Source organism: Serratia sp. 22278 (assembly GCF_052045405.1).
Lineage (GTDB): Bacteria > Pseudomonadota > Gammaproteobacteria > Enterobacterales > Enterobacteriaceae > Serratia > Serratia marcescens.
Map to the genome: position 1 here is coordinate 1 of NZ_JBQEOW010000006.1, position 56475 is coordinate 56475.

At 60.7% G+C, this 56475-nt stretch carries 54 protein-coding genes (1 of these 54 only partly in view); 13 read left to right on the forward strand and 41 right to left on the reverse strand.

What is annotated here, in order from left to right; genetic code table 11:
• Positions 1 to 139: 139 nt before the first annotated feature.
• The 5 genes from hemG to ACTJJ6_RS12970 form a co-directional block, all read right to left on the reverse strand.
• Complete coding sequence (gene hemG, locus ACTJJ6_RS12950) at positions 140 to 673, reverse strand: menaquinone-dependent protoporphyrinogen IX dehydrogenase (protein ID WP_025304933.1); 534 nt, start codon at positions 671 to 673, stop codon at positions 140 to 142.
• A 21-nt stretch (positions 674 to 694) separates the two neighbouring features.
• Positions 695 to 2146: a Trk system potassium transporter TrkH gene (gene trkH / locus ACTJJ6_RS12955; protein WP_004934492.1), complete on the reverse strand. Its 1452-nt coding sequence runs from the start codon at positions 2144 to 2146 to the stop codon at positions 695 to 697.
• A 35-nt stretch (positions 2147 to 2181) separates the two neighbouring features.
• Positions 2182 to 2796, reverse strand: a complete 615-nt coding sequence (locus ACTJJ6_RS12960; RefSeq protein WP_004934489.1) for an IMPACT family protein — start codon at positions 2794 to 2796, stop codon at positions 2182 to 2184.
• Positions 2796 to 4127 (reverse strand): Xaa-Pro dipeptidase, encoded by a 1332-nt coding sequence (pepQ, locus tag ACTJJ6_RS12965; RefSeq protein WP_049299746.1) that lies wholly within the window; start codon positions 4125 to 4127, stop codon positions 2796 to 2798. Before pepQ ends, ACTJJ6_RS12960 begins: the two co-directional genes overlap by 1 nt.
• 112 nt (positions 4128 to 4239) lie before the next feature.
• Positions 4240 to 5436 carry an MFS transporter gene (locus ACTJJ6_RS12970; RefSeq protein ID WP_049299745.1) on the reverse strand — a complete coding sequence of 399 codons (1197 nt, stop codon included), beginning with the start codon at positions 5434 to 5436 and terminating at the stop codon, positions 4240 to 4242.
• Positions 5437 to 5669: 233 nt separating this feature from the next.
• Here ACTJJ6_RS12970 and fadB point away from each other — a divergent pair, with 233 nt between their 5' ends.
• Positions 5670 to 7859, forward strand: coding sequence for a fatty acid oxidation complex subunit alpha FadB (fadB, locus tag ACTJJ6_RS12975; protein WP_440804332.1), 2190 nt, complete (start codon positions 5670 to 5672; stop codon positions 7857 to 7859).
• A 10-nt stretch (positions 7860 to 7869) separates the two neighbouring features.
• Positions 7870 to 9033, forward strand: coding sequence for an acetyl-CoA C-acyltransferase FadA (fadA, locus tag ACTJJ6_RS12980; RefSeq protein WP_440804328.1), 1164 nt, complete (start codon positions 7870 to 7872; stop codon positions 9031 to 9033).
• Positions 9034 to 9205: 172 nt separating this feature from the next.
• Here fadA and fre read toward each other — a convergent pair whose 3' ends face one another.
• The 3 genes from fre to pepE form a co-directional block, all read right to left on the reverse strand.
• Positions 9206 to 9907 (reverse strand): NAD(P)H-flavin reductase, encoded by a 702-nt coding sequence (fre, locus tag ACTJJ6_RS12985; protein WP_004934474.1) that lies wholly within the window; start codon positions 9905 to 9907, stop codon positions 9206 to 9208.
• A gap of 50 nt (positions 9908 to 9957) precedes the next feature.
• Positions 9958 to 11478, reverse strand: coding sequence for a 4-hydroxy-3-polyprenylbenzoate decarboxylase (gene ubiD, locus ACTJJ6_RS12990; RefSeq protein WP_015376309.1), 1521 nt, complete (start codon positions 11476 to 11478; stop codon positions 9958 to 9960).
• 62 nt (positions 11479 to 11540) lie between these two features.
• Positions 11541 to 12266, reverse strand: a complete 726-nt coding sequence (gene pepE / locus ACTJJ6_RS12995) for a dipeptidase PepE (protein ID WP_004934469.1) — start codon at positions 12264 to 12266, stop codon at positions 11541 to 11543.
• Positions 12267 to 12511: 245 nt separating this feature from the next.
• Here pepE and rfaH point away from each other — a divergent pair, with 245 nt between their 5' ends.
• Positions 12512 to 13000, forward strand: coding sequence for a transcription/translation regulatory transformer protein RfaH (gene rfaH, locus ACTJJ6_RS13000; protein WP_016929445.1), 489 nt, complete (start codon positions 12512 to 12514; stop codon positions 12998 to 13000).
• Positions 13001 to 13045: 45 nt separating this feature from the next.
• Here the strand turns inward: rfaH and hemB are convergent, their stop codons facing one another.
• The 12 genes from hemB to udp form a co-directional block, all read right to left on the reverse strand.
• Positions 13046 to 14068 carry a porphobilinogen synthase gene (gene hemB / locus ACTJJ6_RS13005; RefSeq protein ID WP_004934463.1) on the reverse strand — a complete coding sequence of 341 codons (1023 nt, stop codon included), beginning with the start codon at positions 14066 to 14068 and terminating at the stop codon, positions 13046 to 13048.
• Positions 14069 to 14082: 14 nt separating this feature from the next.
• The gene (tatD, locus tag ACTJJ6_RS13010; RefSeq protein ID WP_028127638.1) at positions 14083 to 14865 is read right to left on the reverse strand and encodes a 3'-5' ssDNA/RNA exonuclease TatD; all 783 of its coding nucleotides are present in this window, start codon (positions 14863 to 14865) and stop codon (positions 14083 to 14085) included.
• A 53-nt stretch (positions 14866 to 14918) separates the two neighbouring features.
• Positions 14919 to 15689: a Sec-independent protein translocase subunit TatC gene (gene tatC / locus ACTJJ6_RS13015; protein ID WP_004934456.1), complete on the reverse strand. Its 771-nt coding sequence runs from the start codon at positions 15687 to 15689 to the stop codon at positions 14919 to 14921.
• Positions 15690 to 15692: 3 nt separating this feature from the next.
• The gene (tatB, locus tag ACTJJ6_RS13020) at positions 15693 to 16244 is read right to left on the reverse strand and encodes a Sec-independent protein translocase protein TatB (RefSeq protein ID WP_021504797.1); all 552 of its coding nucleotides are present in this window, start codon (positions 16242 to 16244) and stop codon (positions 15693 to 15695) included.
• Positions 16245 to 16247: 3 nt separating this feature from the next.
• Positions 16248 to 16511 carry a Sec-independent protein translocase subunit TatA gene (gene tatA, locus ACTJJ6_RS13025; RefSeq protein ID WP_016929449.1) on the reverse strand — a complete coding sequence of 88 codons (264 nt, stop codon included), beginning with the start codon at positions 16509 to 16511 and terminating at the stop codon, positions 16248 to 16250.
• An 80-nt stretch (positions 16512 to 16591) separates the two neighbouring features.
• Entirely contained in the window at positions 16592 to 18223 is a 1632-nt protein-coding gene (gene ubiB, locus ACTJJ6_RS13030; protein ID WP_004934451.1) for a ubiquinone biosynthesis regulatory protein kinase UbiB, read from the reverse strand.
• Positions 18220 to 18828 carry a ubiquinone biosynthesis protein UbiJ gene (gene ubiJ, locus ACTJJ6_RS13035; protein WP_440804317.1) on the reverse strand — a complete coding sequence of 203 codons (609 nt, stop codon included), beginning with the start codon at positions 18826 to 18828 and terminating at the stop codon, positions 18220 to 18222. Before ubiJ ends, ubiB begins: the two co-directional genes overlap by 4 nt.
• Positions 18829 to 18841: 13 nt before the next feature.
• A complete protein-coding gene (gene ubiE / locus ACTJJ6_RS13040) occupies positions 18842 to 19597 on the reverse strand; it encodes a bifunctional demethylmenaquinone methyltransferase/2-methoxy-6-polyprenyl-1,4-benzoquinol methylase UbiE (RefSeq protein WP_004934443.1) in 756 nt (251 codons plus the stop codon).
• Between the two features lie 78 nt (positions 19598 to 19675).
• Entirely contained in the window at positions 19676 to 21223 is a 1548-nt protein-coding gene (rmuC, locus tag ACTJJ6_RS13045; protein WP_206195086.1) for a DNA recombination protein RmuC, read from the reverse strand.
• A 140-nt stretch (positions 21224 to 21363) separates the two neighbouring features.
• On the reverse strand, positions 21364 to 21894 hold the full coding sequence (locus ACTJJ6_RS13050; RefSeq protein WP_004934438.1) for a DedA family protein: 531 nt from the start codon (positions 21892 to 21894) through the stop codon (positions 21364 to 21366).
• A 79-nt stretch (positions 21895 to 21973) separates the two neighbouring features.
• Positions 21974 to 22756 carry a tyrosine-protein phosphatase gene (locus ACTJJ6_RS13055; protein WP_197759063.1) on the reverse strand — a complete coding sequence of 261 codons (783 nt, stop codon included), beginning with the start codon at positions 22754 to 22756 and terminating at the stop codon, positions 21974 to 21976.
• Positions 22757 to 22885: 129 nt separating this feature from the next.
• Positions 22886 to 23647 carry a uridine phosphorylase gene (gene udp / locus ACTJJ6_RS13060; protein ID WP_004934432.1) on the reverse strand — a complete coding sequence of 254 codons (762 nt, stop codon included), beginning with the start codon at positions 23645 to 23647 and terminating at the stop codon, positions 22886 to 22888.
• A gap of 486 nt (positions 23648 to 24133) precedes the next feature.
• Here udp and ACTJJ6_RS13065 point away from each other — a divergent pair, with 486 nt between their 5' ends.
• On the forward strand, positions 24134 to 24961 hold the full coding sequence (locus tag ACTJJ6_RS13065) for a dienelactone hydrolase family protein (protein ID WP_079450407.1): 828 nt from the start codon (positions 24134 to 24136) through the stop codon (positions 24959 to 24961).
• A gap of 84 nt (positions 24962 to 25045) precedes the next feature.
• Here ACTJJ6_RS13065 and metE read toward each other — a convergent pair whose 3' ends face one another.
• Positions 25046 to 27334 carry a 5-methyltetrahydropteroyltriglutamate--homocysteine S-methyltransferase gene (gene metE / locus ACTJJ6_RS13070; protein ID WP_185976504.1) on the reverse strand — a complete coding sequence of 763 codons (2289 nt, stop codon included), beginning with the start codon at positions 27332 to 27334 and terminating at the stop codon, positions 25046 to 25048.
• Positions 27335 to 27424: 90 nt separating this feature from the next.
• Between metE and metR the strand changes: the two genes are divergently transcribed.
• Positions 27425 to 28369 carry an HTH-type transcriptional regulator MetR gene (metR, locus tag ACTJJ6_RS13075; protein WP_016929455.1) on the forward strand — a complete coding sequence of 315 codons (945 nt, stop codon included), beginning with the start codon at positions 27425 to 27427 and terminating at the stop codon, positions 28367 to 28369.
• Positions 28370 to 28385: 16 nt separating this feature from the next.
• Here metR and ACTJJ6_RS13080 read toward each other — a convergent pair whose 3' ends face one another.
• Complete coding sequence (locus ACTJJ6_RS13080; RefSeq protein WP_440804310.1) at positions 28386 to 29246, reverse strand: carboxylate/amino acid/amine transporter; 861 nt, start codon at positions 29244 to 29246, stop codon at positions 28386 to 28388.
• Positions 29247 to 29397: 151 nt separating this feature from the next.
• Between ACTJJ6_RS13080 and ACTJJ6_RS13085 the strand changes: the two genes are divergently transcribed.
• A complete protein-coding gene (locus ACTJJ6_RS13085; protein ID WP_049299739.1) occupies positions 29398 to 29727 on the forward strand; it encodes a hypothetical protein in 330 nt (109 codons plus the stop codon).
• Here the strand turns inward: ACTJJ6_RS13085 and ACTJJ6_RS13090 are convergent.
• The 12 genes from ACTJJ6_RS13090 to ACTJJ6_RS13145 form a co-directional block, all read right to left on the reverse strand.
• Positions 29708 to 30664 (reverse strand): AEC family transporter, encoded by a 957-nt coding sequence (locus tag ACTJJ6_RS13090; RefSeq protein WP_016929458.1) that lies wholly within the window; start codon positions 30662 to 30664, stop codon positions 29708 to 29710. The genes ACTJJ6_RS13085 and ACTJJ6_RS13090 overlap by 20 nt on opposite strands.
• Before the next feature lie 60 nt (positions 30665 to 30724).
• The gene (ugpQ, locus tag ACTJJ6_RS13095) at positions 30725 to 31462 is read right to left on the reverse strand and encodes a glycerophosphodiester phosphodiesterase (RefSeq protein WP_440804307.1); all 738 of its coding nucleotides are present in this window, start codon (positions 31460 to 31462) and stop codon (positions 30725 to 30727) included.
• Positions 31462 to 32532: a sn-glycerol-3-phosphate import ATP-binding protein UgpC gene (locus ACTJJ6_RS13100; protein WP_038874163.1), complete on the reverse strand. Its 1071-nt coding sequence runs from the start codon at positions 32530 to 32532 to the stop codon at positions 31462 to 31464. The genes ugpQ and ACTJJ6_RS13100 overlap by 1 nt, the downstream gene beginning before the upstream one ends.
• A 5-nt stretch (positions 32533 to 32537) precedes the next feature.
• On the reverse strand, positions 32538 to 33383 hold the full coding sequence (gene ugpE, locus ACTJJ6_RS13105) for a sn-glycerol-3-phosphate ABC transporter permease UgpE (RefSeq protein ID WP_004934403.1): 846 nt from the start codon (positions 33381 to 33383) through the stop codon (positions 32538 to 32540).
• The gene (gene ugpA / locus ACTJJ6_RS13110) at positions 33380 to 34267 is read right to left on the reverse strand and encodes a sn-glycerol-3-phosphate ABC transporter permease UgpA (protein WP_197826793.1); all 888 of its coding nucleotides are present in this window, start codon (positions 34265 to 34267) and stop codon (positions 33380 to 33382) included. Before ugpA ends, ugpE begins: the two co-directional genes overlap by 4 nt.
• Before the next feature lie 78 nt (positions 34268 to 34345).
• On the reverse strand, positions 34346 to 35665 hold the full coding sequence (ugpB, locus tag ACTJJ6_RS13115) for a sn-glycerol-3-phosphate ABC transporter substrate-binding protein UgpB (protein WP_004934396.1): 1320 nt from the start codon (positions 35663 to 35665) through the stop codon (positions 34346 to 34348).
• A gap of 309 nt (positions 35666 to 35974) precedes the next feature.
• Entirely contained in the window at positions 35975 to 37162 is a 1188-nt protein-coding gene (locus ACTJJ6_RS13120) for an aminotransferase-like domain-containing protein (RefSeq protein WP_033638994.1), read from the reverse strand.
• A 44-nt stretch (positions 37163 to 37206) separates the two neighbouring features.
• Complete coding sequence (gene livF, locus ACTJJ6_RS13125; RefSeq protein WP_015376292.1) at positions 37207 to 37908, reverse strand: high-affinity branched-chain amino acid ABC transporter ATP-binding protein LivF; 702 nt, start codon at positions 37906 to 37908, stop codon at positions 37207 to 37209.
• A gap of 268 nt (positions 37909 to 38176) precedes the next feature.
• Complete coding sequence (livG, locus tag ACTJJ6_RS13130; protein WP_440804302.1) at positions 38177 to 38947, reverse strand: high-affinity branched-chain amino acid ABC transporter ATP-binding protein LivG; 771 nt, start codon at positions 38945 to 38947, stop codon at positions 38177 to 38179.
• On the reverse strand, positions 38944 to 40227 hold the full coding sequence (locus ACTJJ6_RS13135) for a high-affinity branched-chain amino acid ABC transporter permease LivM (protein WP_115116322.1): 1284 nt from the start codon (positions 40225 to 40227) through the stop codon (positions 38944 to 38946). Before ACTJJ6_RS13135 ends, livG begins: the two co-directional genes overlap by 4 nt.
• Complete coding sequence (gene livH, locus ACTJJ6_RS13140; protein WP_015376290.1) at positions 40224 to 41150, reverse strand: high-affinity branched-chain amino acid ABC transporter permease LivH; 927 nt, start codon at positions 41148 to 41150, stop codon at positions 40224 to 40226. Before livH ends, ACTJJ6_RS13135 begins: the two co-directional genes overlap by 4 nt.
• Before the next feature lie 117 nt (positions 41151 to 41267).
• Entirely contained in the window at positions 41268 to 42383 is a 1116-nt protein-coding gene (locus ACTJJ6_RS13145; protein WP_015376289.1) for a branched-chain amino acid ABC transporter substrate-binding protein, read from the reverse strand.
• A 405-nt stretch (positions 42384 to 42788) separates the two neighbouring features.
• Between ACTJJ6_RS13145 and panM the strand changes: the two genes are divergently transcribed.
• The 3 genes from panM to ACTJJ6_RS13160 are packed head-to-tail and all read left to right on the forward strand — an operon-like array spanning position 42789 to position 46457.
• Entirely contained in the window at positions 42789 to 43181 is a 393-nt protein-coding gene (gene panM / locus ACTJJ6_RS13150; protein WP_016929466.1) for an aspartate 1-decarboxylase autocleavage activator PanM, read from the forward strand.
• The gene (locus ACTJJ6_RS13155; RefSeq protein WP_049300253.1) at positions 43178 to 44395 is read left to right on the forward strand and encodes a DUF3142 domain-containing protein; all 1218 of its coding nucleotides are present in this window, start codon (positions 43178 to 43180) and stop codon (positions 44393 to 44395) included. The genes panM and ACTJJ6_RS13155 overlap by 4 nt, the downstream gene beginning before the upstream one ends.
• 43 nt (positions 44396 to 44438) lie before the next feature.
• Positions 44439 to 46457, forward strand: a complete 2019-nt coding sequence (locus ACTJJ6_RS13160) for a hypothetical protein (RefSeq protein ID WP_143778395.1) — start codon at positions 44439 to 44441, stop codon at positions 46455 to 46457.
• 64 nt (positions 46458 to 46521) lie between these two features.
• Here the strand turns inward: ACTJJ6_RS13160 and rpoH are convergent, their stop codons facing one another.
• The 4 genes from rpoH to ftsY all read right to left on the reverse strand — a co-directional run bounded on the left by rpoH (position 46522) and on the right by ftsY (position 51017).
• Positions 46522 to 47379 carry an RNA polymerase sigma factor RpoH gene (gene rpoH, locus ACTJJ6_RS13165; protein ID WP_004934345.1) on the reverse strand — a complete coding sequence of 286 codons (858 nt, stop codon included), beginning with the start codon at positions 47377 to 47379 and terminating at the stop codon, positions 46522 to 46524.
• A 317-nt stretch (positions 47380 to 47696) separates the two neighbouring features.
• Positions 47697 to 48650: a permease-like cell division protein FtsX gene (gene ftsX / locus ACTJJ6_RS13170; protein WP_004934340.1), complete on the reverse strand. Its 954-nt coding sequence runs from the start codon at positions 48648 to 48650 to the stop codon at positions 47697 to 47699.
• Positions 48640 to 49311 carry a cell division ATP-binding protein FtsE gene (ftsE, locus tag ACTJJ6_RS13175; protein WP_004934337.1) on the reverse strand — a complete coding sequence of 224 codons (672 nt, stop codon included), beginning with the start codon at positions 49309 to 49311 and terminating at the stop codon, positions 48640 to 48642. The genes ftsX and ftsE overlap by 11 nt, the downstream gene beginning before the upstream one ends.
• 5 nt (positions 49312 to 49316) lie before the next feature.
• Positions 49317 to 51017, reverse strand: a complete 1701-nt coding sequence (ftsY, locus tag ACTJJ6_RS13180) for a signal recognition particle-docking protein FtsY (RefSeq protein ID WP_440804295.1) — start codon at positions 51015 to 51017, stop codon at positions 49317 to 49319.
• Between the two features lie 242 nt (positions 51018 to 51259).
• Between ftsY and rsmD the strand changes: the two genes are divergently transcribed.
• On the forward strand, positions 51260 to 51880 hold the full coding sequence (gene rsmD, locus ACTJJ6_RS13185; RefSeq protein ID WP_016929471.1) for a 16S rRNA (guanine(966)-N(2))-methyltransferase: 621 nt from the start codon (positions 51260 to 51262) through the stop codon (positions 51878 to 51880).
• Positions 51870 to 52142 carry a DUF1145 family protein gene (locus tag ACTJJ6_RS13190; RefSeq protein WP_004934327.1) on the forward strand — a complete coding sequence of 91 codons (273 nt, stop codon included), beginning with the start codon at positions 51870 to 51872 and terminating at the stop codon, positions 52140 to 52142. Before rsmD ends, ACTJJ6_RS13190 begins: the two co-directional genes overlap by 11 nt.
• A 3-nt stretch (positions 52143 to 52145) precedes the next feature.
• Here the strand turns inward: ACTJJ6_RS13190 and ACTJJ6_RS13195 are convergent, their stop codons facing one another.
• Positions 52146 to 52502, reverse strand: coding sequence for a DUF2500 domain-containing protein (locus ACTJJ6_RS13195; protein ID WP_028127633.1), 357 nt, complete (start codon positions 52500 to 52502; stop codon positions 52146 to 52148).
• Positions 52503 to 52662: 160 nt separating this feature from the next.
• Between ACTJJ6_RS13195 and ACTJJ6_RS13200 the strand changes: the two genes are divergently transcribed.
• Positions 52663 to 53289 (forward strand): lysoplasmalogenase, encoded by a 627-nt coding sequence (locus ACTJJ6_RS13200; RefSeq protein WP_016929474.1) that lies wholly within the window; start codon positions 52663 to 52665, stop codon positions 53287 to 53289.
• Between the two features lie 40 nt (positions 53290 to 53329).
• On the opposite strand, the gene ACTJJ6_RS13205 is transcribed toward ACTJJ6_RS13200, so the two are convergent.
• Positions 53330 to 53707: an AprI/Inh family metalloprotease inhibitor gene (locus ACTJJ6_RS13205; protein WP_016929475.1), complete on the reverse strand. Its 378-nt coding sequence runs from the start codon at positions 53705 to 53707 to the stop codon at positions 53330 to 53332.
• A gap of 55 nt (positions 53708 to 53762) precedes the next feature.
• Positions 53763 to 55226 carry a serralysin family metalloprotease gene (locus ACTJJ6_RS13210; protein ID WP_016929476.1) on the reverse strand — a complete coding sequence of 488 codons (1464 nt, stop codon included), beginning with the start codon at positions 55224 to 55226 and terminating at the stop codon, positions 53763 to 53765.
• Between the two features lie 681 nt (positions 55227 to 55907).
• On the opposite strand from ACTJJ6_RS13210, the gene ACTJJ6_RS13215 reads away from it, so the two are divergent.
• On the forward strand, positions 55908 to 56475 hold the start of the coding sequence (locus ACTJJ6_RS13215; RefSeq protein ID WP_016929477.1) for a zinc/cadmium/mercury/lead-transporting ATPase. It continues 1751 nt past the right edge of the window; 568 of the gene's 2319 nt are visible here — the first part of the coding sequence; the start codon lies at positions 55908 to 55910; its stop codon lies beyond the right edge, outside the window.

A 56475-nucleotide genomic window follows, 5' to 3' on the forward strand; every position in this document is an offset into this window, starting at 1 on the left:
CCCGGCGGCTTGTCAGTCGTTGTTCCCGGTCAGTGGAGGCGCATTATAGGGAGTTCTCGGCAGGCCGCAACCCCTAAATGCAAAAAACTTTTCAAGCGCGGATTTTTTCGGCAAAACGCTGGCCAAACCCGCATTTTTGTCACTTTTCGTACTGGATCTGGCTAAATTCCTGGGCGAAACGGTCGACCTGCTGCCAATCGGTGTACTCCACTTCCTTACTGGTATCCGTTTCACCACCCGTCATACGCATAATAAATTGAATCATGATGCGGTCGAACCAGCGATAGCGCGGATAACGCAATGCGCCGGCAAACACCGCGCACTGTTTTGGCTGCCACGGCGAGGCCAGCAGGAACTTGCGAGTATAAGCGTTGGTTTGCGGCGAGCGCTTTTCCGGTTTACGCGCGGTCAGGTTCACGGCAAAGAACGCGCTCGGCATTCGATTCAGTTGCTCGGCATGACGCTTGACGAATTTATCCAGCGCCGGGTTAAAGTGCCCGTAACGGATAGACGCGCCGATCATCACCTGCTGATACTGGCTAAGATCGACCTGTTCCGCCTGCAGCAGATCGATCACCTCACAACGCAGCGTGTCCTGCAGCTTGCTTGCTATATAAGAAGCGATAGCGCGTGTTTGCCCGTCACGGCTCGAATAAAGTATCAATGCCTTCATGGCGTACTCCTTATATCAGACTCACTCACGCCAGAAGGTTGGCGTGAACAGCACCAGCAATGTGAACACTTCCAGGCGCCCGAACAGCATCGTCACCACCAGGATCCACTTGGCCGCCGCCGGCATCGTGGTGAAGTTATCCGCCACTACGCCCAGGCCGGGGCCGAGGTTATTGAGCGTTGCCGTCACTGCGGCGAACGCGGAAAAGTCGTCAACGCCGGTGGCAATGATCGCCAGCATGCTGACGATAAACACCAGCGCATAGGCGGAGAAGAATCCCCACACCGCCTCCAGAATGCGTTCCGGCAGCGCACGGTTGCCCAATTTGATGGTATAGACCGCGTTGGGGTGCACCAGCCTTTTCAACTCGCGCGAGCCCTGCAGGTACAGTAGCAAGATACGGATCACTTTCAGGCCGCCGCCGGTCGAGCCGGCGCAGCCGCCGATGAACGCCGAACACAGCAGCAACATCGGTAAGAACAGCGGCCACTTGGCGATGCTGTCGGTCGTAAAACCTGCCGTGGTCGCCATCGATACCACCTGGAAAAATGCCTGATTGAGCGTTTCCATACCGCTCTTATAGACGCCATGTCCCCAGAGCACCAGCGTGCACACCACCACCAGCGTCAGTTGAACGAAGATGAACATGCGGAATTCAGGATCGCGCCCGTACACCTTCAGACTGCGGCCGCTTAGCAAAGCGAAGTGCAGGCCGTAGTTACAGCCGGAAATCAGCAGGAACACGGCGATGATGGTGTTAATGGTCGGACTGGCGTAATAACCGATACTGGCGTCGTGGGTAGAAAACCCGCCGATGGCGATGGTCGAGAAACTGTGGCCGATGGCGTCGAACACCGACATCCCAGCCCCCCAGAGCGCCAGCGCACAGGCGACGGTCAGCAACACATAGATTAGCCACAGGGTTTTGGCGGTTTCGGCGATGCGTGGGCGCATCTTGTTATCTTTCAGCGGCCCGGGCATTTCTGCCCGATACAGCTGCATGCCGCCGACGCCGAGTATCGGCAGTATCGCCACCGCCAGCACGATGATCCCCATGCCGCCCATCCATTGCAGCATTTGGCGATAGAACAGAATGGCCTTCGGCAGCGAGTCCAACCCCACCAGCGTCGTCGCACCGGTGGTCGTTAATCCCGAGAAGGATTCAAAGAAGGCGTCGGTCAGCGACAAGTTGGGCCGCTCCGAAAACAGGAACGGCAATGCCCCTACACTGCCCAGAACGGTCCAGAACAACACGACGATAAGGAAGCCTTCACGGGGCTTCAGCTCGTGTTTCTGTTTGCGGTTCGGCCACCACAGCATCAGACCGATGGTCAGCGCCACGAAGAAGGTTTGGCTGAACGCGCGCCCCGCCCCATCGCGGTAAATCAATGCCACCAGGCCGGGAATAAACATCGTCCCGGAGAACAAGATGACCAGCAGACCAACGATACGGGTTATGGCGCGAAAATGCATTTCAGCACGATCCTTAGCAATTCAATTGGGAGGAATTATTGCGAAATGGGGGTTAATTGCAAATTACCGCGACTGAGATCACGCAATTTATTTCCAAACAGCTCGACCTCGGTGGCCGGCAACGCCAGATGCAGCACGACGGCGGCACCGTATTCACCCTGCAGGATCCGACCTGCGGTTTGCTGCAGCAAGTTCTCCACCAGCGCCAACTGCGCATAGTCGCACTGCAAGATATATTCGGCTTCCGGCACCTTTTGTGCCAACGCCAACTGCTTCAACGCCTGTTGAACACCGTTGCCATAGGCTTTCACCAGCCCGCCGGTGCCCAGCTTGACGCCGCCATAGTAACGAACGACCACGGCGGTCACTTCGCCGATACCGCTGCCCATCAGCTGCGCGAGGATCGGTTTGCCGGCGGTGCCCGACGGTTCTCCGTCGTCGGAGAACCCCAGCTGCTGCGAGTCATCGGGGCTGCCGGCGACGAAAGCCCAACAATGGTGCCTCGCCGCCGGGTGCTCGTCCCGCACCTGCTGAATAAACGCCTTTGCCGCTTCTACCCCGCTGGTCGGCGCCAGCAGGGTGATAAAACGGCTCTTCTTTATTTCTTCGGTAAAGCAGGTTGCTTCCGCCGGTATCGGGTACGGCCGCATCAGGCCAGGTTCAGATCGCGCGTCATGTTCTCGATGCGCTTTTCGTGGATCACGATGTTGTCTTCGATACGGATGCCGCCATACGGCTTCAGCGCATCGATGCGATCCCAGGCGAAGTGCTGCTTGAACTCACCGCTGCGCCACGGCGCCAACAGAGAGTCAATGAAGTACAGACCCGGCTCGATGGTCAACACCATGCCCGGCTGCAACACGCGGGTGCAACGCAGGAACGGATACTTGGACGGCGCCGCCAGGTGGGTGCCTTGCTCGTCCTGCATAAAGCCGGCGGCGTCGTGCACCTGCAGGCCCAGCGGGTGGCCCAGCCCGTGCGGCAGGAACGGCGTGGTGATACCCGTTTCAACCATCGCCTCTTCGCTGAGGCCGTTCACCAACTTGTGATTCTTGAGCAGCTTGGCGATGCGCTGGTGCATCTGCACATGGTAGTCGGTATAACGCACGCCGGTTTTGATGGTATCGATCAACGCCAGCTGCTCACCGTTGAGATCTTTCACCAGGTGGGCAAACTCGCTGCCGCTTTGCGCCGCGTAGGTGCGGGTCAGATCGGCGGCGTAGCCGTTATATTCCGCGCCGGCGTCGATCAGGAAACTCAGGGATTCGGCCGGCGGCTGATGATCCAGCTTGGTGTAGTGCAGTACCGAAGCGTGTTCGTTCAGCGCCACAATGTTGTCGTAAGGCACGTCGGTATCGCGGTGGCCGGTCGCCGTCAGGTAGGCCAGGTTGATGTCGAACTCGCTCATGCCGGAGAGGAAGGCCTCATGCGCCGCACGATGGCCGGTTACCGCCGTCTTCTGCGCTTCGCGCATGCAGGCCAGCTCGTAGCCGGTTTTGATCGAACGGTGGAAATCCAGGTAGTTCAACACCGCTTTCGGATTGATGTTCTCGGAAGGGATGCCGAGATCGCGGGCGCGCTGTTGCGCATAACCGATATAGCCCACGCGCTCGCGCTGCGGCGGAAGCTGCTGGGCGATGGCGTCGGCGTTGGCCAGCGGCATCAATTCAAGGGATTTAGTCCAGAAACTGTCCGGCAGCGGCTCTACGCTGTGCCAGTAGTCGACCGGGGAGTAGAACCACAGCTTCGGCTTGTTGACACCGTCGATCCACAACCAGCAGTTCGGCACCGACGTCACCGGCACCCAGGCTTTGAAATGCGCGTTCACTTTGAACGGATAGCTATGGTCGTCCAAAAATACCTTTTGCAGTTCCCCGGAATGAATCAGCAGCGCATCCAACTTGTTGCGCTCCAGCACTTCGCGCGCGCGTTTTTGCAGCTCTGCCAAGTGGTCGTTATACAAAGAAGCCAGCGTTTCCATCACAGTACCCTTATGCCTTAGCACGAAAGAAGTCATCTTAACACAGCGCTCCGGCGCACCAACCTCATCGCGTTGGGCATGCGGAGCAGCTCGCAATTCCCTGCAAATGCCGTTACATCCGCAGTTTAACCATTAGCCAGCTGGCCAGGCCGAGCAACGCTATCGCCAGCGCCCATAGGCCGTGGTGCTCCAATAACACCGCGCCGGCCGCGGCAATGCCCGCCAGACACTGCTGCAGAAAGCCACACAGCGCCATCGCATAGGCACCGTGCTCTTTGGCGTCGCTGACCGCCATCGCCATGCTGTTGGGAAACAACACCGCCTGGCCAAAAATGGTCAGGCAATACAGCGCGATGAACAGCGCCATACCGGAAAGGCCGGCCAGAATGCCACTCCACCACAACAGCAGGATCGCTACCGTCGCCAGAGCGACGATGCCGCTGCCGGTTTGCATCAGTTTTTTCCCGCCGACACGCGCCACCGTGCGATTCACCGTCAACGCGCCGCTAAAGTAGGCGATACCTATCACCAGCCCCAGCGCGCCGAACGCCGTAACGTTGAGGCCAAAACCCTGCTGCATGACGAACGGGCTCACCTCCTGCAATGTCACCGTGGTGGCGAAGCCCAATCCGCCGACGCAGGCCGGCCAGAAGAACCCCGGCCGCCGCAGGATGGCGAAGTAGGTGGCCGCCATCGCCGGGCGTGGCCCGCGTGTGCGCCCCGCCTCAAGCGGCAGCGTCGCCATCAGCGCCAGAATGGCCAAACCGGTGGCGCCCATCAGGACGAAGCCCATCTGCCAGTGCGAATATTGGCTGAGCAGGCCGCCGACAAACTGACCACCGCCCAGCGCGGTGATAAAAGCGATGGAGAGCACCGATAACCGACGCGCCAACTCGTCACCGCTCCAGTTATCCCGCACGATGATACGCGCAATGATCGCCGCACCGCCGGCGCCCACACCCTGCAGCGCACGCAGCGCCAGCAGCTGGGCGCCGTTGCTGCACAGCGCCAACAGCCCGCTGCAGCCAATGAAAAGAAACAAAGACAGCGTCAGGGGCGCACGGCGGCCAAAGCGATCGGCGGCCGCGCCCCAGAACAGCACCGGCAAAGCGGCGCCGATGACGAAGATCGAAATGGACAGCTCGGTGGCGCGTCGGCTCATCGCCAGCTCCCGCATCACCGTCGGCAGCGAAGGCAAATACACGGTCGTCGCCATCTGTGCCATAAACACCAACAGACATGCCAGCGTCATGGTTCTGGCCGGAATGCTCCATAAGCCGCTGCGTTTGACACAAGCCGCCTTAGTCATGCGTAACCTCGTCTGAATGTTCATTCGCTGCGAGCAAGTGTATGAGTGCCGACACACTCCAGCAAATGCCGATAGCACATAAAATATAACTTCGTTTCAAATCAAAAAACTAACTTGGCGACATGTGATCCGACCAGCAAATATGCAATCTCTCATTTGCATATTTTTAACATAAAAACCACACTCCTCTTCATCTGGTCATACCAGATCATACGCTGATTCAGGAGATAGACATGCTCTACCAAGGCGAAACATTACAACTGCACTGGCTCGATAACGGCATCGCCGAGCTGGTGTTCAACGCACCGGGCTCGGTCAACAAGCTGGACACCCGCACCGTCGCCAGCCTGGGCGAAGCGCTCACCGTGCTGGAAAACCAGCCTGAGCTCAAGGGGTTGCTGCTGCGCTCCTCCAAAGCCGCGTTTATCGTCGGCGCCGATATCACCGAATTCCTTTCTCTGTTCGCCGCACCGGCTGAAAAGCTGCACGAGTGGCTGGTATTCGCCAACAACGTCTTTAACCGGCTGGAAGATTTGCCGGTACCGACCATTTCGGCCATTAACGGCTATGCGCTCGGCGGCGGTTGCGAATGCATTCTGGCGACCGATTTCCGCGTCGCCTCGCCGGACGCGCGCATCGGCCTGCCGGAAACCAAATTGGGCATCATGCCGGGCTTCGGCGGTTCCGTCCGTCTGCCGCGCCTGCTGGGTAACGACAGCGCGCTGGAAATCATCGCCGCCGGCAAAGACGTCAGCGCCAAAGACGCGTTGAAAGTCGGCCTGGTGGATGCGGTGGTGACACCGGAAAAACTGGCCGAAGCGGCGCTCAACATGCTGCAACAGGCGATCGACGGCAAGCTGGACTGGCGCGCCGCGCGTCAACCTAAGCTGGAGCCGCTGAAACTCAGCCCGATTGAAGCGGCGATGAGTTTCACCACCGCCAAAGGCATGGTGCTGCAGACCGCCGGTAAACATTACCCGGCGCCGATGACCGCGGTGAAGACCATTGAAGCCGCCGCCAAGCTGGGCCGCGATGAAGCGCTGAAACTGGAAACCGCCAGCTTCGTGCCGTTGGCCCGCTCCAACGAAGCGCGCGCGCTGGTCGGCATCTTCCTTAACGATCAGTTCGTGAAGGGCCAGGCGAAAAAGCTGGCCAAGAATGTGGATGCGCCAAAACAGGCGGCGGTGCTGGGCGCCGGCATCATGGGCGGCGGTATCGCTTACCAATCGGCGCTGAAAGGCGTACCGGTGATCATGAAGGACATCAGCGACAAGTCACTGACGCTGGGCATGAGCGAAGCGGCCAAGCTGCTCAACAAGCAGCTGGAGCGCGGCAAGCTGGATGGCCTGAAAATGGCGCAGGTGCTGTCGACCATTCAGCCGACGCTGGACTACGCCGGCATCGAGCGCGCGCAGGTGATCGTTGAGGCGGTCGTCGAGAATCCGAAAGTCAAAGCCGCCGTGCTGTCGGAAGTGGAAGGCCTGATCGGTGAAGACACCGTTCTGGCGTCGAACACCTCGACCATTCCGATTAATCACCTGGCAAAATCGCTGAAGCGCCCGCAAAACTTCTGCGGCATGCACTTCTTTAACCCGGTGCACCGCATGCCGCTGGTGGAAATCATCCGCGGCGAACAGACCAGCGATGACACCATCGCCAAAGTGGTGGCCTACGCCAGCCGCATGGGCAAAACGCCGATCGTGGTGAACGATTGCCCGGGCTTCTTCGTCAACCGCGTGCTGTTCCCGTACTTCGCCGGCTTCAGCCTGCTGCTGCGCGACGGCGCCGACTTCCGTCAAATCGATAAAGTGATGGAAAAACAGTTCGGCTGGCCGATGGGCCCGGCCTACCTGCTCGACGTCGTGGGCATCGACACCGCGCACCACGCGCAGGCGGTAATGGCCGCCGGCTTCCCGGATCGCATGAGCAAAGACTATCGCGACGCCATTGACGTGATGTTCGACAACCAGCGCTTCGGTCAGAAAAATCAGCTGGGCTTCTACCGCTACAACCAGGATAGCAAAGGCAAACCGCGCAAGGACAACGACGAGCAGACCGATGCGCTGCTGGCCGAAGTGAGCCAACCGCGCCAGACCATCAGCGACGAAGAAATCATCGCGCGCATGATGATCCCGATGATCAACGAAGTGGTGCGTTGCCTGGAAGAAAAGATCGTCGCCAGCCCGGCCGAAGCCGATATGGCGCTGGTCTACGGCATCGGTTTCCCTCCGTTCCACGGCGGCGTGTTCCGCTACCTGGATACGCTCGGCACCGCCAACTACGTTGAGCTGGCCCAGCGTTACGCACACCTCGGCGCCCTGTACCAGGTGCCGGCCGGTCTGCGCGCCAAGGCCGAACGCAATGAAAGCTACTACCCGGTGGCGACACCGCTGTCCGACGTCGCTACCCGCCAACCGGCATGAGGTCATAAAGATGGAAAACGTAGTTATTGTTGATGCCGTACGCACGCCGATGGGCCGCTCCAAGGGCGGCGCCTTCCGCCAGGTGCGCGCCGAAGATCTCTCCGCTCACCTGATGCGTGAAGTGCTGAGCCGCAACCCGGCGCTGGACGCCGCCGAGATTGATGACATTTACTGGGGCTGCGTGCAGCAAACGCTGGAACAAGGCTTCAACATCGCCCGCAACGCCGCGCTGCTGGCCGAGATCCCGCACCGCGTGCCGGCGGTGACCGTCAACCGCCTGTGCGGCTCTTCGATGCAGGCACTGCACGACGCGGCGCGCGCCATCATGGTTGGCGACGCGCACATCAGCCTGATCGGCGGCGTGGAACACATGGGCCATGTGCCGATGAATCACGGCGTGGATTTCCATCCGGGCCTGAGCCGCAGCGTGGCCAAAGCCGCCGGGATGATGGGGCTGACCGCCGAAATGCTGGCCAAGATGCACAACATCAGTCGCCAGATGCAGGATGAGTTTGCCGCCCGCTCCCACCAGCGCGCACATGCGGCGACGCTGGCGGGTTACTTCAAAAACGAGATCATACCGACCAACGGTCACGACGTCGACGGCGTGCTGACCCGTTACGATTTCGATGAAGTCATTCGCCCGGAAACCACCGTCGAAAGTCTGTCGGCCCTGCGTCCGGCGTTCGATCCGGTCAACGGCACCGTCACCGCCGGCAGCTCCTCCGCCCTGTCGGACGGCGCTTCCGCCATGCTGCTGATGAGCGAATCGCGCGCCAAAGCGCTCGGTTTGAAGGCCCGCGCCCGCATCCGCTCGATGGCGGTGGTCGGCTGCGATCCTTCCATCATGGGCTACGGCCCGGTGCCGGCCAGCAAGCTGGCGCTGAAACGCGCCGGTCTGGGCGTGCAGGACATCGATCTGTTCGAGCTGAACGAAGCGTTCGCCGCCCAGTCGCTGCCGTGCATCAAGGATCTGGGGCTGATGGACAGCATCGACGACAAGATTAACCTGAACGGCGGCGCCATCGCGCTCGGCCACCCGCTGGGCTGTTCTGGCTCCCGCATCTCGACCACCCTGTTGAACAACATGGAACGTCGCGACGCGCAGTTCGGCCTGGCGACCATGTGCATCGGCCTGGGCCAGGGCATCGCCACCGTCTTTGAACGCGTTTAGCTGTGTCTATCTTGGGATGACCGCGTCACTACTTCAAATCGCGGCATCCCGCCAAGTTTAGTTGCCGTTCTTCCCGCCTGTCAGGGGCGGGTTTTTTATGCCTGAAGTTTGCCGACGCCCAAATAAAAACGGGGCGACCCTCGGCCACCCCGTTCACCGCGCATCGCATCGGTCAGATAAACGAAAACGCGTCGCCAAACATATGCGCTTCCAGCGCGCCGCGCTCGGCGCAGAAACGCTCGCGGGCGATTTTCGCCATCTCGAAACGCCCGGCGATGTAAATGTCATGCTCCGCCAGCGTGCCGAAATCCTGCAGCACCGCGCTGAGCACGGTGCCGCTGCGGCCGCGCCATTCGGCTTCCGGCTGCTCGACCACCGGGATCACCTTCAGATTCGGATGCTGCAACGACAGCGCTTCCAGCTCGCTCAAATCGTACAGGTGCTTCAGCTCACGCCCACCCCAGTAGATTGAAATGTCGCGATCCGGCTGCTGCTCCAGCGCGGTCAACAAGATTGAACGCGCGTAAGAGAAACCGGTGCCGCCGGCGATCAGCACCAGCGGACGGCTGCCCTCTTCCCGCAGCCAGGCGTCGCCGTGCGGCACGTCAACGGTGATCGCCTGCTCTTTCAGGATGCGATCCATCACCGCCATGGCATACAGATTCAGTTCCGAAGCGCCAATGTGCAGCTCGATATAATCTTGCTGCGTCGGGGTTGATGCCAGTGAGAACGGACGCTTGTCGCGCTCATCCATCACCACCATCAGATATTGCCCTGCCTTGAAAGAAAACGGCTGCTCGGGCACCAGACGTACCCGATAAACCGTATCGGTAATGGCCTCTACCGAGGTCACTTTACAGCTCAATATTGTCATGCGTTCCCTCTGTCGGGTCATCAATGCAAAGCTGAGAACAGGGCCTGACGCTATAACGTCGGTTCCCTGTCACTGAAGATTGCGAGCTCATCCCAGATTTCGTCGACGCGCGCACGTACCTTTTCATCCATCTGAATCGGACGGCCCCATTCGCGATCGGTTTCACCCGGCCATTTATTGGTGGCGTCCAGCCCCATCTTCGAACCCAGGCCGGAAACCGGCGAGGCGAAGTCCAGATAGTCGATCGGCGTATTCTCCACCAGAACGGTATCCCTTGCCGGATCCATTCGTGTGGTGATCGCCCAAATCACGTCGTTCCAGTCGCGCGCATTGACGTCATCATCACAGACGATAACAAATTTGGTGTACATAAACTGCCGCAGGAACGACCAGACGCCCATCATCACGCGTTTAGCGTGGCCGGCGTACTGTTTTTTCATGGTCACTACCGCCAGACGGTACGAGCACCCTTCCGGCGGCAGATAGAAATCGACGATTTCCGGGAACTGCTTTTGCAGGATCGGCACGAACACTTCATTCAGCGCCACGCCCAGGATCGCCGGCTCATCCGGCGGGCGGCCGGTGTAGGTCGAGTGGTAGATCGCGTTGCGGCGCTGGGTGATGTGGGTAACGGTGAACACCGGGAACTGGTCGATTTCATTGTAGTAACCGGTGTGGTCGCCGTAGGGGCCTTCCGGCGCCATTTCACCCGGCTCGATATAGCCTTCAAGCACGATTTCGGCGCTGGCGGGCACTTCCAGATCGTTGGAAAGGCACTTGACCACTTCGGTTTTGTTGCCGCGCAGCAGCCCGGCAAAGGCATATTCAGACAGGGTATCCGGCACCGGCGTGACCGCACCGAGGATGGTAGCGGGATCGGCGCCCAGCGCCACCGCGACCGGAAAACGCTCGCCCGGGTGCGCCTGGCACCACTCCTGATAATCCAGCGCGCCACCGCGATGCGACAGCCAGCGCATGATCACTTTGTTCTTGCCCAACACCTGCTGGCGATAGATGCCGAGGTTTTGCCGTTCCTTATGCGGGCCGCGGGTTACCGTCAGCCCCCAGGTGATCAGCGGCGCGGCGTCTTCCGGCCAGCAGTGCATCACCGGAATACGGCTGAGATCGACATCGTCACCCTGCCATACCTGCTCCTGACAAGGCGCGGATCCCAGCACCTTGGTCGGCATGTTCAGCACCTGCTTGAACTTCGGCATTTTGTCGAACAGATCGCGGAAGCCTTTCGGCGGCTCAGGTTCTTTGAGGAACGCCAGCAGTTTGCCGACTTCGCGCAGCGCGCTGATGTCTTCCTGCCCCATGCCCATCGCCACGCGATTGGCGGTGCCGAACAGGTTGCACAGCACCGGCATGTCATACCCTTTCGGGTTTTCAAACAGCAGTGCCGGACCGCCCGCTCGCAGGGTGCGATCGGCAATCTCCGTCATTTCCAGGTAAGGATCGATCGGCTGGCTGATGCGTTTTAGTTCCCCTCTCTTCTCCAGCAACGAGAGGAAATCGCGTAAGTCACGGTATTTCATGCTGATCATTATAACGGCCAGTGGGGAGGGCATTATAAGCCCTCTTCACGGTTGTTGCTGCAATTTTGTTAACGCCGCCCGCCGCCGGGTGGCCCTCAGCCGCAGTTGAACGGCACCAGCGCAGCCAGCGCGCGCGTATCCTGATATTCACGCGTCTCCTCACCGTGGCGGAACACCTTGAAGCCCTGCCCGTTAGCGCTGAAGTAACGCAGCGCATTGCCTTCAACGTGCAGCAGGCTACCTTCACGCAGCGCCACCACCGATTCGCTTGGGTTGATCGCGCAGAACTCCGCCAGGCGCTCGTCACGGGTTTCGCCCATGTGGCCGCTGATATGCGCGTCGATGTAGTGCGGGTTGATCTGCACCGGGAACAGCCCCAGCGCCGGCAGCACCACGCTGCAGCGCACCGGCATGTCATTGGTGGTGCGAATGCTCGGCGTGGCCACGTTGCAACCGGCGCTCCAGCCGACGTAAGGCACTTCACGCTCGCGCACCGCGCGCTGGATGGGCACGATCAGGCCTTGCTCGTGCAGCATTTGGTTCAGCAACCAGGTATTGCCGCCGCTGACCAAAATGCACTCCGCCTGCGCGATCGCCGCCGCCGGTGAAGCGGCATGGTGGATGCTGGTGACTTCAATGCCCAGCGTTTGCGCCAGTTCCTGCGCACGCTGGTCATAGTCGTAACGGATCAGGGCGTAAGGGATAAAGACGGCGGATTTGATGCCGCGACGCGCAATCATCGCCAGCAACTGGCTTTTAGCGTACCCCAGCAGCTCGGCTTCGCCAGACAGCTTGCCGTTGCTCAACAGAAACAGCTCCATTTCTTTCCCCCTCGGTCGAAAACGATGAATAGCGTCACAGCCGGCGGCGCTACGCCTGTCATACTGTGACGGTAACAAATTTTTAGCCCTCTGTTATACCAGCGCCGTATCGATAAGTGTGTGACCCCTCGCTAATAGCCGCAGATTCATAGAGATAGGTGATGTTACACGCTGAAACTTGCATCACTATGTATCCGGAATAGCTTTTGATATGCTTACCGGCTGGCAGAAAGGCATGTGAAACTATGGAATCCTGGTATCTACTTTATTGCAAACGCGGTCAGTTGTTGCGGGCGCAGGAACATCTGGAACGGCAGCAGGTAAACTGCCTCAGCCCGATCATCACGCTGGAAAAGATCGTGCGTGGTAAGCGCATCGCGGTCAGCGAACCCCTGTTTCCCAACTATCTGTTTGTGGAGTTCGACCCGGAGCGCATTCACACCACCACCATCAGCGCCACCCGTGGCGTCAGCCACTTCGTGCGTTTCGGCGCGTTGCCGAGCGTCATCCCGAGCAAGGTGATCGATGAACTGCGCACGCACGCCTGCGAAACCTATGTCGATCCGGAAACCCCACAGCCGGGGGATACCGTTCTGATCGTCGACGGCGTGTTCGAAGGGCTGCAGGCGATCTACACCGAGCCGGACGGCGAAGCGCGTTCCATGTTGTTGCTGAACCTGATCAACAAGCAGGTCAGCCAAAGCATCGACAACCGACAGTTCCAGAAGATGTAATGCAAAAGGCGCCCTCAGGCGCCTTTTTGTTGGCTCATTTTACGCTTAGCGGCGCATCGCGTCGTCGTGCAGCCACTGGGCGACACGCTTGGCGAAGTAGGTCAGCACGCCGTCGGCACCGGCGCGTTTAAAGCACATCAACGATTCCATCACCGCAGGTTGCTCCTGCAGCCAGCCGTTCTGAATCGCCGCCATATGCATCGCGTACTCGCCGGACACCTGATAAGCGAAGGTTGGCACACCGAAGGTATCCTTCACGCGGCGCACAACGTCGAGGTACGGCATGCCCGGTTTCACCATCACCATGTCCGCACCTTCCTGCAGATCCTGCGCAATCTCCTGCAGCGCTTCGTCGCTGTTGGCCGGATCCATCTGATAGGTCTTCTTGTTGCCGCCCTTCAGGTTGCCGCTGGAGCCCAACGCATCGCGGAACGGGCCGTAGTAGCAGGAAGCATACTTGGCGGAGTAGGCCATGATCTGGGTATTCACCAGGCCCTGCAATTCCAGACGATCGCGGATCGCCCCGATGCGGCCGTCCATCATGTCGCTCGGCGCCACGATTTCCGCGCCCGCTTCAGCATGGGACAGCGCCTGACGCACCAGAATGTCTTTGGTCACGTCGTTAATCACATAACCCTGCTCATCGATCACCCCGTCCTGCCCATGCGTGGTGTAGGGATCGAGCGCCACGTCGGTCAGAATGCCCAGCTCAGGCACCGCGTCTTTCAGCGCGCGCACCGTGCGCTGTACCAACCCTTCTGGGTTATAGGCTTCTTCCGCATGCAGCGATTTCAGGCTCGGTTCGATCACCGGGAACAGGGAAATCACCGGCACGCCAAGTTTGGCGATGGTTTCCGCTTCCTTGACCAGCAGATCGATCGTCATGCGCGATACGCCCGGCATCGAGGCCACTTCTTCCTGGCGGTTGCTGCCTTCCATGACAAACACCGGATAAATCAGGTCGTTGACCGTCAGTTGATTCTCGGCCACCAGGCGGCGGCTGAAGTCGTGACGGCGCACGCGGCGCATACGGCGACCAGGGAAGGTGCCCGGAAATGCATAGCTCATAGTTTTCTCCTAGCTCAAACCAGCCGGAATAGCCGGCGGGCGTTCTCATCGGTTTTTTGCCCCAGCCATTGCGGCTCTTCCCGCCGCCAGACGGCGACTTGCTGCACGATGTGGGGCAGGAAACAGGGTTCGTTGCGGCGAGATGCGGGCTTAGGCTGTAAATCCCGGGGCAACAGATAAGGGGCGTCAGTTTCCAGCAGCAGACGCTCGGCTGGGATCTGCGGCAACAGTGCGCGCAGTTCCAGGCCGCGCCGCTCGTCGCAGACCCAACCGGTAATCCCGATCGACAAACCCAGCGACAGGCAGCTTGTTAATTCTTCGGCGGTGCCGGTGAAGCAGTGCACCACGGCCGCGGGCAGTTTATCCAACCACGGCGTCAGTAGCTCGGCAAAACGTGCGTGTGCGTCGCGGCAATGCAGAAACACCGGCAGCGCCAACTCCGCCGCCAGCGCCAGCTGCGCGGTGAACGCCGCTTCCTGCTGCGCGGGCGTCGAGAAGTTGCGATTGAAATCCAGGCCGCATTCGCCGATCGCCGCCACTTCAGGGCGTGCGGCTAACGCATAAATCTGCTCGGCGGCGTGTTCATCCCAACCGCTGGCGTAGTGCGGATGCACACCGGCGGTAGACCAACAGTAACCCGCATGTTGCTGCGCCAGTTCCGCCGCTTCGCGGCTCTCTGCCAGATCGGTGCCGGTAATCAACATCCCGGTAACACCCGCCGCGCGGGCGCGCTCCACCACCGCCTGGCGATCTTTGGCGAATTGGCTGCTGGTCAGATTAACGCCGATATCAAACATGATTTTTTCCAAAGCAAAAGCCGCCCAATGGGCGGCTTCGCAATCAATGTGGATCAGGGGGCTGGGGGTTCGTCACCCTCGTCTTCTTCTTCCGCTTGCGGACGACGTTTGCCGGTATAGAAGCGAGCGAAGAACACCCCCACTTCAAACAGCAGATACATCGGTATTGCCAACAAGGTTTGCGAGAACACGTCTGGCGGCGTCAACAGCATGCCGACCACAAACGCGCCAACCAACACATACGGCCGTTTCTTCTTCAGATCTTCCGGCGAGGTGACGCCACTCCAGCACAGCAGAATGATGGCGACCGGCACTTCGAAGGCAACGCCGAACGCCATAAACAGCGCCATGACGAAATCGAGGTAGTTTTTAATGTCGGTCGCAATGGTCACCCCCATCGGCGCGGTCTTGGCGAAGAAGCCGAAGGCCAGCGGGAACACGATGAAGTAGGCGAAAGCCATGCCGAGGTAGAACAGCAGGCTGCTGGACACCAGCAGCGGCATCATCAGGCGGCGTTCATGCTTGTACAGCGCCGGCGCGATGAATGCCCACACCTGATACAAAATCATCGGCGCGGAGACGAACACCGAGACGATCATGGTCAATTTGATCGGGGTAAAGAACGGTGACGCCACGTCAGTGGCGATCATGCTCGCCCCGGCCGGTAACTGCTTCAGCAGCGGCGCAGACACCAGTTGGTAGATGTCGTTGGCGAAAAACACCAGCACCACGAACACCGCCAGCACGCAAATAATCGAGTTCAACAGCCGCTTGCGCAGCTCTATCAGATGACTGATAAGGGGTTGGGTATCTTCAACAGCCATGTATTAACGATCGCCACTAGGTTGGTGAGACGCTGGGGTTTTATCCGCAACAGGTTCGACAGGTGCCGGCGCGGTTTCCGCCGGCGCTTTAGCCGGTTGCGCCGCCACCGGCGCGACGGCTTCAGGTTCCGCTGCCGGTTTTGGCGCGGCGGCGGGCGCACTGGCGCGGGTTGCCGCTTCCGCCGGCGTCACGCCGTCGTGCAAGGCTTCCGGATCGGTGATCTGCGGGTTATGAATGGTGTTCGCCAGCTCTTCTTTCTCGCCCTGGTAGGTGCGTTTCAATGATTCCGCCGCGTCTTTCAGCTCATCCATCGACGCCTTCAGTTCCGGCGTCAGGTTCTGCAGGCCGGCCTGTTCCGCTTTTTTCAGGCTGTCCTGCAGCTCCTGCAGCTTCAGCTCCTGAGACAGTTCGTGCTGCACCGAGGCCGCCAGCGAGCGCAGCGCGCGGATCCAGCCCGATACCGTTCTGACCGCGACCGGCAAGCGTTCCGGCCCCAGAACAACCAGGCCGATCACCAGCACCAGCAGCAGCTCACTAAACCCAATGTCAAACACGGTTTATACCTGCTCTTTGTTCTTCGACTCTTCCGGTTTCACTTCCGGCTGCTTTTCGGTAATAGGCTTGGCCGAGAAGTCAGCGTCATCCAGGCTGCTTTTCTCAGCCGTGTTGGGGGTCGACGGCGTATCGTCGCCGATCGCCTTCTTGAAGCCCTTGATCGAGGCACCGAGATCGGAGCCCAGCGTGCGCAGTTTTTTGGTACCGAACAACAGCACCACGATCACTGCGATGATCAACAATTGCGTAATACTAATACCGCCCATTTTAATTACCTCTAATTTTAAAGGGTCTTTTAAAGCCAGCCCGCATTATAGGGCCGACTTTACCAGAGTGACGAATTAAATCAGGTGGTTCGCTTCCAGCCAATCACCCAGCATACGATGCCGGCGGCCATCATCCAGGCGGGAAACACCTCGATTTGCCCCAGCAGCAGCAGCGTGCCGCTTACCAACAGTGTAGCGCCAACGCCGAACAAATAACGTGACTGCCCCTGACGAACCCGCTGAGCCTGCATCTGGTTGGTCAGCTTATCAACGCTTTGTTGCAACAGTTTATGCTGCTGCAAGCTGTCGTAAAACAGCTCGGGCAGTTCCGGCAGCTTCTCCGCCCAAAACGGCGCTTTCTCTTTCAGCGCACGCACCACGGCGGGAATGCCGACCTGATCGCGCAGCCAGCTCTCGAGGAACGGCTTGGCGGTGGTCCACAGATCCAGCTGCGGATAGAGCTGACGCCCCAGTCCTTCAACATACAGCAAGGTCTTCTGTAATAACACCAACTGCGGCTGCACTTCCATATTGAAGCGTCGCGCGGTGTTGAACAGGTTCAGCAGCACGTTGCCGAAGGAAATCTCCGCCAGCGGCTTCTCGAAAATCGGCTCGCACACGGTGCGGATGGCGAATTCGAAGTCTTCCACGTTGGTGTCGCGCGGCACCCACCCGGAGTCGACGTGCAGTTCCGCCACCTTGCGGTAATCGCGGTTGAAGAAGGCGATGAAGTTTTCCGCCAGGTAGCGTTTATCATCCTTATTCAGCGAACCGACGATGCCGCAGTCGATGCCGATGTAGCAAGGATCTTCCGGATGTTCGTAGCTGACGAAAATATTACCGGGATGCATGTCCGCATGGAAGAAGCTGTCGCGGAAGACCTGGGTAAAGAACACCTGGACGCCGCGTTCCGCCAACAGTTTCATGTTGGTGCCCTGCTGTTCCAGCGTGGCGATGTCCGAGACCGGAATGCCGTAAATGCGCTCCATCACCAATACGCTTTCGCGGCAGTAGTCGGAATAAACTTCCGGTACGTACAGCATTGGGCTGCCGTCGAAATTGCGGCGCAGCTGAATGGCGTTAGCCGCTTCGCGCAGCAGGTTCAATTCGTCCAGTAGAGTTTTCTCATACTCGCGTACCACTTCGCGCGGGCGCAGACGGCGGCCGTCCGGCAACAGCTTCGGCACCCAGCCTGCCAACCGGTACATCAGACGCACGTCGGCCTTGATGATCGGCCCGATATCCGGCCGGATCACCTTCAGCACCACTTCCTGGCCGGTGGTTTTCAACCGCGCGGTATGCACCTGCGCGATCGAGGCAGAGGCCAGCGGCTGCTGATCGAAGTCATCGAACCAGGTCTCCAGCGGGCCGCCCATCGCCAGCTCGATATGCTTACGCGCCAACGCGCCATCGAAAGGCGCCACCCGATCCTGCAGCAGCGTCAGCTGATCGGCAATGTGCGGCGGAAACAGATCGCGACGGGTCGACATCATTTGGCCGAACTTGATCCAGACCGGCCCCAATTCCTGCAGCGCCAGCCGCAGACGTTCACCCAGCGGTTTGTCCTTGTGCCGATTCGGCATCCAGAACAGCAGCCGGCGGCCAAAGCGCAGCGGCAGCGTCAACCGCATTTTAGGGATCAGCTCATCCAGCCCATAGCTGAGAAAAACGCGGACGATAAAATACAAACGGCGCAGTTCGCCTGGGGTCATCGCTTGCCCTCCAACTTGTCCATACGGGCAATCAGCGCTTCCGCGCTGCGGGCGAGTGCGTCAACTTCTTCGTTGAACCACACCACTTCCAGCGGCCCCGGCGCCAGGCGCCACTCTTCGGTCAACGCCTCAGCCATGTCTTGCTGCCGGCGCATAAAGCCGGCTTTCAGCAGCGAGGCGCCTTTTCCCAGCGCCTGTGTAATGCCTTGGGCGGCGATATCGCCGATGTAGGGCGCCAGCCACTCCGCCGGATCCCACTCCGCCAGATCGAGCAGGCCAACCAGCTGTTGCACCACCTGAATATCGCCTTCCACCGTCAATTCGCCGCTGCGCATCAGCACCGGCAACTGCTGGCGATCGCGCAGCTTAAGTAAGGCGGGAATGCGGCTACGCACGGTGCAATCGGCGCTGTCTTCAGACTGCCCCAGCACATCCACGCGCAGTTCGCTGAACACCAGCACCAGCGGTGAAGCCAGCTCTTCCAGTTCGATGCGCAGCACCTTGCCCGCCAGGCGTTGGCGGGCGGCTTTCATGCTGCGATCGCGAAACAGCAGGTTATTCAGCGAGGTTTCCAACGCGCCGGTCAGCAGAGGGGTAAACAGCATCGGCATCTCCCTCTCAGAACTTGAAGCCGCGATGCAGGGCGACAATCCCACCGGTCAGGTTGAAATAGGTGACGTTTTCAAAACCGGCGTTGCCCATCATGCCCTTCAGGGTTTCCTGATCGGGGTGCATGCGGATCGATTCCGCCAGGTAACGGTAGCTGTCAGGATCTTTCACCACCAACTCGCCGATCTTCGGCAGCACGTGGAAAGAGTAGGCGTCATAGGCTTTGCTCAGCGGCGCCAGCAGCGGCTTGGAGAACTCCAGCACCAGCAGACGGCCGCCCGGTTTCAGCACGCGGAACATCGAGCGCAACGCTTTGTCTTTGTCGGTGACGTTACGCAGGCCAAAGGAGATGGTGATGCAATCGAAGTAATTGTCCGGGAACGGCAGCGCTTCGGCGTTGGCCTGCACATAATTGATGTTGCCGACGATGCCGCGATCGCGCAGCTTCTCGCGCCCCATCTTGAGCATCGAATCGTTGATGTCCGCCAGCACCACCTGCCCCTGCTCGCCGACCATGCGGGAGAACTTGGCGGCCAGGTCGCCGGTACCGCCGGCCAGATCCAGCACGCGCTGCCCGCGGCGCACGCCGCTGCAGTCAATGGTGAAACGCTTCCAGATACGGTGAATACCGAACGACATCAGGTCGTTCATCACGTCATACTTTGCCGCTACCGAATGAAAAACGTCCGCCACCATGGCCTGTTTTTCGTCTCTAGCGACGGTGCGAAAACCGAAATCGGTGGTTTCCTGCGATTGATCTGCCATTGTCCTGCCTGCTATTCAGTCAATTTTGTGTGGATGAGTGTACCAGAAGCCCGGTGAATACCCCACCTCGCCACGGCCTCAGCCGTGCGAAACGAAGCCCGGTTCCCCGGCGGTATCGTCATCGTCGTTCGTCTGCGGCAGCGCGGCGACATCATCGTCGTTCGCCTCTTCCGCTTCATCGTGTTGCGCGCCGGCTTGCTGCGCCAGCAGCGGGTTTATCGGCCGTTTGACCTCAACCCCCAACGCGCGGAAACCTTCAATTTGGCCGATAAGATTACCACGGCCTTCGCTCAGTTTGTTCATCGCCTGACGATAACTGCCCTGCGCCTTGTCCAGGCTCTGCCCCAGAGCGGACATATCGTCCACGAACAGCCGCATCTTGTCATACAGTTTCGCCGCGCGATCGGCGATGCGCTGGGCGTTCTGGCTCTGATGCTCATAGCGCCACAGGTTGGTGATGGTACGCAGCGCCACCAGCAACGTGGTCGGGCTGACCAGCATGATGTTGTGCTTAAGCGCTTCGCTGATCAGCTCTGGCTCGCGATCGATAGCCAGCAGGAAGGCGGGCTCGACCGGAATGAACATCAGCACATAATCCAGCGAACGCAGCCCCGGCAGCTGCTGATAGTCCTTGCGGCCCAGCATGCGGATGTGGCCGCGCAGCGAGGCGATATGTTCGCTCAGCGCCGCTTCGCGCTCCGCCTCATCCTCGCCGTTGAAATAGCGCTCGTAGGCGATCAGCGACATCTTGGCGTCAATCACCACATCCTTACCCTGCGGCAGGCGCACGATCACATCGGGCTGCATGCGGCTCTGATGATCCACCCGCACGTTGACCTGCGTTTCATACTCATGCCCTTCGCGCAGGCCGGAAGCCTCCAGCACCCGGCTCAGCACCACCTCGCCCCAGTTGCCCTGCGTTTTGTTGTCGCCTTTCAGCGCCTTGGTGAGGTTGATCGCCTCGCGCGCCATCTGCGCGTTCAACTGCTGCAGATTGCGTATCTCGTGCGTCAGCGTATGGCGCTCCCGCGCTTCCTGGCCAAAGCTGTCCTGCACCTGACGGCGGAAACCGTCCAGCTGTTCGCGCAGCGGCAGCAGTAAACGATCCAAACTTTGCTTATTTTGCTCGTCAACCTTGCGGCCGCTGTGTTCAAAAATGCGGTTGGCGAGATTTTCAAACTGGGTGGTGAGCCGCTGTTCGCTGTTGATAAGCAGGCGCTGCTTCTCCTCCGCCGCCATACGCGTCTCTTCCAGACGGATGGTGACTTCGCGCAGTTCGGCTTCCTGCGCGCTGTTAACCTCGCGCTGGGCGCGCAGCTCCTGATTGAGCAGCTCGCATTCGTTGCGCCAATGGTTGAGCTGTTGCAGCTTCTCATGTCCGGCCGCCAGTTGGCTGTGCAGATTGCGCAGCTCCAGCTCGCTCTGGCGCAACTGCTGCTCGTGGCGCTGCAGCGTTTCCTGCCGCACGGCCGTTTCCTGCTGCGCCTGCTGCAACGCTTGCTCCAGCAACCGCAGTTCGGTTTCATGTTGCGCATGCGTCTGCTGCACCCGCAGACTGGCGATCAGCCACCCCAACAGCATGCCGATCGCGACGCCGCCAATCCCATAAATCAGACTGGTATCCACCCTGCCTCCTGTTGCACCTAGCCGTTGCGGCGTTTTGCTCGCCCATTGCCCGTCACGTTAAGGGGAGGCTGTATGGATGTCCAGCCTGATTTTGCCGGCCGCGCACAATATTGCGCGGCGCTGCGCAATTTAGCGAGAAATCAGCCCAGCCACTGGCTGAGCCACTTGATGCCGAATGCCCCCGGCGCCAGAATGCCAAACGCCCAGATCATCGCCGACGTGACGTTGGCCAGCTGGAAATAGCGCTGCGGCATGCCGCAAATGCCGCCCACCAGCGGCACCACGGCGCGCAGCGGGCCGAAGAAGCGGCCGATGAAAATGCCCAGCACGCCCCAGCGCTCGAAGAAGGCGTGGCCGCGCGCCAGCAGCTGCGGATTGCGCGACAGCGGCCACATATGGGCCACGCGATCCTGATAGTGATAGCCGATCCAGTAAGAGAGCCAGTCGCCGAAAAACGCCCCGGCGGCGGCAGCGGCCCAAATCGGCCAAAAGGCGATGCCGCTTTCGCCGATCAGCGCGCCCAGCGCCAGCAGGATCACCGTGGCCGGCAGCAGCAGCGACAAAAACGCCAGCGACTCGCCGAACGCCAGGAAGAAAATGATGGGAATGGCCCAGCCTTCGTGCTGACGCACGACGTCGCTGACCCAGTTGATAACGTCATTGAGGCTCAATACGGGGCTCCTGATACGCGATGGTTCGCCGCCTAGGATAAGCCGGGGCGAGTTAAACCCCGGCTAAACACGCGGCAATTTACTCGAGGTAGAATGCCTGCAGCGCTTCGCGCTGGGCCGCGCCCAGGCCGTATTCCGCTTCCAGCCAGCGGTCGGTGGAGCCGTATTGTTGGCGGATGCAGCCCAGCGCCGTCATCAGGAACTCCTCGCGCGCGCTGAGCACGTAGGCGAATTGCTCCAGCGCCGCCGCATTCAGCTTGATAGAGAGCTGATCCAGCATCTGTTCGCGGAAAGTGGCCAGCGTGGTTTCGGTCAGCAGATAGTCTTCCAGTACCGTCGTTTCGTCGGCCCCCAGCGCGAACAGCACCAACGCCGAACCGACCCCGGTGCGATCCTTGCCGACCGCGCAGTGTTGCACGATCGCGCCGCCGCCAGGGTTGCTCAACAGCTGCGCCAGCCGCTGATAGGCCGCATTGCCGAACGGCAGACGGCGATACAGCTCCAGCATGAACGCCCGAGCGTCGAAAGCGGCCAGCGTTTCGTTGGTGAGCTTTTCCAGGTTGGCGTTGACTTCGCTGCTCAGCGGGTTGGCCGGCACATGGTGATAGTCGGCGCCATTCCACAGAATATCCGGTTTGGCCTGCACCTCGTCGGCATCGCGGTAGTCCAGCACCGAACGCACCGGCACTCCAGCGAGGAAAGTGCAGTCGTTTTCCGTCAGCCGCTCGAGAGAACCGGAGCGGAACAGCAGGCCGCGTTTGATGCGGCGCCCGTCGGCCACGCCGTTGCCGCCGAAGTCACGGAAGTTAATGCCGCCGTCGAGCGGCGCAAGCGAAGGATGAAGCAGGATCTGGGCGGTCATAAACGTCCTCGTTGTTTTTGTTATGACAACGCGCGGCAGCCATCGGCGCAGCGCTGAGGAGTATCACCGTAACAGATTAGCCGCGAATGGAAAAACGGGCCGCGTCGGCGGCCCGTTGAGGGGAGGCGATTACAGCAGACGGCGGGCGGCGTCCACCACGATCTGCACCGCTTTGCTTTCGGTGTTTTTCATGGTTTCGGCGTTCGGGATCTCTTGCTGGGTGCGGTTAACGATCACCCCAGCCACCATGCCGGCGCGCAGGCCCTGGCTGGCGCACATGGTCAGCAGCGTGGCGGATTCCATTTCATAGTTCATCACGCCCATCGCCTGCCACTCTTCCATCGAGCCTTTAAAACGGCTGACCACGCGGCCGGAGTAGGTGTCGTAACGTTCCTGGCCCGGGTAGAAAGTATCGGAAGAAGCGGTTACGCCAATGTGGGTGGTCGCGCCGCTGGCTTTGGCCGCTTCCACCAGCGCGGTGGTGCAGGCGAAGTCCGCAACCGCCGGGAACTCCATCGGCGCAAAGTGCAGGCTGGCGCCGTCGAGGCGTACCGCCGCCGTAGTCACCAGCACGTCACCGACGTTGATATTGGCCTGAATGGCGCCGGTGGTGCCGATGCGCAGGAAGGTGCGAATACCCAGCTGCGCCAGCTCTTCCACCGCGATAGAGGTAGACGGGCCGCCAATACCGGTGGAGCAGACGATCACCGCCTTGCCGTCCAGCTCTGCGCGCCAGGTGGTGAATTCACGATGGGAGGCCAGATGCACCGGATTTTCCATCAGCTTGGCAATCTTCTCTACGCGCTGCGGATCGCCCGGCACGATGGCAAGCTGGGCCCCTTGTAAATCGTTCTTGGTGAGGCCGAGATGAAAAACGTCAGACTGAGACATACGAGACTCCTCATGGATCATGTTTATTGGGAGGAACAAAAAAGCACTCTACTGAAAATCGCCGTTTAATTTCGTGACGATAGTCACTATGAAAAGAGAAACAAATTACATGCTACATATTTTTTGTGAATTAAGTCACAAAAACCCCATTAATGAGCCGCCCTCAAACCGCTAAACCTCAGTCTAGCCGATAAACCTTGCCGCTCCCTGTCCGTTGGTTGCCGACTGAAACTATTTAGCGCATCAATTCGAAATACCCCCATCTTATCGGTTGCTTAGGGACAAAAAAGCCCTCTAACGCACCTTATGGCACTTACGCGGGCCAAAACGCGTAATAACATGATAAAAAGCGCTTAAAAATGCCGCAAAGCCAGATAATTAGCCGTTTTTTATCGACTTGTCCGAAAGTGCGCCACGCAGCGCCAATAATGGGTAATCTTTCCTATAGTTAATCTCAGCGCTTTTTTCTATTGCACGGAGACCGCAATGAAAACCGAACATGTGATGACATTAGAACAGGCTCAGGGGGGATTCGCCCCGGCCGCCGCGCCGTTGGCCACCTCCGCGATTATCACCGACGAACAGGGCATTCACGCCGGGCAAACGACCATCCCTTCTCAGGGCGACGCGCTGCCGGCCTACGTCGCCAAACCCGCCGACCATAACGGCCCCTTTCCCATCGTGCTGGTGGTGCAGGAAATCTTCGGCGTCCATGAGCACATTCAGGATCTGTGCCGTCGCCTGGCCAAGCAGGGCTATCTGGCGATCGCGCCCGAGCTCTATTTCCGCCAGGGCGATGCCAACGACTACAGCGATATCGGCGAGCTGTTCCAGCAGTTGGTGACCAAGGTGCCGGATCGTCAGGTGTTGTCCGATCTGGATCACGCCGCGCACTGGGCTATTCGCCACGGCGGCGACGCCGGCAAGCTGGCGATCACCGGTTTCTGCTGGGGCGGCCGCATTACCTGGCTGTACGCGGCGCACAACCCGCAGTTGAAGGCAGCGGTCGCCTGGTACGGCAAACTGGTCGGCGAGAAAACGCTGAATTCACCGAAGCATCCGGTCGATGTCGCCACCCACCTGTCAACGCCGGTGCTGGGGCTGTATGGCGGGCAGGACAACGGCATTCCGCTGGAGACGGTGGAAACCATGCGTCAGGCGATCCGCGCCGCCAACGCCGAGGCCGAAATCGTGGTATATCCTGGCGTCGGGCACGCATTCAACGCCGACTATCGCCCCAGCTACAACGCCGAAGCGGCGGAGGACGGCTGGCAGCGCATGCTGGCGTGGTTCGCCCAGCACGGCGTCAAGTAATCCTCCTCGCATAAAAAAGGGCGCCGAAGCGCCCAATCATCACACCAGTAAATCTATCTGCGGCGGTTTACCCGCCGCACGCCATCACGCGTGCTCGCGCAGGCGCTGCGCCGCCAATACCATGTTGGCCAGCGACTGCCGGGTTTCCGGCCAACCGCGAGTTTTCAGGCCGCAATCGGGGTTGACCCACAGGCGTTCCGCCGGGATGTTCTGCGCCGCTTTACGCAGCAGCGCTTCGATCCATTCCACGCTCGGCACGTTCGGCGAGTGGATATCGTAGACGCCCGGCCCGATTTCGTTCGGGTATTCGAACTCTTTGAAGGCTTCCAGCAGATCCATATCGGAACGCGAGGTCTCGATGGTGATCACGTCGGCGTCCAGCGCGGCGATGGAGTCCATGATGTCGTTGAACTCGCAGTAACACATGTGGGTGTGGATCTGGGTGTCATCCTGCGCCACGGCGGCGTTCAATTTGAAGGCGTCCACCGCCCAGTTCAGGTAGGCGGCCCAGTCGGATTGACGCAGCGGCAGCCCCTCGCGCAGCGCAGGTTCGTCGATCTGAATGATGCCGATGCCGGCTTTTTCCAAATCTTCCACCTCGTCGCGCAGCGCCAGCGCAATCTGCTTGGCGATCACTTCGCGGGTCACGTCTTCACGCGGGAACGACCAGCACAGGATGGTCACCGGCCCGGTCAACATGCCTTTCACCGGCTTGTCGGTCAACGACTGGGCGAATTTGGCCCATTCGACGGTAATGGCTTCCGGGCGGCTGACGTCACCGATGATGACCGGCGGCTTCACGCAGCGGGAGCCGTAGCTCTGCACCCAACCATTCTGGGTAAACACGAAGCCGTCGAGGTTCTCGCCGAAATACTCCACCATGTCGTTGCGCTCGGCTTCACCGTGCACCAGCACGTCCAGCCCGAGACGTTCCTGCTCGACAATCGCCTGTTTGATGTGCTCACCGATACTGGTGCGGTAGTTATTGCCGTCCAAACGGCCCTGTTTGAAGTCGAGACGCAGGCCGCGGATCTCGGTGGTCTGCGGGAACGAACCGATGGTGGTGGTCGGCCAGGCCGGCAGGTTGAAACGCTCGCGCTGCGCCCTGGCGCGCTCGGCGTAAGCGCTGTGGCGTTCGCTGTCCTGCGCGGTGATCGCGGCCAGCCGGCGCTCAACCTGTGGGTTATGCACACGGCTCGACTGACGGCGGGCGCGGATCGGCGCGCTGTAGGCGTCCAGTTCAGCCTGTTTCGCCGCGTCAGGCGCGTTCAGCGCAGAGCTCAACAGCGCCAGTTCGGCGCATTTTTGCAGCGCGAAGGCGAACCAGCTTTTCACTTCTTCGTCCAGACGGCTTTCCACGCTCAAGTCGATCGGGCTGTGCAACAGTGAACAAGAGGAGCCAATCCACAGCGGGCGAGTACCCACCAGCGGCTGCAAGCGCTCAAACCAGCGGCTCAGATCGGCGCGCCAAACGTTGCGGCCGTTGATCACCCCCAGTGACAGCAGCCAGTCTTTCGGCAATGCGGCGCTCAGCGCGGCGATATCGTCATGACCGGCGACCAGATCGACGTGCAGCCCCTGCACTTGCAGCGTGCGAATGGTGTCGAGGTTATGGCCGACGCTGTCGAAATACGTGGTCAACAGCAGCTTCACCTGCCCCTGCAGCGCATCGTAAGCCGGTTTGAACGCGTCCAGCCAGGCTTGCGGCAGTTCCAGCACCAGCGCAGGCTCGTCAATTTGCACCCACTCAACGCCGCGCTTCGCCAGCTCGGCCAGCACCTGCTGGTAAACAGGCAGAATCTCTTTCAGCAGCGACAGGCGGTCGAACGGCTCACCCTTCACTTTCCCCAGCCACAGATAGGTCAGCGGACCCAGCAGCACCGGCTTGATGCGATGGCCGAGCGCCAGCGCTTCATCCACTTCGTCCAACAGCTGAGTCCAGCCCAGCTTGAACTGCTGGCCTTGCTGGAATTCGGGCACCATGTAGTGGTAGTTGGTGTTGAACCATTTGGTCATTTCCGCCGCGGCCGCCGGCTCGCCGGTCGGTGCGCGGCCACGGCCGATGCGAAACAGCGTGTCCAGATCAATAGAGCCATCCGCATTCTGATGGCGCGCCGGCACATTGCCCAGCAGCAGGCTAGTGGTCAACACATGATCGTACCAGGCGAAATCGCCGACCGGCACCAAATCCACCCCGGCCTGTTGTTGCTGCTGCCAATGACGAGCGCGCAGCTCGCGGCCAACCGCCAACAGCTCTTCCTGCGTTGAGTTGCCGGCCCAGTAGCTTTCCTGAGCTTTTTTCAGCTCACGTCGTAGCCCAACGCGAGGAAAACCCAGTGTGTGATTCAAAATTGCCATCGTCATATTCCCCATTTAGCCGTCCAGATGTTTACACATCCATAATCAGCAGGTACTGTATTAACCACAAGCGCAATTTATTCACTGTCAATGTGAAGGACTCTCATGATCGAACTGAAACATTTACGGACGCTGCAGGCTCTGCGCAACAGCGGTTCGCTGGCGGGGGCGGCGGCCCAACTTCATCAGACGCAGTCTGCCCTGTCGCACCAGTTCAGCGATCTTGAGCAACGTCTGGGCTTCAAGCTGTTCGTCCGCAAGAGCCAACCGCTGCGCTTCACCGCCCAGGGCGAGATCCTGCTGCAGCTGGCGGAACAGGTGCTGCCGCAGATCCAACAGGCGCTGCAGGCCTGCCACGAGCCGCACCAGACCACGCTGCGCATCGCCATCGAATGCCACAGCTGCATTCAGTGGCTGACGCCGGCGCTGGACAACTTCCGCCAGCGTTTCCCGCAGGTGGTGATGGACTTCACTTCCGGCGTGACTTTCGATCCGCAGCCGGCCCTGCAACAGGGCGAGCTGGATCTGGTGATGACGTCGGATATTCTGCCGCGCAGCGGCCTGCACTATTCGCCGATGTTCGATTTCGAGGTGCGTCTGGTGCTGGCGCCGGATCATCCGCTGGCCGGCAAGCCGCACATCGAGCCGGAAGACTTGAGCGATGAAACGCTGTTGATTTACCCGGTGCAGCGCCAGCGGCTGGATATCTGGCGGCATTTCCTGCAGCCGGCGGGCGTTAACCCGGCATTGAAGAACGTCGATAACACACTGCTGCTGATCCAGATGGTATCGGCGCGGATGGGGATTGCGGCGCTGCCGCACTGGGTGGTGGAGAGTTTCGAACGGCAGGGGCTGGTGGTGACCAAAACCCTGGGTGACGGCCTGTGGAGCCGCCTGTACGCCGCCGTGCGCGACGGCGAACAGCGCCAGGCGGTGACCGAAGCCTTTATCCGCTCGGCCCGCCAGCACGCCTGCGATCATCTGCCGTTCGTGCGCGATGCGGCACGCCCCGGCGCGACCGGCGCCAAAGCGTTGGCGGCCGGCGTATAAACTGTCGGCCCCCCGTTTAGCCGAGCTGTTTCGGCGCCACCCAGCGGCGGTGCACCCACAGCGAAGTGACGATCACCGCCCCGCCGATGATAAAGCTCGGCCAGTGCGGCTGCTGCTGCCAGATAGCCAGGTTGACCAACAAGCCGGCCGGCACATGCATGTTGTTCATGATGCCGAGCGTGCCGGCATCCACCTGCGTCGCGCCGTAGTTCCACATGAAATAGCCCAGCCCCGACGCCACCACGCCCAGCCAGATCAGCACGCCCCACTGCAGGTTGGTGGTTGGCAGCTGCTGCGGATTGCCCCACAGGAACCAGGCCACTACCGCCACCGCCGCCGCCCCCAGGTAGAACCAGGAAAAGGCGGTGTGCTGCGGCAAGGGGTGCACTTCCATCAGGCGCTTATAGCCGACCATGCCGATGGCGAAGCTGATGTTCGCCGCCTGCACCAACAGCAGCCCCCACCAGAAGTGTTCGCTCAGTTGGTGATAGCGAATGATCGCCGCGCCCAGCACCGCCAGCAGCGCGCTGAACACATAGCCCCAGCGCAGACGGCGGCCGCTCAGTAAGTCGTAGATCAGCGTGATGTACAGCGGCGTCAACACGGTGAACAGCAGGAATTCGGGTACCGTCAGGTAGAGATAGGCGCGGAAGCTGAACAGATACATGATGCCCAGCTGGAAGGCGCCCACCAGCATATACAGCAGGATCACCCTGGGCTTGATATTGCGCCAGCGCAGGAACGGCAGGAACACCAGCGCCGCCAGCCCGATGCGCACCAGCGCCGAGAACCCGCTGTCGACATGGCCCGCCAGGTACTCGCCGATCAGGCTGAAAGAAAACGCCCACAGGATGGTGGTTATAACCAAAAGCAGCACGATGGGTTCACCCTAAAAAGACCGAAAGGGCGATTGTAACGGAAGATGGACGCATAAGGGGATGAAAGGCGGTTTACATCTGAGCAAAAGACAAACTACCAGCAAAATTTCACCGCTGAGTTAGGCTTAATAAAAAGGCGAGGTAACCATCATGAAAACGTCTCACATTCTGTTCGCTCTGCTGTTACTGCCTGGGTTGGCGGCGGCGGCCAACGGCGTAACCGACCTGCGCTCACAGCAGCAGTTACTCAACCAAAACAGCCAGCAGGCGCAACAACAGCGCTTGTTGAACAACCGGCAAATGGATCAACGCCGCCTGCAGCAGCAGCGACAGTTCGACAATCAACGGCAACAGCTGTTGCAAACCGCGCCGAGCGGCGGGCAACTGCTGCCTAACGGCAACCAGCCGCGCGATCCGTTCAATCGCACCGCGCCGGCGGTGCCGCAGGCGCCGCTGCCGGCTACGCCCGCACGCCCATAACGGTGAGGATCAGCGGCGTGGTGATCGCCGCCAGCACGGTGGACATCACCAGGCTGGTGGCGGCCGGGCCGGTGAGCGTATTGAACTGGCGCGACATCAGGTAGACGTTCACCCCCACCGCCATCGACCCAAGCAGCACCACAACCCGGGTCTCCATCGGCGGCAGATCCATCATCCAGGCCAGCAGCCAAATCACCAACGGCTGTACCAGCAACTTCAGCACGCAGATGGCGCTGCTCAGCTGCCAGCCTTCGCTGATGCGGTACTCGGCGAGCCCCATGCCAAGCACCACCAGCGACAGCGGCGCCGCCACCTGGCCGAGCATGCTGACCGGTCGATCGACGAAGTCCGGCAACGGCAAGCCGGTCAGGCTAAACAGCGTGCCGGACAAAATGCCGACGATCAGCGGGTTGGTCAGCACGCTGCGCGCGGTTTTAGCGAAGCCGCCCAGCGTCGGCGAGCCGTTGCGCGCCCATTCGATCGACACCGTCACCAGCGTCCACAGGATCAGGCCGTTGAACACCAGCACCAGCGCCACCGACGGGATCGCCGCCTGCCCCAGCATTACGCTGGCGATCGGTAAACCGAGCATCACGTTATTGGAGAAAATACCGCCCAGCGCAAACACCGATCCGGCGACGCCATCCAGCCGGAAGAGGTGCCGGGCGACCAGGCGGCCAAGCACGAACACGATCAGGCAACTGCCGAAGAACGCGATCAACAGCCGGGCGTCGACCGCCGGGCGCTGCGAGAAGTCGCACATCATGCGAAACAGCATGGCGGGCAAGGCGAGGGAAAACACGAAACGCGTCAGGCCATCGGTGATGCTGGAGGGCCATTTCCCCCAGCGAATCAGCCCATAACCCAACGCGATCAGGGCGAACAGCGGTAAAGACAGCACGATCTGGTGCCACAGTGACATCATAAAGCCTGGCATCGCATTCCTTCCGTTGGCGCGGCGGCAAGGCTTGTCGTCGCGGGATTTATCGGCGCCGGATTAAAAATCCGAGCCAATCAAATCTATCCGGTCGGTGCAAATGCAGTCAACGCCCCAGTCGAGCAGCAGGCGCGCGCGATCCGGTTGGTTGACGGTATACACCAGAATGCGCAGCCCGGCGTCTTTCAACGCGTTCACCCGCTCGGCGGTCAGCGCTTTGTGGTCGATATGCAGCGAGACGCAGTCCAGACGCTCCGTCAGCTCGCGCCAGTTGTCGTCCCACTCCTCCAGCAGCAGGCCACGCGGCAAATCCGGCACGGTGCGCTGCGCCGCCGCCAACGCTTCCACCGAGAAGGAGGAGAGCAGCGGGTCGGTCTGCCCTTGCCACTGCAACCGCGCCGCCAGCGCCACCACCCGCCCGGTTTCATCGTCGCTGCCGGTGGTCGGTTTGATCTCGATATTGGCCATCAGGCCATGTTCCCGGCAGCGTTCCGCCACCTCCGACAGCAGCGGCAGCCGCTCGCCCTTGAAGGCCGAGCTGTACCAGTTGCCGGCGTCCAGCTGCACCAGTTTATCCCACGGCAGTTCGCCCGCCACGCCCCAGCCGTTGCTGGTGCGATCCAGCGTATCGTCATGCAGCAGGAAAATTTGTCCGTCCTGTGCCAGTTTGGCGTCGAACTCGATCATCTTGTGGCCGTGGCGCGCGCCGACGTCGATCGCCGCCAGGGTGTTTTCCGGCGCCAGAGAACCGCCGCCGCGGTGGGCGACAATATGTGGGTAAGGCCAGGGTCTCGTCATCAATCCATCCGTAATCCGCTGTGGGTGTCAAAGAAGTGCAGCGCCTGAGCAGGCAGCTGCAAATATAGCGTACTGCCCGCCGCCGGCAAGGTTTCATGCGACAGCCGCGCGATCACCCCGTGACCGCCCCACTGGCCGTGCGCCAGATTATCGGCTCCCAGCAGTTCCAGCGTCTGCAGCTGCAGCGGCACGCCCTGGCCTTGCGCCACCAGCTGAATATGCTCCGGCCGAATGCCCAGCGTCAACTGCCGTCCCGCCCACTGCGGCTTGGCCGCCGGCAACGGCAGCGCCATGCCGTCCGCCAGCAGCAGCTGGCCGCCGTCGGCGCTCAGGGTGCCGGGCAGCAGGTTCATCGCCGGCGAGCCGATAAAGCCGGCGACGAACAGCGAAGCCGGCCGCTGATATACCTCGCTCGGGGTGCCGATCTGCTCCGCCACGCCCTTGTTCATCACGATCACCCGCTGCGCCAGCGTCATCGCCTCCACCTGATCGTGGGTCACGTACAGGCTGGTGGTTTTCAGGCGTCGGTGCAGCTGTTGCAGCTCCAGGCGCATCTGCACCCGCAGTTTGGCGTCCAGGTTGGACAGCGGCTCGTCGAACAGGAATACCGCCGGTTCGCGCACGATGGCGCGCCCCATCGCCACGCGCTGGCGCTGGCCGCCGGATAGCTCGCGCGGTTTGCGCTTGAGCAGCGGCTCCAGCTCCAGAATGCGCGCCGCCTCCTCCACCCGCTGGCGGATATGATCCTTGCCGAAACCGCGGATCTTGAGGCCGTAGGCCATGTTGTCGTACACGCTCATGTGCGGATAGAGCGCGTAGTTCTGAAACACCATCGCGATGCCGCGATCCTTGGGCTCCAGATCGGTCACGCGCCGGGTATCGATATAAATATCGCCGCTGGTGGTGCGTTCCAGCCCGGCCACCATGCGCAGCAGCGTGGACTTGCCGCAGCCGGACGGGCCGACCATCACGATGAACTCACCGTCCGCCACGTCGAGGTCAATCTGTTTGATCACCGGCGTTTTACCGTCGTAAGACTTGGTGACCGCCTGTAGTTTTAATCCTGCCATCGTCGTTATTTCTCGCTATCAACCAGACCGCGCACAAACCAGCGCTGCATCAGAAGCACCACCGCCAGCGGTGGCAATAAAGTCAGAATCATCGCCGCCATCACCTGGTTCCACTGGGTCGGCGCGCCGGAAGTGGAGATCATGCTCTTGATGCCCGCCACCGCGGTGCCCATCGAGGCGTCGCTGGTGATCAGGATCGGCCACAGGTATTGGTTCCAGCCGTAGATAAAGGTGATGACGAACAGCGCCGCCAGATTGGTTTTCGACAGCGGCAGCACAATGTCCCAGAAGAAACGCATCGGCCCGGCGCCGTCGATGCGCGCCGCCTCCAGCAGCTCATCCGGCAGCGTCATGAAGAACTGGCGCAGCAGGAAGGTCGCGGTGGCCGAGGCCATCAGCGGCAGCGTCAGGCCGGTGTAGCTATCCAGCAGGTTGAGGTTGGAGATCACCTCCACCGTCGGGAAAATGCGCACCTCCACCGGCAACATCAGGGTGAGGAAAATCAGCCAGAAAAACAGGCTGCGCAGCGGGAAACGGAAATACACGATGGCGTAAGCCGACAGCACCGACACCGCGATCTTGCCGCAGGTGATCGCCAGCGCCATGATCACGCTGTTGAGCAGCAGCAGCGAGAACGGCACCTTGAGGTTGCCCACGCCGCCCTGCCAGATATTGCGAATGTTCTCCCACAGGTGGCCGCCGGGCACCAGCGTCATCGGCACCTGAAACACCTGTTTGTCGTCCAGCGTGGCGGCGACAAAGGCCACGTACAGCGGGAACAGCACCACCAGCACGCCGATAATCAGCATCACATGGCTGAAGATGTCCAGCCCGCGTCGATTCTCAATCATTGGTAGCGCACCTTACGTTCAACGAAGCGGAACTGGATCACCGTCAGGCCGATCACCAGCAACATCAGGATCACCGACTGCGCGGCGGAACTGGAGAGATCCAGCCCGGCGAAGCCTTCGCGGTAGATTTTGTAGATCAACGTGGTGGTGGACTGCACCGGCCCGCCGCCGGTGGCGGCGTCGATCACCGGGAAGGTATCGAAGAAGGCGTACACCAGATTGACCACCAGCAGGAAGAAGCTGACCGGCGCGATCAGCGGCAGCACCAGATGGAAGAAACGCCGCACCGGGCCGGCGCCGTCGATGGCCGCCGCTTCCATCAGCGAACGCGGAATAGACTGCAGCGCCGCGAGGAAAAACAGGAAGTTATAGCTTATCTGCTGCCATACCGAAGCCAGCACCACCAGGAACATCGCCTGGCCGCTGTTTTGCGCATGGTTCCAGTTATAGCCCAGACCGTTGAGGAAATGGGTGATCAACCCCAGACCGGGGTTGAACAGAAAGATCCACAGCACCGCCGCCACCGCCGGCGCCACCGCGTAGGGCAAGATCATCAGCGTGCGATAGAGGCGGCTGCCGCGCAGCACGTAGTCCACCAGCGCGGCGAAGAACAGCGAGACCGCCAGCCCGATGCCCGCCACCAGGAAGCTGAAGATCAGCGTGGTATAGAACGAGTCGAGGTAGTAAGGATCCTGGAACAGCTGTTTAAAGTTATCCAGCCCGACAAACTGGCTGGACAGGCCGAACGGATCGAGGCTCTGCACCGAATACCACAGCGCCTCGCCGGCGGGCCATAAAAAGAAGACGGCGGTAATCAGCAGCTGCGGCAGCACCAACGCATAGGGCAGCCAGCTGCAGCCGAAACCGGGACGGGAAGATGACATAGACGTTAAACCATTAATCGGGTGCAGAAGGATCGGCGTGAAGACGCGAGCCCGGTCCGCCGGGCCCGCGACGCAGGATTACTTGGTCGATGCTTCGAAGCGGCGCAGCAGCACGTCACCGCGCTGCACGGCGGCGTCCAGCGCCTGCTGAGGCGTTTTCTTGCCGGTCCACACGCCTTCCAGCTCTTCATCCACCACGCTGCGGATCTGCGGCATGTTGCCCAGGCGCAGGCCCTTGGTGAACGGCAACGGCGGCTTGTTCAGCATCTGGCGAGTGGCGACGTCGGCCCCCGGGTTCTTGTCGTAGAAGCCCTGCTGCTTGGTCAGATCGTAAGCCGCGGTGGTGATCGGCAGATAACCGGTCTTCTGGTGCCATTCGGCGGCGATTTCCGGCTGCGCCAGGTACTGCAGGAACTCGGCCACGCCCTTGTAGGTGGCGGCGTCTTTGCCGTTCATCACCCACAGACTGGCCCCGCCGATGATGGCGTTCTGCGGCGCGTTTTTCGCGTCAGCGTCGTACGGCATCATGCCGACGCCGTAGTTGAATTTGGCGTAGTGCTTGATGTCCGCCAGCGAACCGGAAGAGGCGGTGGTGATGGCGCAATCGCCGTTGTAGAACTTCTCGGTGGATTCGTCTTTGCGGCCGAAATAGGTGAAGTCGCCCTTCTTGTTCATCGCTTCGAGCAACGCGATATGCTTGACCTGCAGCGGTTGGTTGAACTCCAGCTTGGCGCTGGTGCCGCCAAATCCGTTGTTTTCACTGGCGAACGGCACGCCGTGCCAGGCGCTGAAGTTCTCCAGTTGGATCCAACCCTGCCAGCCGCTGGCGTAACCGCACTTCATGCCTGCTTCGCGCAGTTTGGCGGTATCCGCCGCCAGTTCCTGCCAGGTTTTCGGCGGCTGATCCGGGTTCAGGCCGGCCTTTTTGAAGGCGTCTTTGTTGTAGTACAGCACCGGCGTGGAGCTGTTGAACGGCTGCGAAAGCAGATGGCCGCTCTTGTTGTCGGTGTAATAGCCGGCCACCGTCGGCACGAACACCGACTCGTCGAAGTTGATGCCGGCCTCTTTAAACACTTCGTAGACCGGCTTGATGGCTTTGCTGGCCATCATGGTGGCGGTGCCCACCTCGTAAACCTGCAGGATCGCCGGCGCCTTGCCGGAGCGGTAAGCGGCGATGCCCGCCGCCAGGCTCTGTTCGTAGTTGCCTTTATAAACCGGCACAATCTTGACGTCGCTGTGCGACTGATTGAAGCGATCCGCCAGGGAATCCACTTCCTTACCCAGTTCGCCTTCCATCGAATGCCAGAACGGGATTTCTGTCGCCGCCAGCGCCTGGGCGCTGACCGCCAGGGTCAATGCGACGCACAGCGTGGTTTTGCGAATAGCGTAGGTGAGCATGCCTAACTCCTGAAAAGCTGGTGTAAAAGCGCGTGAGCGAAAAGAATCAATTCTTAATGAGGGAGTGCCCCTATAGCTTTCGAGTTGCAGCCAGGCGGCAACCTGCTGGCTCCCTGGAGCTTAGCTAACTAAGTGACAGGGGGGCAGCCGGGCAGCCAACAACGCTGCGGCTCGAAAGATGACGGGGGATAACATGCCATGCGCGGATGACAGAAAAATAACCGTTAGATGACAGCCACATGACGGCAAGGTGAAGTGAAGATGGCGGTTTGATGTCGGCGGCGGGCATGGGCTCCGCCGCCGCGAGGATTACAGCGAACGGCGCAGGCGCGCCACCGCTTCTTGCATCTGCTGCTCGGTGGCGGTGGCGAACGACAGGCGGAAGGTCGAACGATCCGGGTTGTCGGAGAAGAAGTATTCCCCCGGCACGAACACCACGCCCTGCTGCAGCGTGGTGTTCAGCCATTCGGTGGCGTTGAACGGCTGGCGGAAACGCGCCCACAGGAACATGCCGCCCTTCGGTTTATCGAAGGTGATGTAGTCGCCCAGCTCCTGCTCCACCAAACCGGCCAGGATCTCGCCCTTTTGCTTGTAGGCGGCGCGGATCTTGTCGATCTGCGCCGGCAGGCGATCCAGGCCAAGGTAGCATTCGACGATGCTCTGCGACAGGGCGCTGGCGTGCAGATCCGCCGCCTGTTTGATGATCGCCACTTTATGCAGCAGGAACGGCGGCAGGATCGCCCAGCCCAAACGCAGGCCCGGCGCCAGGATCTTGGAGAAGGTCGAGGTATAGATGATGTGGTCGGTGTTGCCCAGCACCCGCTGCGACACCTGATGCAGCGTCGGGTGGCGCTCTTCGGTGAAACGCAGTTCGCCGTACGGATCGTCTTCGATGATCAGGAAGTTATGTTCGGCGGCCAGCTTCACCAGCAGTTCGCGGCGCGCGGCGCTGAGGGTAATGCCGCTGGGGTTGCCGAAGTTCGGCACCACGTACACGCCCTTGATGCGCTGGGTTTTCAGCAGTTCGGCCAGCTCTTCCACCACCATGCCGTCGCTGTCAGACGAGACCGACATGATGTTGGCCTCCGCCAGTTCCAGCGTTTGCAGCGCCGCCAGGTAGGTCGGGCGCTCCACCACAAACACGTCGCCCGGGTTGACGATGGCGCGCATCACCAAATCCAGTGCCTGCTGCGAGCCGGCGGTGACCATCACCTCTTCCGCGCCAGCGGTGACGCCGCGCTCGGCGCACAGCGCGCAAATGCGCTCACGCAGCAGCGGGCTGCCCTCGGTCAAACCATACTGGAACGCGCTTTTCGGCTGTTCGGTGATCGCCTGCTGGGTGGCGATGCTCAACCCTTCGAAATCGAACAGCGCATCAGAGGGGATGCCGCCCGCCAGCGAAATGACGTGTTCCATCTTACTGTGCTTAAGCAATTCACGGATGGCCGAACTTTTTACGTTAACGATGCGCTGCGCGAGTAACCCTTCTGTCTTCATTTCTTCTTCTCGTACCTGATTATTTTAATTCGTAGGGGGGCGGATTAACCGCCCAGATACGCCGACCTCACTGCTTCGTTGGCTAACAATGCAGCCCCCGTATCTTCCAACACCACGCGGCCGTTTTCCAGCACATAACCGCGGTCCGCCAATTTCAGCGCCTGATTGGCGTTTTGCTCCACCAGGAAGATGGTCATGCCCTCTTCCCGCAGCTGCTGAATGATGTCGAAGATCTGCTGGATGATGATGGGCGCCAGCCCAAGCGAAGGTTCGTCGAGCAGCAGCAGCTTCGGCTGGCTCATCAGCGCGCGGCCGATGGCCAGCATCTGCTGTTCGCCGCCGGACATGGTGCCGGCGCGCTGGCTTCGGCGCTCCAGCAGGCGCGGGAACAGCGTGAACACCCGTTCGATGCGCTGCTGATATTGGTGACGATCGGCGAAGAAGCCGCCCATCGCCAGGTTTTCTTCCACCGTCATGCGCGAGAAGACGCGCCGCCCTTCCGGCACGATCGCCACCGCTTCGCGCATGATGCGCGAGGTTTGCCACTGGGTGATGTCCTGGCCCTGGAAAACGATGCTGCCTTCGCTGGCGCGCGGTTCGCCGCACAGGGTGCCGAGCAGCGTGGTTTTACCGGCGCCGTTGGCGCCGATTAACGTCACGATTTCGCCCTGACTTATCGTGAGACTGACCTGATGCAGCGCCTGAATTTTGCCGTAATGGGCGGATACCTGATTGAATGACAACATAAAGACTGCGCCCCGTCATTGTGCGTGAGCATCGCTGGTGATTATTTCGCTGCGCAGCAAGGCGCGAGCCGTGAGGTTTGGTGGGCCAAATAAACGGTGAGTAACGCAGCGGCGCGGCGAAATAGCCCCAGCCCTGCGGGTCGCGCCCCAAAAACCCGCTCTCTGCGTTGTCAGATTCGAACATAGTCCCGCTATGTTCTTCATCTTCCGCCTTGATAGCGGGTTTTTGGGTCTGCGACGATGGCACGAACAATGATGGGACACAGTCTTAAGCCTCGCCCAAATAAGCCCGGATCACGTCCGGGTTGTTGCGGATCTCCGCCGGTGTGCCCTGCGCCAGCGGCGTGCCCTGATTCACCACATAAATGCGGTCGGAAATGCCCATCACCAGCTTCATGTCGTGCTCGATCAGCAACACCGAGACCTTATGCCGATCGCGCAGCTCGACGATCAGATGATCCAGCTCGTCAGTCTCTTTCGGGTTGAGGCCGGCGGCCGGTTCGTCCAGCATCAGCAGCTCCGGCCGGGTCACCATGCAGCGGGCGATCTCCAGCCGCCGCTGCTGCCCATAGGCCAGGTTGCCCGCCGAACGGTTGGCCATCTCCAGCAGGCCGACGCGCTCCAGCCACTCCGCCGCGCGCGCCAGCGCCTCGGCTTCGGCGCGGCGGAAGGCCGGGGTTTTCAGCAGCCCGGCGAACACGCCGCTTTTCAGGTGCTGATGCTGCGCCACCAGCAGGTTCTCAATCACCGTCATTTCACGGAACAGCCGCACATGCTGGAAGGTGCGCACCACGCCCATACGGGCAATGGCCTGCCCCGCCAGCCCTTCCAGATGGCGATCGCGCAATTTGATGGTGCCACCGCTCGGACGGTAAAAACCGGTCAGGCAGTTGAATACCGTGGTTTTACCGGCGCCGTTGGGGCCGATCAGCGACACGATTTCGCCTTCGTTCAGCGTCAGCGCCACATTGTTGACCGCCAGCAGCCCGCCGAAACGCATCGACAGGCCTTCCACCTGCAGTAAAGGTTGAACGCTCATGCCTGTTTCCCCTTGCCCGCGTGAATGTCCGCCGCCTGCAGCTTCAACTGCGGCCGTTTCATCGGCAACAGCCCTTGCGGCCGCCAAATCATCATCAGCACCATCAGCGCACCCAGCAGCAACATGCTGTATTCATTCAGATCGCGCATCAGCTCGCGCGACACCACCAGCAGGATTGCCGCCAGAATGACCGCGAACTGCGAGCCCATGCCCCCCAGTACGACGATCGCCAACACGAAGGCAGACTCGACGAAGGTGAAAGATTCCGGGCTGACGAACCCCTGGCGCGCGGCGAACAGCGTGCCGGCAAACCCGGCGAATGCGGCGCTGATGGTAAAGGCGGTCAGCTTGATGCGCGTCGGGCTGAGGCCCAGCGAGCGGCAGGCGATCTCGTCTTCGCGCAGCGCTTCCCAGGCGCGCCCGAGCGGCATGCGCAGCAGGCGGTTGATGACGAACAGCGTCAGCACCACCAGCAGCAACGCCACCAGGTACAGGAATACGATGCGATCGCTCGGATCGTATTTCAGGCCGAAGACGTTATGGAAAGTATCCCAGCCGCCGTCGCGCACGCTGCGGTTGAACTCCAGGCCGAAGAAGGTCGGTTTCGGGATCTGGCTGATGCCGTTCGGCCCGCCGGTGATCTCGGTATTGTTCAGCAGCAGAATGCGCACGATCTCGCCGAAGCCGAGCGTCACGATCGCCAGATAGTCGCCGCGCAGCCGCAGCACCGGGAAACCGAGCAGGAAGCCGAAGGCGGCGGTGACGATGCCCGCCAGCGGCAGGCTCTCCCAAAAGCCGAAACCGTAATAGTGATTCAGCAGCGCGTAGGTGTAGGCGCCGATGGCGTAGAAACCGCCGTAGCCGAGCACCAGCAGACCGGACAAGCCCACCACCACGTTGAGGCCGAGGCCCAGCATCACGTAGATCAGCGTCAGGGTGGCGATATCCACCGTGCCGCGCGACACCAGGAACGGCCAGGCGACCGCCGCCACAAGCAGCAGAGCCGCCAGCAGCTTTTGCCGCGGCGTGGTGCCGTCGAAGCTCGGCAGCACGAACGCCGGGCCGGAGACTTTTTTCAATCCCTGTTGCAGCAGCGGGCGCAACAGCTGGAATAAAAAGACGATGACGCAGCCGATGCCGATCCACATCCAGCGCACTTCCGCCGCGCCGTGCACCACCAGTTTGGTGCCGTCCAGGCTGAGCTGCATGCCCATCAGGAACGACGCCATCACGAACAGCACCGCCGTGGCGATCAGCGCATTGAGCAGATTGAGTTTCATACTTTCTCAACCTCCGGACGCCCGAGAATGCCGGTCGGCATGATCAGCAGCACCACGATCAGCAGCGCGAACGACACCACGTCTTTGTATTCGGTGCTCAGATAGGCGGAGGTCAGCGCTTCCGCCACGCCCAGCACCAGGCCGCCGATCATCGCGCCGGGAATGCTGCCGATGCCGCCCAGAACCGCGGCGGTAAAGGCTTTCATACCGGCCATAAAGCCGATGTAAGGATTGATGACGCCGTAGAACTGGCCGAGCAATACCCCGGCCACCGCCGCCATCACCGCACCGATGACGAAGGTCAGCGAGATCACCCGGTCGGTGTTGATGCCCAGCAGGCTGGCCATCTTCAGATCTTCCGCACAGGCGCGGCAGGCGCGGCCCATGCGCGAATAGCGGATAAACAGCGTCAGCGCCAGCATCGCCAGGAAGGTCACGAGCCAGATGGTCAGCTGCATGGTGCTGATGGTGGCGGCGAAGCCGTTGCTTTCCCCCAGCACCCACTGGCCGGTGACCAGGCTGGGCAGCGCCAGATCGCGCGAGCCCTGCGTCAGGCTGACGTAGTTTTGCAGGAATATCGACATGCCGATGGCCGAGATCAGCGCAATCAGGCGCTTGGAGTTGCGCACCGGCTTGTAGGCCACCCGCTCGATGCTCCAGCCGTAGGCGCTGGCGATGACGATCGAAACCAGGAACGCGGCGCCGATCAGCAGCCAGCCGACGTCGATGCCGAGCATCATCAGGGCGGCGATAACGATAAAGGAGACATAGCTGCCGATCATGTACACCTCGCCGTGGGCGAAGTTGATCATGCCGATGATGCCGTAAACCATGGTGTAACCGATGGCGATCAATGCATAGGTGCTGCCCAACGTTAAGCCGTTGAACATCTGCTGCAGAAAATAGAGGAGCTGCTCTGACATACTCTGAACCCTTGGCTGCGAAACCCGCCGACGGAGAACCGGCGGGTAAAGGGAGACGGGGCCGGCAAGCCGACCCGCCGGGCACAGCAAACTGCGCCCCACCCTAATCATTATGGCTTATTTGATCGGTGTGGACGTGCCGTTGGCATGCCACTCGAACACGCCGAACTCGAAGCCTTTCAGGTCGCCCTTGTCATCCCAGCTCAGCGGCCCCATCACGGTGTCCACCGGCTTGCCGGTTTTCAGATCCTTGACGATGTCCGCCGGCTCCTGGCTGCCGCTGCGCTCCATCCCGGTGGTCAGCGACTGCAGCGCGGCATAGGTGGTCCAGACGAACGGGCCGGTCGGATCCAGCTTCTTGGCTTTCAACGCATCGACGATCGGCTGGTTGGCAGGCACCTGATCGTAGCGTTTCGGCAGCGTCACCAACATGCCTTCCGAAGCGGCGCCGGCGATGTTGGACAGTGAGGAGTTGCCCACGCCTTCCGGCCCCATAAAGCGGGTCGTCAACCCGGCCTGTTTGGCCTGACGCAGGATCTGGCCCATTTCCGGGTAGTAACCGCCGAAGTACACGAAGTCGATATTCTCTTTCTTCAGGCGCGCCACCAGGGTGGAGAAGTCTTTGTCGCCGGCGGTGATGCCTTCGAACATCGCCACTTCGGTGCCCTGTTTTTTCAGGCTGTCGCGCACCGAGCGCGCCAGGCCTTCGCCGTATTGCTGCTTATCGTGCACCACGGCGATGCGCTTCGGTTTGATGTCGCTGAGGATGTATTTGGCGGCGGTCGGGCCCTGATCCGAATCCAGGCCGGTGGTGCGCAGGATCATCTTGTAGCCGCGGGTGGTCAGATCGGCGTTGGTGGCCGCCGGGGTAATCATGATCACGCCTTCGTCTTCATAGATATCGGACGCCGGCTGGGTGGAAGAGGAACACAGGTGGCCAATCACGTAGCGAATGCCGTCGTTGATCACCTTGTTGGCGACCGCAACCGCCTGTTTCGGATCGCAGGCGTCGTCATATTCCACGCCGACCAACTTGTCGCCCTTGATGCCGCCCTTGGCGTTGATGTCGGCAATCGCCTGGCGCGCGCCGGTAAACTCCATGTCGCCATACTGCGCGACCGGGCCGGACATCGCCCCGACGATCGCCACCTTGATGTCTTTCGCCATAGCCGCCTGGCTCATGGCCATCGCAATGCAACCCGCCAGCAGTGCCTTACCTGTTGTTAATTTCATCCGCAAATCCCCATCTGTCGTTGTGAACGTACCTGTTGTGTTTGCCTGCGCCCGATCGTTATTGACCGCTTTTGTTATAAGTAATAATGATTTAGGCGCTTTGTCGGCATTATTTTCTAATAAGACTTTATTTTTCATGCCATTAAACAGGAATTTTCTGCTGCAAATCAACTTCATCAGGCAGAAACAAGCGGTGTAAACAGGATAAAATTCGAATTAAATCTGCGCCGTTTACCTTGAGGCGTAGCGCGTTGTGCTGGTTAACAATCCCTTTACTAACTATTTACTCGGAAAATGCCCCGTGCAAAAAACATATTGCACAGTAATCGTACAGAAAAACTTACACAACGCTCTGCACAAGATCTATTACACTGTCGGCATCATTTAGCTGCGCGGAAATTCTGCATGAAACTGACCATCGAGCGCCTGACCGCGCTATCCCCGCAAGACCTTATCGACCTCGGTAAAATTTGGCCGCACCAGCAGCCGGAACAGTGGCAGCGCTGGCTGAGCGACGGTAGGGCGCTGTTCGCCGCCCGCTTCAACGAGCGTCTGCTGGGCGCGGTGAAAATTGCGCTGCAGGACGACCGCGCCGAACTGCAGGATCTGCTGGTGCGCGAAGTGACGCGCCGCCGCGGCGTCGGTCTTTACCTGGTGCAGGATGCGCAGCGTCAGCTGCCGCAGGTCGCCCACTGGCAGCTGTCGACCGCCGGTCTGGCGCCGCGCGAACGCGGGGAAGTCGATAACTTCATGCGCGCCTGCGGCTTTGCACCGCAGGGCGATCTCTGGCAAAAATGAAACGCCGGTTGGCGGCGCTGGTTTTGATTGCGCTGGGGTTGGCGGCCTGGTTCGCCGGGCATCAGCAGGCGCTGCGCCTGGCCTCAGGCTGGGATCAGCAGGTTTATGTCTGGCAGCGGGTGTGGACGCCGCAGCACGCCGATGCGCTGGCGCACAGCCGCGATCTGTTCAGCGGGGTGCGAGTGCTAACGCTGCAGGTGCATCCGCGTGAAGGCTGGCGGGAAATCCCGGCCGATCTCAGCCTGCTGAAGCAGGACGGCCGCCCGCTCTGGCTGGTGGCGCGCCTCGACGGCCAGCTGCCGCAGCTGGACCAGGCGGCCATTATCCAGCGCCTGCTGGCGCTCACCCAGCGCTGGCAGGCGGCCGGGCTGCCCGTCACCGGCGTCGAGATCGATCATGACGCCGCCACCGCCCGCCTGCCGGACTACCAACGCTTTCTGCAGCGGTTACGCCAACGGCTGCCCGCCGCTGTGCAGCTCGGCATCACCGCCCTGCCGGCCTGGATCGGCTCGCCCGACCTGCCCGGCGTACTGCAACAGGCCGACAGCTCCGTCCTGCAGGTGCATGCGGTGCTCTCGCCGCAGCAGGGGCTGTTTGACGGCCCCTTGGCGCTACGCTGGGTGCGGCAGTACGCCGCCGTCACACCGAAGCCGTTTCGCGTCGCGCTGCCGGCTTATGGCATGGCGCTGCTGGGGTTTGATGCGCAGGGTGCACAGGTGGAGAGCGAATCCTCGCTGCGCGTGGCGGGCAACGGCCGTGAGCTGACGGTCGCGCCGCAGCAGATCGCCGATTTTCTGCAAACGCTGGCGCAGCAAACGCCGCCCCGGCTGCGCGGCATTATCTGGTTCCGCTTGCCGCTGGCGGACGATCGGCGCGCCTGGTCGCTCGCCACGCTGCGAGCGGTGATCGAACGGCGGCCGCTGAATGTCGACTGGCAGGTAAAATTTAGGCCTCAGCCACAGCAAAACGGGCTGTATGATCTGATAATTCATAACAACGGGCCGGTGGACGCCCCGCTGCCGCAAGAAGTCATCATCCGCGCCGACGACTGCCTGGCGGCGGACGCGGTCGGCAACTACCGGCTGGAGTCCGCACCGCAACGGCAACGCTTTATTCGAATCAGCGGCGATCAGCTGCGCGCCGGACAATCCCGGCCGCTGGGCTGGCTGCGCTGCCAACAACTGACGCCAGGAGGCACCCTTGTCACACCTTGATACGCGCGCGGCACGGAACACCCGCCGCCTTCTTCCGCTGGCCATGCTGATCGGCGCCGCGCTGGCGCTGCCGCTGAACGGCTATGCCTGCGGCCCGGATTTTCCTAACCGGCTGCTGATCGACCGCAACGGCACCCTGCTGTATATGCCGGAGGGCAATTTCGCCTTCGAAGCCGGCCGGCTGGTGCCGATGGATAAACAGCTGCCGCACTGGCAAGCCCCGCCGCCGCCGATGCCGCCGAAACCGATGCCGCAATCGCCGGAAACGATCGCGATCGGCAAAATGCGCGCCGCCAAAACGGTGGAAGAGGCTGACGCCGTCAATACGCAGGGGTTGTCCAACGCCGCGCGTCTCTATCAACTGGGCGCCGTGGCTTTCGCCAGCCACGATCCGCGCGCCACAGACTATTTCCAGCAGGTGCTGAAGCTACCGGCCGCCGAGCAGGGCGACTGGGGACTGCGGGCGCAGTATTCGCTGGGGCGGGTACTGATGGCGGACCACGGGACGCCGGTGAATGAATCTGGTGAAACCGCCCCCGCCGCCGAGCATCCGCCAAAAGCCGCGCTTGAACAGGCGCTGGCGGCATTCCAGCAGGTGATCGATCGGGTGAAAAACGGCGTCGCCGATCCCGATCAGCTGGCGCTGAGCAGTCTTGGGCAACAGGCGCGCATTCACCTGTGGCTGGGTGACGTCGCCCCCGCCGCCCACCTGTACGCGCAACAGGCGGCGCAGGGCGATCCGAGCGGCGGGCAGTCGCTGCAGTACGTCTCCAGCCTCCTGGTCAATCCCGACCATTTGGACACGCTGAAACAGGTTATCGGCGATCCGTTGATCCAGCAGCTGGTGACCATTGAGCTGTTCGCCCGCAGCGGCAACCTGCAAATGGCGGATACCGACGGCAACGGCCGCTCCGCGCAAATCATCAGCCAGATCCTGACGCTGCTGGACGGCTCAGTGAAAAGCGGCTTCGCCGGCAGCGATCGGCTGGCGGCGCTGGCTTACCGTTCGGGGCAATACCCGATGGCGGCGAGCCTGCTGAAAAACGCCGGCGACAGCGGCCTGGTGTGGTGGCTGCGCGCCAAAATGGCGCTGCGCGACGGCGACGTGAAAGCCGCCACCGCCGCCTACGCCAAGGCGGCAAGCGCGTTCCCCGCCGACGAAAGCTGGGGTGAACAGCGCAACGCCGACTTCGTCGCGGAAACCATCGTGCCCGAGTGCCGGGTGGCCGGCGAACAGGCCATCCTGGCGCTGAACCGCGGCGACTATCTGCAGGCGATGGATCTGCTGTATCGCGGCAAAGCGCTCTACTGGGCCGACGTGGCCGACGTGGCGGAGCGGGTGCTGACCGTCGATGAGTTGAAAGGCTTTGTCGATAAGCACGCCCCGGCGCCGACGACGCCGCTCAAGCCGGTAAACCCGGACGACTACGGCGGCCAGCAGATCACGCCGGAAGTGCAGCTGCGCGAACTGCTGGCGCGGCGGCTGATGCGCGTCGGACGCGCGCCGGAAGCGCTGGCCTATTTCGATATTCCCAACTACCGGCAAGCGGCGCAGCAGTATGCCGATGAGCTGAAGGCCGCCAAGGATAAATCCGCCGCGCCGCTGACGCGCGCGCAGGCTTACTATCGCGCCGCCAACCTGCTGCGCGCCCAGGGGCTGGAGTTTACCGGGTATGAGATGACGCCGGATTACGCCATCTATGGCGCCGGCTATTCCTATCTGGGGGATTCGTTCGATACTCGCGAGCTGAAGCATAAAAGCTGGATCGACAGCGCAGAAGCGGCGCGCGCCAAGGCGGCGCTACCGGAGGAAGACAACCGTTTCCTGCACTATCGCTGGCAGGCGGTGGGGCTGGCGCAACAGGCGGCCGATCTGCTGCCGCCGAAGAGCCAGGCCTATGCCGCCGTGCTGTGTAACGCCGCCAGCTGGGTTATCAAGCGCGACGCCAAAACCGGCCGCGCGCTTTATCAGCGCTATATCAACACCGGCACCCGTTATCCGTGGGCGGCGAAATTCGGCTACGACTGCCCGGCGCCGGACTTCGCCGCCGTGGCGCCATAACGCCGAATTTCAGGCACTAAAAAGCCCGGCTTGCCGGGCTTTTTTTATCGAATCTCGCATCGACTCAGGCTTCGATCGCCATTTTGAGTTTCTTCATGGCGTTCTTTTCCAGCTGGCGCACGCGTTCGGCGGAAACGCCGTACTGATCGGCCAGCTCCTGCAGCGTCGACTTGTTGTCGTCGTCCAGCCAACGGGCGCGAATGATATGCTGGCTGCGCTCGTCCAGACCTTCCAGCGCATAGGCCAGTTTGTCTGCGGCGTTGCTTTCCCAGTTATCTTCCTCGATGCCTTCGGCGAAGTCCGAGCTCTTGTCCTGCAGGTACAGCACCGGCGCCATCGACTGGCCATCGCGGGCCTCGTCGTCCGGAGTCGGATCGAACGTCATGTCCTGCGCCGCCATGCGCGATTCCATCTCGCGCACGTCTTTGCTGGTTACGCCCAGCTCGCGGGCCACCAGTTCCACTTCGTCCTGGTTGAACCAGCCCAAACGCTGTTTGGTTTTGCGCAGGTTAAAGAACAGCTTGCGCTGCGCTTTGGTGGTCGCCACTTTCACGATGCGCCAGTTGCGCAATACGTACTCGTGGATTTCCGCCTTAATCCAATGCACCGCAAAGGAAACCAGACGCACGCCGACTTCAGGGTTGAAGCGGCGAACGGCTTTCATCAGGCCGATGTTGCCTTCCTGAATCAGATCCGCCTGCGGCAGACCATAGCCTGAATAGTTGCGGGCAATATGAGCGACAAAGCGCAGGTGAGACAGGATGAGCTGCTTAGCGGCATCCAGATCGCCCTGATAATGCAGCCGTTCAGCCAGCTCCCGCTCTTCCTCTGCCGTCAGCATCGGATAGGCGTTGGCTGCCCGGATATAGGCTTCCAAGCTACCTTGGGGTACTAAGGCTAAAGTTTGCATTTCTTTGGTCATTCAAACCCTCTCTATGAGAATACAAAATCATGCAGGTGATTATTACAGCGGGGAAATGATTGATTCTACGGCAGTTGCTGAAGCAAAAGCGGTTCCACACGCCGGACACCTTAACATTTGCTGCAATTTTTGACCGTACTCCGCCCTAGAAGTTCACCCTTTTTTGCAAGCATTGTCGCTGACAATACGTGACGAGGGTGCAGGCCGATAGGGAATTTGTGCGCTAAGAAGAGAGGGATGGTGCTGACTTCGCTTGAGGTCACTCTTCTCCCGCAACGCGATCAAAAGCAGCAGGAGAAGAGTATACCAAAAAAATCTTACTGTGGTGTAAATCGGCGTAAATGTTGCACCGTCGCCAACCAGGCGGCGATCCAGCCGATCATCGCAGAGATGATCAGCAGCAGCAGCGCCTCATCCCAGCCCAGCCCGTGTAAGGTGAAGGTGGTGCCGAACACTTTGGCCACGCCGGCGACCACCGACTCCAGCTGCCACACCAGCGCCCCGGACAGCACCAGCGACAGCAGCGCGCCGGCAAAACCCAGCATCGCCCCGCCGTTGAGGAACGGCCGCAGGATAAAACCGTCGGTGGCGCCGATCAGTTTCATCACGTTGATGGTGTCGCGGCGGCTGAAGATGCTCAGACGCACGCTGTTGCCGATCACCAGGAACACCGCCACAATCATCAGCACGCCGATGATCGCCGCAATCTGGCCCGCCAACCCGGTCAGCGCCGCCAGACGGGCAAACCAGCTGTCATCCATACGCACTTCTTCGACGCCCTGCACCGCCGCCACGCGATCGCGCAGGGTGTTGAGGGTGTCCGAACTCTGGAAACTCAGCTTCGGCGTGACGATCGCCACCGCCGGCAACGGGTTCTCTTCCAGCATGTCCAGCGCGCCGCCAAAGCCCGACCAGTTGCGGAACTCGCCGCGCGCTTCTTCACGCGACAGGTAGTTCACCTTCTCCACGCCGGCTTCCGCCTTGATGGCGTCGAGCACTTTCAGCGCCGCGTCGTCATCGAGCGATTTATCCAGATAGACGGTCAGCTGCGGCGTCGGATACCACTGGCTGGCCGCGGTGCTGACGTTTTTCCACACGATATAGCACACGCTCGGCAGCGTCAGGGAAATGGCGATCACCATCACCGTCAGCAGCGTCGCCAACGGCTGACGCAGCATGTCTTTGATGGCATTCATCCAGGCGTAACGCCACTGTTCGCGCCAGCCGCCGCGCAGCGCCTTGCTCTTGGCGGTTTTTGCGTTATTGGCCATGGTGAGCGCCTCCTTGCATGCGGCCCTGGCTCAGCGTCAGGATGCGGTAATTGCGGCGGGCGATAAGCCCGGTGTCGTGCGTCGCCATCAGAACGGTCACGCCGACGCGATTGAATTCTTCAAACAGGCGCAGAATGCCTTCCGACAGCGCATCGTCCAGGTTACCGGTCGGTTCATCCGCCAGCAGCACCGCCGGCTTGTTCACCACCGCGCGGGCGATGCCCACGCGCTGCTGCTCACCGCCGGACAGCTGAATCGGGAAGTTCTTCGCTTTATCCAGCAAACCGACCTTGTCCAGCGCGGCGGAAACGCGGCGGCGGATATCTTCGGTGCTGGCGCCGGCGATGATCAGCGGCATCGCCACGTTGTCATACACCGTGCGATCCAGCAGCAAGTGGTGATCCTGGAAGATCATGCCGATCTGCCGACGCAGGAACGGCACCTCGCGGTTTTTCAAGCGGCTGATGTCGTGGCCGCCAAACCAGATGTGGCCGGCGCTGGGCCGTTCGATACCACAAATCAGTTTCAGCAGGGTACTTTTCCCCGCGCCGGAATGGCCGGTCAGAAACGCCATCTCCGCCGGGCGCAGATGGAAATCGACCCCCTGCAGCGCTTGCCGTCCGCCCAGATAAGCTTTACTGACCTGTTCAAAGCGAATCATCCGTATTAATCCTCTCGGGCAAAAAGTGCCTCAATAAAATCGTCAGCCTTAAACGGCCGCAAATCTTCGATGCCTTCCCCGACGCCGATATAGCGGATCGGGATACCGAACTGATCGGCGATGGCGAAGATCACCCCGCCCTTGGCGGTACCGTCCAGTTTAGTCAGCGTGATGCCGGTTAAGCCCACGGCCTCATTAAATAATTTCGCCTGACTGACGGCATTCTGGCCGGTGCTGGCATCGAGCGTCAGCATAACCTCATGGGGGGCCTGGTCGTCCAGTTTTTTCATGACGCGGACGATCTTCTTCAGCTCTTCCATCAGGTGCGATTTGTTCTGCAGACGGCCGGCGGTATCGGCGATCAACACATCGATGCCGCGCGCCTTGGCGGCCTGCACCGCATCGAAGATCACCGAAGCGGAATCCGCGCCGGTATGCTGCGCCACCACCGGAATGCGGTTGCGTTCGCCCCACACCTGCAGCTGTTCCACCGCCGCGGCGCGGAAGGTGTCCCCCGCCGCCAGCATCACCGACTTGCCCTCCGCCTGGAACTGACGCGCCAGCTTGCCGATGGTGGTGGTTTTACCCACACCGTTCACGCCGACCATCAGGATGACATACGGAGTTTTCCCGCTGACATCCAGCGGCCGATCGACCTTGGCCAGAATTTCGGACATTTCCTCCTTCAGCTTGCCGTACAGCGCTTCGGCGTCTTTCAGCTGCTTGCGGCTGGCGTGCTGGGTCAGGGAGGTGATGATCTTGCGCGTGGTGTCCACGCCGACGTCGGCGATCAGCAGCTGTTCTTCCAGCTCGTCGAACAGGTCGTCGTCGATCTTTTTACCGCGGAACAGCCCCATAAAGCCGGAACCGAGGTTTTGCTTGGTCTTCAGCAGGCTGCGCTTCAGGCGCGCGAAGAAGCCCTCTTTGGTCGGGCGCTCCTGCTCTTGCGCAACGGCCGGCACGACAGGCTCCAGCGGCTCTTCTTCCGGCTCGGGCTCGATGACCGGCTCAGGTTCGACGACTGGCTCGGGCTCGACGACCGGCTCGGGTTCAACCACTGGCTCGGGCTCGACCACCGGCTCAGGTTCAACCACCGGCTCAGGCTCGACGACCGGCTCAGGTTCAACCACCGGCTCAGGCTCGACGACCGGCTCGGGTTCAACCACCGGCTCAGGCTCGACGACCGGCTCAGGTTCAACCACCGGCTCAGGTTCAACCACCGGCTCGGGTTCAACCACCGGCTCAGGCTCGACGACCGGCTCAGGTTCAACCACCGGCTCGGGTTCAACCACCGGCTCTGGCTCGACGACCGGCTCAGGTTCAACCACCGGCTCTGGCTCGACCACCGGCTCTGGCTCGACCACCGGTTGCTGCTGCGCCGCCACTTGCTCGGTGACGCTGACGATCTCTTCAGCTAACGCTTGCGGCGCCGCCGGATGTTCAGCCGCCGCCGGTAGGTTTTCCGCGATTTGTTCACCGACCTGACCGTTATCCCACTCTCCCGGGGTGTCGACGGAGGCGGCAGGTTCAGATTCCTGGGCGGGGAGCTTGTCATCCAGCTTGGCGGCGGCCGGTTCAGCCGGCGTCTCCGCGGCCTGAGGTTCCGCCTGCTCTACCGACGGCTCAGGTTGCTGTTGCTCTTCTTCCTTTTCCTTCTGGCCAAAGCCCAGCCAGGAGAAAAACCCACGTTTCTTATCTTTTGCCATGTTATGACTCTACTCCGTACCGAAGGCTCGCTTACCCTCCATACCTGAAGGATATATGCTGACAATAATCCGCCGAGTCTATCACTTTCCCTCGCGCAGCAACACGCATCCGGCATGCTTTCCGGCGTGAAATCAGACAACAACGTTTTACCGTTCCCCCCGACGCCCGTCACCGGTAGAATAGGGACAACTTTTCGTTAACCTCGGCGGCCCCGCGCCGCGAAAGAAACCAAACAACGCTTATGACAAGACTCTCGCCACGGGCGGCGGCCAAAAAACCGCCCCAGGCCGCAGCCGGACAGATCCGCATCATCGGCGGCCAATGGCGCGGCCGCAAACTCCCGGTGCCGAACAGCCCGGGGCTGCGCCCCACCACCGATCGGGTGCGCGAAACCCTGTTCAACTGGCTGGCGCCGGTGATTCAGGGCGCGCGCTGTCTGGACTGCTTCGCCGGCAGCGGCGCATTGGGGCTGGAAGCGCTGTCGCGCTATGCCGGCAGCGCCACGCTGCTGGAATTCGAACGGCCGGTGGCGCAGCAGCTGGAAAGAAATCTGGCGCTGCTGCAGGGCAAAGGGGTGGTTATCAACACCAACGCGTTGAGCTGGCTGGCGGGTGACGGTCAACCGTTCGACGTGGTCTTCCTCGATCCGCCGTTTCGCAAAGGCCTGCTGGCGGAGACCGCCCTGTTGCTGGAACAGCGCGGCTGGCTGGCCGACGAGGCCTGGATCTATGTAGAAGCCGAGGCGGAAAGCGCCGCGGCGGACGTGCCTGCCAGCTGGCAGCTGCACCGGGAGAAGGTCGCCGGCCAGGTGGCCTATCGCCTTTATATTCGTTCGCAAGAGAAAACCGATCATGCTGATTAATCTGGGCCGCCTGCTGATGCTGTGCGTGTGGGGCTTCCTGCTCTCTAACCTGTTCCATCCATTTCCCAAGCCGCTGAAGTATTTCATCGACGTGGCGCTGTTCTTTATGGTGGTGATGCACGGTCTGCAGCTGGTGCTGTTGAAATCCACCCAGCCGAAGGATCAGCCGATCAGCTACTGGCAAGAGGCCAAGATCTTTATCTTTGGCGTGTTCGAGCTGCTGGCCTGGCAAAAGAAACAGCCGCCCATCAAGAAGAAGTGACCGCTACGGCTGAGCGGTGAACGAGACGAAGCGCGTGCCCTGCATGTTCAACGTGCCCTGCGCGCCTTTTTCAATCGGGTTGTACTGCCATTGCTTCAGCCGCAGCTGGATGTCTTCACCGCCCTGGTTCGGGCTGAACACCACCTCGTAATACATCGGCTCATTGACCAGCGGTTCGCGCTGCGGCGCACGGGTCTTGGCGACCGGCACCGCGCGTTTGTCGCTCACCGTCACCTGCAGACTGCGCATCGGCGCGCGATCGTTTTCCGCCTCCTGCTGGCGCTGTTTGAAGTAGCGTTGCGTGGCCAACACGGCGATCAACGCCATCACGGCGACAAAAAACAACGGTGGCTTACTCATCGGTTTCCCATTTCCTTCGCGGCTAAATCAGCGTAAACATAGCATTCTCAAGAAAGCATTGTCGATCGCCGGCAGGCTACCTACACTGAAATGAAGAAGTGACATGGGTGACAGTTTGGAGCCGGTTGTTGCGGCTCCCTCATACATAAGGAAGACATAAATGAGTTGGCCGTTCCTTGCCGTATTCTTTTCCGGTTGGCTGTTCGTCGACGCCTCTTACCGTGGGCCGCGCTGGCAGCGCTGGGTGTTCAAACCCGTCACGCTGCTGTTGCTGTTGCTGTTGGCCTGGCAGGCGCCGGTGCTCGGCGCGGCGGGTTATCTGATCGTACTCGGCCTGCTGGCGACGCTGATCGGCGACGCATTGCTCCTGTTGCCGCGCGAACGGGTGCTGTACGCCATCGGCGCCTTTTTCCTGTCCCACCTGCTGTACACCCTGAGTTTCGCCAGCCAGATGACGTTCAGCCTGTTCTGGCCGCTGCCGCTGGCGCTGCTGGCGATCGGCGCACTGCTGCTGGCCACCGTCTGGACCCGGCTGGAAGAGATGCGCTGGCCGATCGTTACCTACGTGGCGATGACGCTGCTGATGGTCTGGCTGGCGGGCGAACAATATTTCCTGCGCAGCACCGATTTCGGCTTCTCGCTGCTGATCGGCACCTCGCTGCTGCTGCTGGCCAACGTGGTTTGGCTGCTCAACCGCTACCGCTTCACCTTCCGCGCGGCGGACGCCATCGTGGCTTTCTGTTACTTCTCCGGCCACTTCCTGATCGTGCGTTCGCTCTACCTGTAGAGACCTGCCGCGGGTTCGGCGCGCCGAACCCGTTTCTTCATCAAGCCAGCGCTTTCAACGTCAAAGCCTCATCCGCACCCAGCTGATTGCGGTACAGATCGCCGTCGCGCGAGAAGAACGCCAGCGTGCTGCCATCCGCCCGCAGCAGGGCGATGCCGTCCGGCGCCGGGCGCCAGCCCACCACTTCCGCCGCAAACACGCTCTGCAAACAATGTTGCCGATCCACCAGCTGATAGCCGTTGGTCTCGCTTTGTTCATCCGCCAGAAACTCGATTTGGCATTGCCGTTCGCTGTCGGCCACCTGCCATTGTCCCGCCAGCGACTGCGCGGTCGGCAATGCCAAACTGCCGGCCATCACCGCGCTCGTCACCATCATGCCGCCCGCCGCCAAGGCGGTGCGCGCTAAAGTACCTTTCATACCGGGCTCCCGCATCACGCCCGGCCGAGACTGCGCCGGGCGTTCCGTTGCTGTGTTACACGATAAAGTCCGTGGCGACGTCTACTTGGCCGACGATTTTCACCAAGAAGTCCGGCGCCTGATGCCCACCGATGTTCACCGACAAATCGGTCACGTTGCTGGACGCGTTGTAGCTCAGCAGCGCCTCACCGGCCGTGCCGCTGAAGTGATCGACGAAGTGAATGAAATCGCTGCTCTGCGCTTCTTTATTGAAGAACGACAGGTCGATCTTGTCGATCCCCTTCTGGAAGTCGCGGATCCAGTCTGAAGCGCCCGGTGCGGAATCGCTGGCGGCAGAGAACACGAAGATGTCTTTGCCGGCACCGCCCCACAATTCATCCGCCCCGCCGCCGCCGAACAGCACGTCGTTACCCGCGCCGCCTTTCAGCACGTTGTTGGCCGCGTTGCCGACGATCACGTCGTTGCCGGAACCGCCAATGGCGTTCTCAATGGTCACACCGGCGGCGATCGAGACGTTGCCCTTCAGGCCGCCCACGTCGGAGAACGATTTCTCGTTCAGGTTGATGCGCTGGTTAGCGGTGTAACCGGAGAAGTCGAAGGTATCGTTGCCGCCCGCATCCCAGGCCGCAAAGATCACTTTCTGCGAGTTGCTGGTGGTGCTGAGGAAGTCACGACCGGTATTGGAGTTAAAGCCGTACACGGTGTCGCCGGTGCGGGTCGACAGGTTGGCGCCATACAGATGCTGAATGGCGGCAATGTCATCCAGCAGCGGAGCCGCGGCATAGTGACCGCCGTTGTCGCCACCGGTATTGGTTTCACTCCAGTAGCTCATCAGGCTGAACTGGCGGGTATCTTCCGCATAGGTGACATCTCTATAGGTCGGGTTGCCCTCACCGGCGTTGTAGTCGCCCGGGTGGCTCAGGCCCAGCGCATGGCCAATCTCATGGGTGAACGTCTGGCGGCCGTAGTCTTCGGTCGCCGGATGCTTCACGTTCGATTGGTTGACGTTGTACCAGGTCTGGCCGCCCAAATCCTGGCCCTGCCAAATGGTGTTCGGCAGGAAGGCGTAGGCCTGGGTGCCGTAATCATAGTGGCCGGGACGATCCTGGCTGTAATTGCCGAAGGTGATATTGGCCTTTTGACCGGCCGCCACTTCGGTGAAGGTGATATTGGCGACGTCGGCCCAGGACTGCAGCGACAGCTTAGCCTGCTGCTGCTGTTCCGCGCTGAACTTGCTCAGCCCGGTGTCGCCGGCGACGTTGGTGGAAGAGAACTTATAGTCCGGGAACGAGAAGGTTAATTTGACCGGCTGGCCAAATACCTTGTAACCGTTCCAGGTTTGGTTCTCACGGGTAATAAACAGCCCAGCTTGCTCGTTAGAAAATGAATCCTTGCCATTAATCTGAATCCCGTTACCCCGCTCATGATAATGCAGCAGGTCGTCTACAGCATCGTAACCGGTTGTCGCGGCTGCGAGGCTGGATTCAGTAATTTCAATTGCCTTTTTAGTAGATTGCATTGGTTCGATTCCACTCATTACCTGATTGATATCAATCAGACAGATAGACATAACCTCCCCGTAAGCCACGGTTAATGAACCTCAAGCTTGCTGGAAGGGGCTTATGCGCCGTTACCGGCAGTGTGTTAGGTAGAATTAATGCATATATATCAGCAAATAAGATCACCATTAAAAATGGTAATCGATTCCAATTATAGGCAGGACCGTAAAACTGCACATAAAATAATCAACCATTTATTATCGCAACGAAAGTTTGTTATGCTGCTTTTTAGGCTTATTTACAAAGCAAATGAAACTTGATGAGGATAAGTTGGCACCAAACTTCAATAGCAATGCGGCCTGCAGACTCAAGCGAATCATGCTGGCTTTACTCGGGGTAAAAGGTAAATTTTGCTAAAGCGTTATAGATTAATAACTCTTTATTATTAGATCGGGCGATTTTTTAGTTTCTATAAGAATATTATTTTCTTATTTAAACTAACGGCAGCGAGCCTTTTCGCCCAAATAGGGGATAAGAAAAGCCGATATATTTAAATTCGCATTATTCATTATTGAATGATCCCCCCTTTCTACGCTTGAACGCCGTTAGCAATAATTCTCATCCGGCGCTTGACTCTGGAGTGGACTCCAGGGTGTAGAGTCAGTTGAGCAAACCCGTTTAACAGCCCGAAGGGGGACGTTATGCACAATCAGCAAAACCATAATCATCAGGAACATCACCACGCCGAAGGCGGATGCGGCTGCAACCACAGCCACAGCAAAACTCAACATGGCTGCAGCAGCGAACCGAAAAACGCCGCCGCACAGGCCGAACACGCCCACCATCATCACGATCATGGCGATAGCGGCTGCTGCACCGCCGCGCCCGACGATCCGGACGAGGAAAGCGACAGGCTGGCCGCCGCTCCCCCTTCCGGCAGCCAACGTTTCAGCTGGAAAGTCACCGGCATGGACTGCCCCAGCTGCGCCAAAAAAATCGAAAATGCCGTCACGGCACTTCCCGGCGTCGACAGCGCGCGCGTGTTGTTCGCCACCGAGAAACTGGTGGTCGACGCGCAGTCCGATATCAGCCTGCGGATCCAGGACGCGGTCGCCCAGGCCGGTTTTACCCTGCTCGGCGCTCAGACCGCCAAAGCCGCCGCGCCGAAAACCTCACGCTTCGGCGAATTCGCGCCGCTGCTGCTGTTAACCACCCTGATGGTGGTCAGTTGGGCGCTGGATCGGGTTAACCCGGAGCTGGGCCGCATCG

Coding starts and splice junctions, on each gene's coding strand:
- hemG (WP_025304933.1), bottom strand. CDS start 673: ATGAAGGCATTGATACTTTATTCGAGCCGTGACGGGCAAACACGCGCT.
- trkH (WP_004934492.1), bottom strand. CDS start 2,146: ATGCATTTTCGCGCCATAACCCGTATCGTTGGTCTGCTGGTCATCTTG.
- ACTJJ6_RS12960 (WP_004934489.1), bottom strand. CDS start 2,796: ATGCGGCCGTACCCGATACCGGCGGAAGCAACCTGCTTTACCGAAGAA.
- pepQ (WP_049299746.1), bottom strand. CDS start 4,127: ATGGAAACGCTGGCTTCTTTGTATAACGACCACTTGGCAGAGCTGCAA.
- ACTJJ6_RS12970 (WP_049299745.1), bottom strand. CDS start 5,436: ATGACTAAGGCGGCTTGTGTCAAACGCAGCGGCTTATGGAGCATTCCG.
- fadB (WP_440804332.1), top strand. CDS start 5,670: ATGCTCTACCAAGGCGAAACATTACAACTGCACTGGCTCGATAACGGC.
- fadA (WP_440804328.1), top strand. CDS start 7,870: ATGGAAAACGTAGTTATTGTTGATGCCGTACGCACGCCGATGGGCCGC.
- fre (WP_004934474.1), bottom strand. CDS start 9,907: ATGACAATATTGAGCTGTAAAGTGACCTCGGTAGAGGCCATTACCGAT.
- ubiD (WP_015376309.1), bottom strand. CDS start 11,478: ATGCCCTCCCCACTGGCCGTTATAATGATCAGCATGAAATACCGTGAC.
- pepE (WP_004934469.1), bottom strand. CDS start 12,266: ATGGAGCTGTTTCTGTTGAGCAACGGCAAGCTGTCTGGCGAAGCCGAG.
- rfaH (WP_016929445.1), top strand. CDS start 12,512: ATGGAATCCTGGTATCTACTTTATTGCAAACGCGGTCAGTTGTTGCGG.
- hemB (WP_004934463.1), bottom strand. CDS start 14,068: ATGAGCTATGCATTTCCGGGCACCTTCCCTGGTCGCCGTATGCGCCGC.
- tatD (WP_028127638.1), bottom strand. CDS start 14,865: ATGTTTGATATCGGCGTTAATCTGACCAGCAGCCAATTCGCCAAAGAT.
- tatC (WP_004934456.1), bottom strand. CDS start 15,689: ATGGCTGTTGAAGATACCCAACCCCTTATCAGTCATCTGATAGAGCTG.
- tatA (WP_016929449.1), bottom strand. CDS start 16,511: ATGGGCGGTATTAGTATTACGCAATTGTTGATCATCGCAGTGATCGTG.
- ubiB (WP_004934451.1), bottom strand. CDS start 18,223: ATGACCCCAGGCGAACTGCGCCGTTTGTATTTTATCGTCCGCGTTTTT.
- ubiJ (WP_440804317.1), bottom strand. CDS start 18,828: ATGCTGTTTACCCCTCTGCTGACCGGCGCGTTGGAAACCTCGCTGAAT.
- ubiE (WP_004934443.1), bottom strand. CDS start 19,597: ATGGCAGATCAATCGCAGGAAACCACCGATTTCGGTTTTCGCACCGTC.
- ACTJJ6_RS13055 (WP_197759063.1), bottom strand. CDS start 22,756: ATGACCGCCCAGATCCTGCTTCATCCTTCGCTTGCGCCGCTCGACGGC.
- udp (WP_004934432.1), bottom strand. CDS start 23,647: ATGTCTCAGTCTGACGTTTTTCATCTCGGCCTCACCAAGAACGATTTA.
- ACTJJ6_RS13065 (WP_079450407.1), top strand. CDS start 24,134: ATGAAAACCGAACATGTGATGACATTAGAACAGGCTCAGGGGGGATTC.
- metE (WP_185976504.1), bottom strand. CDS start 27,334: ATGGGGAATATGACGATGGCAATTTTGAATCACACACTGGGTTTTCCT.
- metR (WP_016929455.1), top strand. CDS start 27,425: ATGATCGAACTGAAACATTTACGGACGCTGCAGGCTCTGCGCAACAGC.
- ACTJJ6_RS13085 (WP_049299739.1), top strand. CDS start 29,398: ATGAAAACGTCTCACATTCTGTTCGCTCTGCTGTTACTGCCTGGGTTG.
- ACTJJ6_RS13090 (WP_016929458.1), bottom strand. CDS start 30,664: ATGCCAGGCTTTATGATGTCACTGTGGCACCAGATCGTGCTGTCTTTA.
- ugpQ (WP_440804307.1), bottom strand. CDS start 31,462: ATGACGAGACCCTGGCCTTACCCACATATTGTCGCCCACCGCGGCGGC.
- ACTJJ6_RS13100 (WP_038874163.1), bottom strand. CDS start 32,532: ATGGCAGGATTAAAACTACAGGCGGTCACCAAGTCTTACGACGGTAAA.
- ugpE (WP_004934403.1), bottom strand. CDS start 33,383: ATGATTGAGAATCGACGCGGGCTGGACATCTTCAGCCATGTGATGCTG.
- ugpA (WP_197826793.1), bottom strand. CDS start 34,267: ATGTCATCTTCCCGTCCCGGTTTCGGCTGCAGCTGGCTGCCCTATGCG.
- ugpB (WP_004934396.1), bottom strand. CDS start 35,665: ATGCTCACCTACGCTATTCGCAAAACCACGCTGTGCGTCGCATTGACC.
- ACTJJ6_RS13120 (WP_033638994.1), bottom strand. CDS start 37,162: ATGAAGACAGAAGGGTTACTCGCGCAGCGCATCGTTAACGTAAAAAGT.
- livF (WP_015376292.1), bottom strand. CDS start 37,908: ATGTTGTCATTCAATCAGGTATCCGCCCATTACGGCAAAATTCAGGCG.
- livG (WP_440804302.1), bottom strand. CDS start 38,947: ATGAGCGTTCAACCTTTACTGCAGGTGGAAGGCCTGTCGATGCGTTTC.
- ACTJJ6_RS13135 (WP_115116322.1), bottom strand. CDS start 40,227: ATGAAACTCAATCTGCTCAATGCGCTGATCGCCACGGCGGTGCTGTTC.
- livH (WP_015376290.1), bottom strand. CDS start 41,150: ATGTCAGAGCAGCTCCTCTATTTTCTGCAGCAGATGTTCAACGGCTTA.
- ACTJJ6_RS13145 (WP_015376289.1), bottom strand. CDS start 42,383: ATGAAATTAACAACAGGTAAGGCACTGCTGGCGGGTTGCATTGCGATG.
- panM (WP_016929466.1), top strand. CDS start 42,789: ATGAAACTGACCATCGAGCGCCTGACCGCGCTATCCCCGCAAGACCTT.
- ACTJJ6_RS13155 (WP_049300253.1), top strand. CDS start 43,178: ATGAAACGCCGGTTGGCGGCGCTGGTTTTGATTGCGCTGGGGTTGGCG.
- ACTJJ6_RS13160 (WP_143778395.1), top strand. CDS start 44,439: ATGCTGATCGGCGCCGCGCTGGCGCTGCCGCTGAACGGCTATGCCTGC.
- rpoH (WP_004934345.1), bottom strand. CDS start 47,379: ATGACCAAAGAAATGCAAACTTTAGCCTTAGTACCCCAAGGTAGCTTG.
- ftsX (WP_004934340.1), bottom strand. CDS start 48,650: ATGGCCAATAACGCAAAAACCGCCAAGAGCAAGGCGCTGCGCGGCGGC.
- ftsE (WP_004934337.1), bottom strand. CDS start 49,311: ATGATTCGCTTTGAACAGGTCAGTAAAGCTTATCTGGGCGGACGGCAA.
- ftsY (WP_440804295.1), bottom strand. CDS start 51,017: ATGGCAAAAGATAAGAAACGTGGGTTTTTCTCCTGGCTGGGCTTTGGC.
- rsmD (WP_016929471.1), top strand. CDS start 51,260: ATGACAAGACTCTCGCCACGGGCGGCGGCCAAAAAACCGCCCCAGGCC.
- ACTJJ6_RS13190 (WP_004934327.1), top strand. CDS start 51,870: ATGCTGATTAATCTGGGCCGCCTGCTGATGCTGTGCGTGTGGGGCTTC.
- ACTJJ6_RS13195 (WP_028127633.1), bottom strand. CDS start 52,502: ATGAGTAAGCCACCGTTGTTTTTTGTCGCCGTGATGGCGTTGATCGCC.
- ACTJJ6_RS13200 (WP_016929474.1), top strand. CDS start 52,663: ATGAGTTGGCCGTTCCTTGCCGTATTCTTTTCCGGTTGGCTGTTCGTC.
- ACTJJ6_RS13205 (WP_016929475.1), bottom strand. CDS start 53,707: ATGAAAGGTACTTTAGCGCGCACCGCCTTGGCGGCGGGCGGCATGATG.
- ACTJJ6_RS13210 (WP_016929476.1), bottom strand. CDS start 55,226: ATGCAATCTACTAAAAAGGCAATTGAAATTACTGAATCCAGCCTCGCA.